Genomic DNA, 56,586 nt, shown 5'->3' on the forward strand with positions numbered 1-56,586 from the left:
GCTCCGCACGCAGTTGCTCAACCCAGCGACGCAGAGCTGTAGGGCCCACGCCCATTGCTTCGCAGGCTTCACTCACCGAATAGTCTTTATCCAAAACCAGGCAAGCCGCATCCCGTTTGAAATCTGTTGAAAAATATCGTCTGGTCAAATCACACCTCATCGTTGGGCGTAGATTAACGCCCTTTAGGGGTGTCCAGAATCATTAAGCCAGATCAACCCCAGCCCTCTCCCCCAGGGGGGCGAGGGGGAAAGGGAGCCGATTGCCGGGCTATTCAGGATCTGAATTCGACTCGGTATTGCACGTCGGCGTACCTCTTTGAAACACCTCGGTCGGTCCCCTCTACCTCCGGGAGAGGGTTAAGGTGAGGGTTGTATTGAGCTAATAATTCACTTTGCCGCGTCACGCGCTTCTGGTATTTGATTAGGGCTTTCCCACCGACAAAAGGATTTCGGCATGAGCTTTCGCACTCTCGGGCACTCAGGGTTACAGGTGTCCACCCTCACCCTCGGCACGATGATGTTTGGCGAGCAGACCAGCGCAGAGGATTCGCTGCGCATCATCGACAAAGCCTGGGATCAGGGGATCAATTTCATCGACACCGCCGATGTCTACACCAACGGCCGCTCCGAAGAGATCGTCGGTGAAGCAATTGCCCGGCATCGGCATGAATGGGTGCTGGCGACCAAGGTCGGTTTCGGCCCGGTGGACGGCGTGCCAAACCGCAGCGGCTTGAGCCGCAAACATATCTTCAATGGCATCGATGCCAGCCTGACCCGGCTCGGCACCGACTATCTCGACATTTATTACCTGCACCGTGAAGACCACAACACACCGCTTGAAGTCAGCGTGTCGGCGATTGGCGATCTGATCCGTCAGGGCAAGATTCGCTACTGGGGGTTGTCCAACTATCGCGGCTGGCGGATCGCCGAGGTGATTCGTATCGCCGATAAACTCGGTGTTGACCGCCCGGTGATCAGCCAACCGCTGTACAACATCGTTAACCGTCAGGCCGAGACCGAGCAGATCACAGCAGCGCAAAGCTATGGCCTTGGTGTGGTGCCTTACAGCCCGCTGGCCCGGGGCGTGCTGAGCGGCAAATACGCACCGGACGCCAAACCGGACGCCAACAGCCGCGCCGGACGTCAGGACAAGCGCATTCTGGAAACCGAATGGCGCGTCGAGTCGCTGCGTATTGCCCAACAGATTCAGCAGTACACCGAGCAGCGCGGCGTCGCAATTGTGGAGTTTGCAATCGCTTGGGTGTTGAACAACAGTGCCGTGACGTCGGCGATCGTCGGCCCGCGGACGGAGCAGCAATGGGATGCGTACACCAAGGCGCAGACCGTGAAGATCAGCGCTGAAGATGAGGCATTTATCGATTCGCTGGTCACGCCAGGGCACTCATCGACACCTGGATTCAACGATGTGAGTCATTTTGTGTCGGGGCGTAAACCGCACCAGGCTTGAGTTTGCCCGCCTCTCTTCGACAGCCGACACCCTCGGCTGTTTTTTCAGCGGATCAAAGCGCGATCAAACGGAATGAGTTGATTGATCGTTCAGAAATAACCAAGGACTGATAAATGCCCAATCGCCCCGTTGCGGTTTCCAGCAAGCTTTTGCGCAGTCTGCTGTTCAAACTGCCAGGCGATAAGCTGCGCGATCCCTCTTCCTCGCAAGCAAACGCGACTAGCGGCAAGCGCAAACCATCGATTGAATACCGTGCGGATATTGACGGACTGCGCGCAATCGCGGTGTTGTTGGTATTGATTTTTCACGGCGGTCTGGCGCTTTTTCCGTCCGGTTTTATTGGCGTCGATATCTTCTTCGTGATCTCGGGTTATCTGACGACCGCGATCATCATGAAATCGCTGAACAACGGCACGTTCACTTTCTCGGGGTTCTACACGCGTCGAATCTGGCGCTTGCAACCGGCCGTGATTGCGTTGCTGGTCGTTACGCTGATAGTCAGCACGCTGCTGTATTTGCCCGATGACTATGTCGATTTTCTCAAAAGCGAAAAGTACACGTCGTTAATCATCTCCAACCAATACTTTTCCAAAGTGACAACGGGTTACGCCACGCCGGATACGGCGAGCCTGCCACTGCTGCACACCTGGTCACTGGCCATCGAATGGCAGTGGTATCTGGCCCTGCCACTGGGCCTCTGGTTGCTTAACCGCTATCTGGCAAAAAGCGTTTTCAAAGCGGCGGTGCTCGGTTTGACCCTGGCGGCAATGGCGCTCGCGCTGTACCTGTCTTACACCAATCCAGAAAAAAATTACTACTTCTTCACCGCGCGAATTTTCGAATTGATGATTGGCTCCTGCGCAGTCATCTTCGGCACAGGCAAGTTCAGGCTCAATCGCCTGAGCGCCTCTCTGGTCTGTGCACTTGCGCTTGTCACGATTATCTATTGCGCCACCCTCGACGATATCCTGCCGGGCTTCCCGCAGTACCACGCCATTGCCGTGTGCCTGGCCACTGCAGCGCTGCTGTTCCAGGGTATTGGTGATGCAAGCATCACCTCGAAACTGCTGGCCTTCAAACCGCTGGTGTTTATCGGCACGCTCTCGTACTCCTTGTATTTGTGGCACTGGCCGATCCTGGCGGTGATGAGTTACATGGGCATCGCCCTCACCCCGCCGATGATCATCTTTTACTTTGTTTCGACGTTCGTCCTGGCCTGGCTCTGCTATGTGCTGGTCGAAAACCGGTTTCGAAAGGCCAGGCTCGGCTTTGCCAAAACGCTGGTCGTGCTAATGATCGTACCGGCTATCGGTCTGTCGCTGCTCCACGCTGCCAGCGTCAGACATGAAGGCTGGCCCGACCGTTTCAACCAAGGCTATAACGAGGTGTTCAATGGCTTGAAAGCCTCTGTTCCAGCCAATCGGGAAGGATGCCTGGGCGTCAGCGATGGCGCCGATCCTGGCTGCATATCAGGCGCCGTGCAGGCCGCGCCGCAAATATTGCTGATGGGCGATTCGTTTTCGAATCATTACTGGGGTTTCGTTGAAACACTGGCCAGGGATGCCAACCTTGCCGTCCTCACACAGGGTTACCCGGCGTGCCTGGCCTTGCCCGGGATCTACCTCTATGACGAGAGTAAATACACGAACGGGCTGTATCAAAAATGCCATAACGCCACTCAACGCTATTACGAGATGATTGCGAAGCAGCATTTCAAGTATGTGATCGTGGGTCAGTTCTGGGAGGCCTATCTCGACGACGACATCGTCACCAGACGGGACGACCCGCGCAGCCCGGAACTGTCGCAACAACGCCTCGGCACCGCGATCCGCAAGGCGCTGGACAAGATTGTCGAGTCAGGCGCTACGCCGGTCCTTCTGGAAAACACGCTGCCCATGCCTGCCGGGATCAACACCTGCCTGCTGCAACAGGTCAAGTTGCGCGGCTTGATGGGCAGTGCCGAGCAAAGCAGTCTCTGCGCCACAGCGCCATGGTCAGGTGCCAAAGAGCCGGTGCTGGAAAAACTCTTCAATGACCTGAAGGCTGAATATCCCGGCTTGATCGTCATTGACCCGAAAATCGTGCAATGCAAAGACGACGCGTGTATGACCACCGTCGATGGCTTGCCGGTCTATCGTGATATTGGTCACGTCACCGATTACGCCTCTTACAAGTTCGGCGAGATGTACCTCAAGCGCTTCGGTAATCCGTTGAAGGTTGCTCAGTGATGTTTTCCTGGCACTGACTACGCTTGTGGAGGAATGGCCGCAGGCTGCGATCTTCAACTTTTAAAGGCAAGACCAAAAGATCGCAGCCTGCGGCAACGCCTAGACTGTATATGTGTGAAGAATATTGAGCATCTGCCCAATATTCAGCACAAAAACCACGTATCCTTCGCGCCCCGTTTGACCATCAACCCGCGAGGACAGTTTGTCTAAAGGTATCGCTCTATCGGTTTCGGCCTCGGTGCTGTTTGCCGTCATGTATTACTACACCTCGTTGCTCACACCGTTGAGCGGCGTGGAGATCTTTGGCTGGCGGATGCTCCTGACGGTGCCGTGCATGACCGTGTTCATGCTGGTGTCCGGGGAATGGCGGCGGGTGCTGGAGCTGGTGCGGTTGATGGCGGCAAAGCCGAAATTGATCGCCGGCCTGCTCGTCTCCTCTGCCCTGCTCGGCGTGCAACTGTGGCTGTTCATGTGGGCGCCGCTCAATGGCTACAGCCTCGACGTGTCGCTGGGCTACTTTCTGTTGCCACTGGCGATGGTGCTGACCGGGCGCATTGCCTACGGCGAGAGCCTGTCTTATTTGCAGAAAATTGCAGTGTTCTTCGCCAGTTTGGGCGTGCTCAATGAGCTGTATCAGGTCGGTGGGTTTTCTTGGGCGACGCTGGTGGTCGTGGTCGGCTATCCGCTGTACTTCGTGCTGCGCAAATACCTCAAGACTGACAACCTGGGTGGCTTGTGGGTCGACATGACCCTGATGCTGCCGGTGGCGTACTGGTTTGTGCAGGGTGGCGAGCAAGGCTTCGGCGTGTTCGATCAGTACCCGGGGCTGATGTGGCTGATTCCGTTGCTGGGATTGATCAGTGCGTCGGCACTGGTGGTGTACATCATTGCCAGCCGCTTGCTGCCGTTCAGTCTGTTTGGCTTGTTGAGTTATGTTGAACCGGTGCTGTTGCTCGGTGTGGCGTTGTTGCTCGGTGAGAGCATCAAGTCCGGGGAGTGGCTGACGTATATTCCGATATGGCTGGCGGTAGTGGTGCTGGTCTTCGAAGGCTTCAAACACCTGATGCGCCAACGCCGTCCTTAAAAGCGAAAGATCGCAGCCTTCGGCAGCTCCTACATTTGGAATGCGTTTTTCCTGTAGAAGCTGCCGAAGGCTGCGATCTTTTGATCTACAAAAAAATCCCGACTCTGCATTTCAGCAGGCCGGGATTTTTCATTTCAGTGGCGGATTACTCAGTGGCAAGCACACCACGACGCACCTGATCGCGCTCGATCGACTCGAACAGGGCCTTGAAGTTGCCTTCGCCGAAACCATCATCGCCTTTGCGCTGGATGAATTCGAAGAACACCGGGCCCATCAGGGTTTCCGAAAAGATCTGCAGGAGCAGGCGCTTATCGCCCTGCTCCGAGGCGCCGTCGAGCAGGATGCCGCGCGATTGCAGCTGATCAACCGGCTCGCCGTGGTTCGGCAGGCGACCTTCGAGCATTTCGTAGTAAGTATCTGGCGGCGCGGTCATGAAACGCATGCCGATCTTCTTTAACTGATCCCAGGTCTTGATCAGGTCATCGGTGAGGAACGCAACGTGCTGGATGCCCTCACCGTTGAACTGCATCAGGAACTCTTCTATCTGGCCAGCGCCTTTGGACGACTCTTCGTTCAACGGGATGCGGATCATGCCGTCCGGTGCGGTCATCGCTTTCGAGGTCAGGCCGGTGTACTCGCCCTTGATGTCGAAGTAACGGATCTCGCGGAAGTTGAACAGCTTCTCGTAGAAGTTCGCCCAGTAGGCCATGCGACCGCGATAGACGTTGTGGGTCAGGTGGTCGATGATCTTCAGGCCAGCGCCAACCGGGTTGCGATCAACGCCTTCGATAAACACGAAATCGATGTCATAGATCGAGCTGCCTTCGCCGAAACGGTCGATCAGGTACAGCGGCGCGCCGCCAATGCCTTTGATCGCCGGCAGGTTCAGCTCCATCGGACCGGTTTCGATATGGATCGGCTGAGCGCCGAGTTCCAGTGCGCGGTTGTAGGCTTTTTGCGAATCCTTGACGCGGAACGCCATGCCGCACACGGATGGGCCGTGTTCGGCGGCGAAGTACGACGCCACGCTGTTCGGTTCGTTGTTGAGGATCAGGTTGATTGCGCCTTGACGGTACAGGTGCACGTTCTTGGAGCGGTGGGTCGCGACTTTGGTGAAGCCCATGATCTCGAAGATCGGCTCCAGGGTGCCCGGCACCGGCGATGCGAGCTCAATGAATTCAAAGCCCATCAGGCCCATTGGGTTTTCGTATAAATCTGCCATGGTGGCGCCTCATCATTTCTTATCAATTAACCAGGGTTATTTGTCAGTCATGCGAGGTCGGTGGGTGGCGCACAGGAGATGCCACGCACACTGCGGGCGAGGAAGTCACCGTAGATCAGTTGAAACCCGAATATCTTCATTGTCGACCCAAGGCTCTTGCGGGCGAGGCTTCTGCTGCCAGAAGACGATTATTATTGTATGCGTAACCCGATTCTACACAGCGTAAATAGGCTTGTCTGCCCTCCCTATAAAATCCGCTTTTTGGCGCCCGGCGCAAGGGCTTTGTTGCACTATGCTTTTCAGCGGCGCGCCGTTATCCGGCCTGCGTTCGAGAGTCCCACTCCCCCCGCAACAGGATGCGCCCATGCCGTTGACCGTCAGACCCCGCCGCAAACGCAGCACCCGCATCGCCGTCACGCTGTTCAGCGGTTTGCTTCCGGTGCTGCTGGGCAGCGCCATTCTTTACATGCAGGCCGGACGCACGCTGGAGCAAGGTTCACAACAGACCGCCGAAGAGGCGCTGCACCAGTTCGAGTTGATGCTCGACAACACCGCGCAAGCGGCGCGCGAATTGCTGCCATTGGCCGGCCAGAATTGCGAAAACGTCAAACTCGCCTTGCGCGAGCAAGTAACCCGCCGCCCGTTCGTGCGCTCGACCAATCTGGTGTGGGACGACAACCTTTATTGCAGCTCTTTGTTTGGCGACTTCAAGGAAGCCGTCAACGCGGGCGACTACAACCAGGGCAAGTTGTGGCTGATGAACGGCAATCCGGTCACCCCCAACACCGCGCTGTTGGTTTATCGGCTCAGCGAAGGTCGCGGCGGCGCATTGACGACACTGGACGGTTACCATCTAAGCAACATGTTGCGTTTGATCGGCCGGCACATGTTGCTGGTGCTGCAAGTGGGCGATAACTGGCTATCGGGCGACGGCAAAGTCCACACCGGTACCCTCCCCACGCTGCCGATAGCGCAAAACACCCTGGCCTCCTCCCGTTATGCGTTCAGTGTTTCTGCCGGGTTTCCCGAGGGCGAAACCTGGCGCTACATGGTCGATGAATATCCGCCGCTGTTCAGTCTGCTGATTTTTTTTGGCGTGGTGTCGGGGGCCATCGGCCATGTCCTGCAGAAGCGCTCCACTTCACCGAGCCACGAAATGCTCCGCGCGCTCGAGGCTGGCGAGTTCATTCCCTACTTCCAGCCCGTGGTGCATGGCGACAGCAAGGCATGGTCGGGAGCTGAAGTGTTGATGCGCTGGACTCACCCGAAAGAAGGCCTGGTACGTCCGGATCTGTTTATTCCATTCGCCGAGCATTCGGGGTTGATCGTGCCGATGACCCGCGCCCTGATGCAACAAACTGCCGCGCTGCTGGGGCCGCTATCAGCAACGTTCACCGCGCCATTTCATATCGGCATCAATATCACCGCGAGCCATTGCAAAGACCTGGAACTGGTGGAGGATTGTCGAACGTTTCTCGCCGCGTTCGCCGCCGACAGCATCAACCTGGTGCTGGAGTTGACCGAGCGCGAATTGATCGAGCCGACCGACATCACTCGCCAGCTGTTCGAGCAACTGCACGCGCTGGGCGTGAAGATCGCGATTGACGACTTCGGCACCGGCCACTCAAGCCTGGGCTACTTGCGCAAATTCAATGTGGATTTCCTCAAGATCGATCAGAGTTTCGTCGCCATGATCGGTGTCGATGCGTTGTCCCGACACATTCTCGATACCATTATCGACCTGTCGGCCAAGCTTGATCTGGGTATTGTTGCCGAAGGTGTCGAAACTCAGGCGCAAGCCGATTATCTGACCGCACATCACGTCAACTTCCTGCAAGGGTATCTGTTCGGCAAACCGATGCCGGCTACGGAATTCATCAGCGCATTAACTCACCATTAACTAAGCCGGATTAAGACGAGCGTACCGGCCAGGCGCACCAAATTGATACAAAAGACCGCTGTTGTTACATGAGGACAACATCAGGATTTACTCTTGGCGCATTAACTACTACAATTTTTTCAACCTGAGCAAGATTGGCAGGGGAGCCATTTATCACCGAGTCGCTTCAAGGCTCTTGGCTTATTAGCTTTGTTTGCGGTTGGTATCAGCCAAACACACTATTGGAGTAAAGATATTGTCCAGACTCGCTGAATTTCGTGCAGCTGAAAAGGCCCTTCAGGAACAGCTCAAACAGCTGGAATCGCTGAAGAACGATGCCGGGCTCAAGAAAGAAATCGAATTCGAAGAAAAGCTCCAGGGGCTGATGAAAACCTACGGCAAAGGCCTGAAGGACATCGTCGCCATCCTCGATCCGAACCCGGCAAAATCCGCTTTGCAGACCTCTGCAGCCCCTAAAACCCGCCGCGCTCGCGTGGTCAAGGTTTATCAGAATCCGCATACCGGTGAACTGATCGAAACCAAGGGCGGCAATCACCGTGGCCTGAAAGCCTGGAAGGAACAATACGGTGCAGCCACCGTTGATTCCTGGTTGCGCGGTTAATCCAACGCCAACAAAAAAGCCCTGCATGACGCAGGGCTTTTTTGTTGACAATATCTAACAAATGAAATGAATTTCATCGAACAAGTTGCGGGTTTTCTGTAACGTTGCTGAGTCATAAAGCTAAACATTTTGCGGCGCGATGTTGCGATCAAGGCCGCCATTAAACTTTGTGCTTAATCCGTTCGGGTATCTAACCTTCTCCGTGAAGAGTACAGCACCTTAAAGTTTCAAGCTGTTTCTCAGCGCCACTATCTCGTCTGCGCTGGCCTTATAAATCTCAGCTTGCCCGGCGTAGGAAAGAACATAAGCCTTGTCCGCCTCGACTGCCGCCACTAGGGTTTGCGACAACACATGCCGACCGTTTTCGGTGATGGTGCAAGTGGTTTCCAGTGCCGGCAAAGTACCCAGCGTCGCCGGATGCACTTTGTTGCAGACACTTTGGTAACCGCTCTGGAAAAAGTCCTTCTGTATCGACTTGCGCATCTCCAGCAGCACGCCCTGCAAATTGACCTGATGCCCTGCTTCGACATGAGTCATGGTCAATTCCATGACCATCACCTGATTGCCATCGGCGTCATTCTTGACCGCGCGCTGACGGGAAACCTGTGCAGCTGCCTCGGGCAGCGCCTCGACTTGCCAACCGGCTGGCCAGGTAATGCTTGGTTCGTCCGCTGACGCGCAGACCGCCACAAGCGACAACACAAAAAAAACAAACACGGATTTGAACAGTCGGATCATTGCCGGACGCACTCGCAGATTGAGCCGTAAAGTCTGAGGCTCGCCCGCACGCAGGGCAAGCCTGCCCTTTCATTTGGCGATGCCGACAGGCATGCGTATCATTGCGTCCATTCACTCGCCCATAGTTATTGGAGGGCCCATGAGCCTGCACGAACTCAATACGTTCCCCGGCGTCACCGCCACCCCAGACAGCGCAACCCGCAACTTCGTTTTCAACCACACCATGTTGCGCGTCAAAGACATCACTAAATCCCTGGACTTCTACACCCGCGTCCTGGGCTTCTCGCTGGTGGAGAAACGCGATTTCCCGGAAGCCGAGTTCAGCCTGTACTTCCTCGCACTGGTCGACAAAGCGCAGATCCCGGCCGACGCGGCTGCCCGCACTGAGTGGATGAAATCGATCCCGGGCATTCTCGAATTGACCCATAACCACGGCACCGAAAACGATGCGGATTTTGCCTATCACAACGGCAATACCGACCCGCGTGGTTTTGGTCATATCTGCATTTCGGTGCCGGATATCGTCGCGGCCTGTGCGCGCTTTGAAGAGTTGGGCTGCGACTTCCAGAAGCGCCTGACCGATGGCCGCATGAAGAGCCTGGCTTTCATCAAGGATCCGGATGGTTACTGGGTCGAGATCATTCAGCCTGCGCCGCTGTAAAGACTGAAAAGCCCCTCACCCTAACCCTCTCCCATAGGGAGAGGGAACTGATTGGGGGATATTGGAGAATTACGCCGACTTGAACGATTGGCATTGAATCCATAATCGACTGGATCTTTCAGGTCGACGGACAGCGCCAGACACCTCGGTCGGCTCCCTCTCCTTCGGGAGAGGGCTGGGGTGAGGGGCAGCTTTTCAGATGCAATAAAAAACCCGTGATCGCTCACGGGTTTTTTCATTTCTGGCTGGACGCTTACGCCGGAGCCGAAGTGCGGATCAGGTGATCGAAAGCACTCAACGAAGCCTTGGCGCCCTCGCCCACCGCGATCACGATCTGCTTGTACGGCACGGTGGTCACGTCGCCGGCAGCGAAGATGCCCGGAATCGACGTTTCACCCCGGTTGTCGACGATGATCTCGCCACGCGGCGACAACTCGATGGTGCCCTTCAGCCAGTCAGTATTCGGCAGCAAACCGATCTGCACGAAGATCCCTTCCAGCTCGACGGTACGCAACTCATCGGTGTTGCGATCCTTGTAGCGCAGGCCGTTTACCTTCTCGCCATTGCCGGTGACTTCAGTGGTTTGCGCACTGGTGATCACCGTGACGTTCGGCAGGCTGTGCAGTTTGCGCTGCAATACGGCGTCGGCGCGCAGCTGTACGTCGAACTCCAGCAGCGTGACGTGCGAGACAATGCCGGCCAGATCGATGGCCGCTTCAACGCCGGAGTTACCGCCGCCGATCACCGCCACGCGCTTGCCTTTGAACAGCGGACCGTCACAGTGCGGGCAGTATGCCACGCCTTTGTTGCGGTATTCCTGCTCGCCCGGCACGTTCATTTCACGCCAGCGCGCACCGGTCGCGAGAATCACGCTCTTGGCTTTGAGGGTCGCGCCGCTGGCGAAACGGACTTCGTGCAGCTCGCCGTTTTTGCCCGGGATCAACTTGTCGGCGCGTTGCAGGTTCATGATGTCGACGTCGTACTGTTTGACGTGTTCTTCCAGCGCCGTGGCCAGTTTCGGCCCTTCGGTTTCCTGTACGGAAATGAAGTTCTCGATGGCCATGGTGTCGAGCACCTGCCCGCCGAAACGTTCAGCGGCGACGCCAGTGCGGATACCTTTACGTGCAGCGTAAATCGCTGCCGACGCACCGGCCGGGCCACCACCGACGACCAACACATCAAAGGCCTCTTTGGCGCTGATTTTCTCAGCCTGGCGCTCGATGGCACCGGTGTCGAGTTTGGCGAGGATTTCTTCTAGACCCATGCGGCCTTGACCAAAGTTCTCACCGTTGAGGTAGATGCTCGGCACGGCCATGATCTTGCGATCGTTGACTTCGTCCTGGAACAACGCGCCGTCGATGGCGACGTGGCGGATGTTCGGGTTGAGCACGGCCATCAGGTTCAGCGCCTGGACCACGTCCGGGCAGTTCTGGCAGGACAGCGAGAAGTACGTCTCGAAGCTGAACTGGCCTTTGAGCGAGCGGATCTGCTCGATCACTTCAACGCTGGCTTTCGATGGGTGGCCGCCGACTTGCAGCAGGGCCAGCACCAGCGAGGTGAACTCGTGGCCCATCGGGATGCCGGCGAAACGCAGACTGATGTCGGCGCCCGGGCGGTTGATCGAGAACGATGGCTTGCGTGTATCGTCACCGCTGTCGATCAAGGTAATTTGGCTCGAAAGACTGGCAACGTCTTTCAGCAGTTCCAGCATTTCACGGGATTTCGCACCGTCGTCGAGGGAGGCAACGATCTCGATCGGCTGGGTGACCCGTTCCAGGTACGATTTCAACTGGGCTTTAAGATTGGCGTCCAACATACGGGCGATTTCCTTTATTTGAGGCGAAAAAAAGCCCGAGCGAATCTCGCCCGGGCATTTTTATTGGGCGGTGCAGCGTACTTAAGAAGGTGCGGCGTACCGCCCTGAGTTGCGTGTCACAGACTTAGATCTTGCCGACCAGGTCCAGGGACGGCGCCAGAGTGGCCTCGCCTTCTTTCCACTTGGCTGGGCAAACTTCGCCTGGGTGAGCAGCAACGTACTGAGCAGCCTTGATCTTGCGCAGCAGCTCGGAAGCGTCACGGCCAACGCCGCCATCGTTCAGTTCAACGATTTTGATCTGGCCTTCAGGGTTGATCACGAAGGTGCCACGGTCAGCCAGACCAGCATCTTCGATCAGCACGTCGAAGTTGCGGGAGATGACGTGGGTCGGGTCGCCGATCATGGTGTATTCGATTTTGCCAATGGCTGGCGAAGTGTTGTGCCAGGCAGCGTGGGCAAAGTGGGTGTCGGTGGAAACGCTGTAGATCTCTACGCCCAGTTTCTGGAAAGCAGCGTAGTTGTCAGCCAGGTCTTCCAGCTCGGTTGGGCAAACGAAGGTGAAGTCGGCTGGGTAGAAGAATACAACCGACCACTTGCCTTTCAGGTCAGCGTCCGAGACTTGAACGAAGTCGCCGTTTTTGAACGCGGTAGCTTTGAACGGTTTTACTTGGCTGTTGATGATAGGCATTGATGACTCTCCGTCAGGGTTGTGAATTCGATGGGTGAATCCTACCCACTCACTCGACGGATGGCTCATTGGCAAACCTGATGCTGCTGATTTGTTTTCGCTATTAGCTGACTGTATTAATAGAAGAAAACGATCTCTACGACGTAGCCGGTTTATCCGTAATCCGAGCCATCCCCTGGAATGGGCTGGCTTCAACATAGCGCATCGCGGACTTCATATCCTTCCAGCCGACGTAACTCATCAACGATTTCAGATCCCAGCCACTTTGGTGTGCCCACGTGGCAAAGCCGCGACGCAGGGAGTGGCTGGTGTAGTTTTCGGCGGCAATGCCGGCACGCTGCAACGCCTGGCGCAGCAAAGGAATGATGCTGTTGGCGTGCAGGCCCTCCTCATTCAGATTGCCCCAGCGGTCGATGCTGCGGAAAACCGGGCCGCGTACCAGCGCCGCTTCGGTGATCCAGTCGATATAGGCCTGCACCGGGCACAGCTTGAGCAGCGCCGGCGCTTGATAGGTCTGCCCGAGATTTTCCCGATCACCCTTGCTGCGTGGTAAATACAAGGTGATGCCTTTGCCGGCATGCGCTTGCACGTGTTCGATTTGCAAGCGACACAACTCATCGCTGCGGAAGCCGCGCCAGAATCCCAGCAGGATCAAGGCGCGATCACGATAAGCCTTAAGCAGTGACGGACGATCCTGCTGCTCTTTTGCGGTTTGCGCCTCATGCTCCAGCCAGTCGATGACGCGCTGCAAATCCTGCAACTGCAACGGCTCAGCCTGTTTCTCCTGCGCTGGATGCAAAGCCCGAATCCCTTTGAAAACCTTGCGCACCACCGGCGCCTTGGTCGGGTCTGCAAACCCTTGGCTGTTGTGCCACTGCGCCAGCGCCGACAGACGCAGTTTCAACGTATTGATCGACAACTCCTCGGCGTGCGCCACCAGATACCGCGCGACGCTGTCGGCCGTCGCCGGCAAGAACCCGCCCCACTTCACTTCAAAATGCTCGATGGCCGCGCGATAGCTACGGCGCGTGTTGTCACGGGTGGCGGCTTGCAGATAGCGATCCAGATCGCTCATGGGCTGTTTTCTCGCTGGCGTACTGAGACAGGGATGCAGAAACGCATTTTGCCGTCTGACACTGGGTAATACCAGTATATCCCGTGCCTTTGTTATCAAAGGTTTATCTTTATTTTTGAGATGGTACACTGCGTACTTTAGTGGCATGTACCACAGTACGTAACCGTAGGAGTTCACATGGCCCGTGGCGGCATTACCAAAGCACTGGTGCAGATCGCGCGCACAGCGATCCTCGCCCGTGGCGAACACCCGAGCATCGATGCAGTACGCATTGAAATGGGCAACACCGGCTCGAAAACCACGATCCATCGCTATTTGAAAGAACTGGATGACGGCGCTCAGCCCGTTGAAGCCTCGGCTGAGCCTATCGATGACGAATTGACCGCCCTCGTCTCCAGGCTCGCCCAACGCCTCAAAGAACAAGCGCAAGAGCCCATCGAGCAAGCCCGCGAGCAGTTCGAGGAGCAGCGCGAAGCACTGGAGTCGGAGCTGCAACAGACGCGTCAGGCACTGGAAAAGCTCGAACACGAGCACGACATTCAAGGCGCTGCACTGGCACGTGAATCCGAAGCGCTGAACAACACACGCTCGATGCTGCAAACCGAGCAGACCCGCAATGCCGGGCTGAATCAGGCATTGGCCGACTTTGAGTTGCGCTTGCAGGACAAGGACGAGCAGATCCGCTCGCTGGAAGAAAAACACCTGCATGCCCGTGACGCGCTGGAGCACTACCGCAACGCCAGCAAAGAGCAGCGCGAGCAGGAACAGAGCCGCCACGAAGCGCAGGTGCAACAGATTCAGGCCGAACTGCGTCAGGCGCAGCAAAGCGCACTGGTTCGTCAGGACGAGATCACGCAACTGCACCGCGACAACGAACGCCTGCTCACGGAAAACCGTGGCACGCAGCGCGAACTGAGTCTGCTGCAGGATCAGCTCAAGCAGAGTAATCAGCGTCAGGACCAATTGCTGGAGCAAGCGACCCGCGTCGACAGCGAACGCACCCTCCTCCAGGAACGCCTGCGCGTGGCCACGCTGGAAAGCCAGACACTCAAACAGAGCATCGAGGAGCAGACGCTGCTCAACCAGTCACTGGAAAAGGAATTGAATAAGGCTCAGGCAAGCCTGGAAGAAAGCCAGCGTCTGGCGGCTGCCGTTGCGGCAGCGCCAGACTCAGCCAAGCCGAAAGACGCTTAAGCGCCGACCGGCGTACGCATGGTGACGAACTCCTCGGCGGCCGTCGGGTGCACCCCGATCGTGTCGTCGAAGTCGCGCTTGGTTGCGCCAGCTTTCAAGGCAATCGCCAGGCCCTGGACGATCTCACCAGCGTCCGGGCCGACCATGTGGCAGCCGAGGACTTTGTCGGTCTTGCCGTCGACCACCAGTTTCATCAGGGTTTTTTCCTGGCATTCGGTCAGGGTAAGCTTCATAGGCCGGAACCGGCTTTCGAAAATCACCACGTCGTGGCCAGCCTCGCGCGCTTCTTCTTCGGTCAAACCGACCGTGCCGATGTTCGGCAGGCTGAACACCGCCGTCGGGATCATCTTGTAATCCACCGGACGGTATTGCTCTGGCTTGAACAGACGTCGTGCCACAGCCATACCTTCAGCCAGCGCCACCGGCGTCAGTTGCACACGACCAATGACATCGCCCAGCGCCAGAATCGATGGCTCGCTGGTCTGATACTGCTCGTCGACTTTGATGAAGCCTTTGTCGTTGAGCTGCACATCGGTGTTTTCCAACCCCAGATTGTCGAGCATCGGACGCCGACCCGTGGCGTAGAACACGCAATCCGCCTCCAGCACACGACCATCTTTAAGGGTGGCTTTCAAACTGCCATCGACCTGCTTGTCGATACGCGCGATGTCGGCATTGAACTGCAGGTCCAGACCACGCTTGGTGAGCTCTTCCTGCAAATGCTTGCGCACCGAACCATCGAAGCCGCGCAGGAACAGATCGCCGCGATACAGCAGCGTGGTGTTCGCGCCAAGGCCGTGGAAGATCCCGGCAAATTCGACGGCGATGTAACCGCCGCCAACCACCAGTACACGCTTTGGCAGCTCCTTGAGGAAGAACGCCTCATTGGAACCGATCGCGTGCTCGCGCCCCGGAATCTCCGGAATCTGCGGCCAGCCACCGGTAGCGATCAGAATGTTTTTCGCTGTAAAACGCTCACCATTCACTTCAACTTCATGCGGGCCAACGATCTTCGCGTGCGCTTCATGCAAGGTCACGCCGCTGTTGACCAGCAGATTGCGATAGATGCCGTTGAGGCGATTGATCTCACGATCCTTGTTGGCGATCAGCGTCGCCCAGTCGAAATTCGCTTCGCCCAGGCTCCAGCCAAAACCGGACGCCTGCTCAAAGTCTTCGGCGAAATGCGCGCCGTACACCAGCAGCTTTTTCGGCACACAGCCGACATTGACGCAGGTCCCGCCCAGATAACGGCTCTCCGCCACCGCCACTTTCGCACCGAAACCGGCCGCAAAACGCGCAGCGCGCACACCGCCGGAACCGGCACCAATCACATAAAGGTCAAAATCGTAGGCCATTTCTATCTCCTCGGCAGGGGATCAGCATACCTGCAGCCACCCATTGGGCAAGCGCTGCCAGTCATATGGGGGCGCAAAATGAAAAAACCCGCCGAAGCGGGTTTTTCTTACAGACCAATCAAGCGCTCTTAGTAAGCCTTGCCAGTCTTATAGAAGTTCTCGAAGCAGAAGTTGGTCGCTTCGATGTAGCCTTCAGCGCCACCGCAGTCGAAACGCTTGCCTTTGAACTTGTAGGCCATCACGCAGCCGTTCTGAGCTTGTTTCATCAGGGCGTCGGTGATCTGGATTTCGCCGCCCTTGCCTGGCTCGGTTTGTTCGATCAGGTCGAAGATGTCCGGAGTCAGGATGTAACGACCGATGATAGCCAGGTTCGACGGCGCGTCTTCCGGCTTTGGCTTCTCGACCATGCTGTGAACGCGGTAGATGTCGTCGCGGATCATCTCGCCGGCGATAACGCCGTACTTGCTGGTTTCCTGCGGATCGACCTCCTGGATGGCGATGATCGAGCAACGGAACTGCTTGTACAGCTTGACCATCTGGGTCAGTACGCCGTCGCCTTCGAGGTTGACGCACAGGTCGTCCGCCAGGACCACGGCGAACGGTTCGTCACCGATCAGCGGGCGACCAGTGAGGATCGCGTGGCCCAGACCTTTCATTTCGGTTTGACGGGTGTAGGAGAACGAGCACGAGTCGAGCAGTTTGCGGATACCGACCAGGTATTTCTCTTTGTCGGTGCCTTTGATCTGGTTTTCCAGCTCGTAGCTGATGTCGAAGTGGTCTTCCAGAGCACGCTTGCCACGACCGGTCACGATGGAGATTTCCGTCAGGCCAGCGTCCAGAGCTTCTTCAACGCCGTACTGGATCAGTGGCTTGTTTACCACCGGCAGCATTTCTTTAGGCATGGCTTTAGTCGCTGGCAGGAAGCGAGTACCGTAACCGGCTGCTGGGAACAAGCATTTCTTGATCATATAAGTCCTTGAAAGGGCTGTGTGTACGAGTTTCGGCGCAGTCTAATCAGGCGGCGTGCACCTTACAATGCCCCGCACTGGCTAACCGATGCCAACATAGAGAAATATTCTCGCCGATAGTTCCATCGACATCCTGGCGCAGCCAGATCAGCGTAGCTCAAAGCAGTCGACAAACTGAATCACCATACGCTCATCGCCCCCCAATGCGAGCATTTGCCGGTATCATGGCGCCTTTGAACCAGCGAACGAGACAGATAGATGGCCGCGGTAAAAATCGTCAACGGGTATGTGATCGACAAGAAAGACGGCAAGTGGACGCTGACCACGACCAATGGCGAGCACATCGCCGGGCCTTTCGACAGCGAGCAAATGGCGACCGATGTAGCGGCAGTGTTCACCGACACTCCGGCATCGGCCAAGCGCCGTGGCAAAGATCAGGACTGATCGACTGCGACACCCCAAGCCCTGCCCTTGCGCAGGGCTTTTTTGTGCCCACCTACAAACAAGTGGCCAAACGCTATAACCTTTTCACACCGGCGCTGTCAGAGCGTCTAGTCCCTCCCTCGCTGAAGACCACAAACATGAATCTGAAAAAATGGCTGCCCCTGATCGCGGTATTGGCACTGGCCGGTTGCGCCACCTCCCAACCCACATACCTGAACAATGGTGAACAGGGGCTGTCGATCGATTGCTCCGGTGAAGCGAATTCCTGGGCGACCTGCTATGAAAAAGCCGATGCCTCCTGCGCGGGCACTGGCTACCGAATCGTTGGCACCGACGGCACACCCCAGCCCAAGGAAAGTGACAAAACCCTGGGCGTTGATGTCGGCAACTACAAGAACCGCAGCGTTGTCGTGGTCTGCAAATAGACCTTACATATGAATTTCGGCGAACTTGATCCCGAGTCCACGAACGACTTCGATCAGATCGTCGAGACGGTTGAAGGATTCGACTTCGTCGTTATCGTCGACCAGAAAGTAGCTGCGCCCGGCGCTCTTCTTGAAAAACACGATCCATTCACCCGGATTCGCCGGGTTCTGGATGACATGGGTGGCAGAGATCAGGCCCTCTACGTGGCGCTCCCGTACTTGCTCTCGCTTCATCGCGACTCCAGAAATGAAAATGCCGTCACAGCATGACTGCGACGGCATCGGTGCTGATGACGGTCAGTCTATCAGCCGGAAATACACGCATTGGCGGCCTTTTGCACGTCACGCGGGCGAACCGGCACGTTCGACATGCGCTCATGCAACTTGATGCTGCTGCCACCGGAGCGATCTTCGATATCAAACACCGCAGCTGCGCCGGTAGAAAGTTTCCCCGGTACGATGACCTGAACCCCGTCCTTGTGCGGCTGTACTTGCAGCGCGCCGCGGCTGTCTGCCAGTTTATCGGCCAGACACTGGGCATATTCATGGGGTTTCTTGCCGGAGATCACGCTCATGGTCGGCAGCGTTTCATTGATTTCGGAAACACTCGCACAACCACCCACAGCCAGAATCAACGGCAGACACACCACACCCCACTTCATACAAAACCTCCGTTAAAGACCGTCCGACAGCACAAATGCCGTTTTTCTCCGGGGCCTTCTGCATTTAACCCGCATCCGATTGCGAATATCTGTTCAAAATTGTCAAACCAACGCCCGACGGCCAGATAATAACCTGTGCAGGCTGATAAACTGCGCGCAATTACAAGCTATCGTTTTGATTTTGTAGAAAAAGCCCTTCTGGAGGCGCCCATGAAATTCATTCACCAGCGCGAACACCTCAACGAAGACGACATCGTCGTCATTCAATGCTCGCAAATGTGCAATATCCGTCTGATGAACGACGCTAACTTCCGCAGCTTCAAAAATGGCGGCCGTCACACCTATCACGGCGGCGCCTTCGACACCTTCCCGGCCCGTATCACCGCGCCGAGCACCGGTTTCTGGAACATCACCATAGACACGGTCAACCGCCGTGCGATCAGCGTAACCCGCAAGCCGACGCTGACCCACTCGATCAAGATCATCCGTCGCTCCAGCACCAAACTCAGCTGAGACACGCCGTCCGACCAGAAAGGAAAGCATGACCGTGGCCCAAACAACCAAATATGTCATCAAGTACAAACTCAACGGTGAACGCCGCTTCGAGTTCGCGCAGCTGGAAAACGGCACTGAAGAAGAAGCCAAGGCTGCGCTTGACGCGATCCACGGCAAAGATGATGTGATCAGCGAGATCGCCGTCAGCAAAGCGCTGTAAGCATCGACAGGAATTCGACCGCAAGCGGCGGAGTGTTCTGCCGCTACGTCCTGCCTAGACTGACTTTCTTCGACCAAGCGTCAAGGAGTCAGCATGTCGATGTCACCCTCGCGTCTGGATTCGCTCGACTGGGCAAGCCTTGCGCAGCAACTGGATCAGGACGGCTACGCGATCATCCGTTCGCTGCTGCTGGCCGAAACCTGCGATCACCTGAGTGCGCTGTATCCACAGACCGAACCGTTTCGATCGCAGGTCATCATGGCCCGCCACGGTTTCGGTCGCGGCGAGTACAAATACTTTCGATATCCGCTGCCGACACCGGTAGAACGCCTTCGCTGCGCGTTGTATCCGCGCTTGGTCCCCTTGGCCAATCGCTGGTACGAACGCATGCACCTGCCCGAACGTTTTCCGGCGAACCACGCCGAGTTTCTTCAGCGCTGCCATGCCGCCGGTCAACGACGCCCTACCCCTCTTCTGTTGCAGTACGGCCCGCAGGACTACAACTGCCTGCATCAGGACCTGTACGGCGAATCGGTTTTTCCGCTGCAAGTGGCGATTCTTCTGTCAGAACCCGGGCAAGACTTCAACGGCGGAGAGTTCGTTCTCACCGAGCAGCGCCCACGCATGCAATCTCGCCCGCACGTACTCGATCTGACGAAAGGTGATGCGCTGATCTTTGCCGTGAATCAGCGCCTCGTCAAAGGCGTGCGCGGTGATTATCGGGTGACCATGCGCCACGGTGTCAGTCGCCTGCACAGTGGAAAAAGGCATACCCTAGGCATCATCTTTCACGACGCAACCTGATGGCCATGTCCTCAACAACTCTCGACCTGTTCGCTGACCACGAACCCGAACAACAAGCCCGAGCCGAACAGATTGGCGAACAATCCTGGCTATTGCGGGGCTTCGCCCTGCCGATTGTCGATCAATTGCTGCCGGCACTGGACGCCGTTCTCGCAGTGGCCCCCTTGCGCCACATGGTCACACCGGGCGGTTTCAGCATGTCTGTCGGCACCAGCAGTTGCGGTGAGCGGGGCTGGATCACTGATCGCAGCGGCTATCGTTATTCGGCTGTCGACCCGCTCAACGGGCTGCCTTGGCCGCAGATGCCGAAATCCTTCGCTGCTCTGGCGCATTCGGCAGCCGAGCGAGCTGGTTTCTCTGGCTTCAATGCAGATTCCTGCCTGATCAATCGCTATGTCCCCGGCGCAAAAATGTCATTGCATCAGGATAAAGACGAAAAGAACTACGCCGCGCCGATCGTTTCCCTGTCACTCGGATTACCAGCCATATTTCTGTTCGGCGGTTTTGCGCGCAGCGACAAGACCCGGCGAATTTCGCTGCTGCACGGTGACATGGTGGTCTGGGGCGGCGTCGACCGATTGCGCTACCACGGCGTATTGCCAATCAAGCAAGGTCAGCATCCGCGCTTGGGTCAACAGCGGATCAATCTGACATTTCGGCTGGCTCGCTAAACCCGAAAAATTTGACCGCAAGGCCCGGAGTGTTGTGCCTGGCGAGGCTGGTTAACCTGAATCAAACAGGTCAACGGATTACTCATCATGAAAACGCTTTCGACCCCGTTTGATACCGAACATGATCCACGCTGGGCCGCCGTGCTCGCACGGGATCCGCAGGCGGACGGACAGTTTGTCTATGCGGTAAAAACCACGGGCATCTACTGCCGCCCGAGCAGCCTGGCACGCTTGCCGAAACCGCAAAATGTCGAGTTTTTCGACACCGCCCAACAGGCCGAAGCCGCGGGGTATCGGCCGAGCAAACGTGCGAGCAAGGATCAAAGTGATGTCGCCGCGCAGCATGCCGCGACCGTTGCCGCGGCATGCCGGCAAATCGAGATGGCCGAAAATCCGCCCGCCCTGAACGAGCTCGCAGAGGCGGCCGGTTTGAGCCCGTTTCACTTTCATCGCGTGTTCAAAGCCGCCACTGGCCTCACGCCAAGAGTCTACGCCGCCGCCCATCGTTCGCGCAGAGTGCGGGAACGTCTCGCGGACGGCAATTCGGTGACGGACGCTCTATACGACGCAGGCTTCAACTCCAACAGCCGCTTCTACGAATCAGCCAACCAACTGCTGGGTATGAAACCTGGCGACTACCGCGCTGCCGGTCAAAACAACGACATCCATTTTGCCGTAGGCCAATGCTCGCTGGGCGCGATTCTGGTGGCGCAAAGCGAGCGTGGGGTGTGCGCGATTTTGCTGGGTGACGACCCGCACCAACTGGTGTGCGACCTGCAGGATCAGTTTCGCAACGCCAACCTGATTGGCGCAGACAGCGGGTTTGAACAGTTGATCGCCAAAGTCGTGGGTTTTATCGAAGCACCGGCCATTGGCCTGGATCTGCCACTGGACGTGCGGGGGACGGCGTTTCAGGAACGTGTCTGGCAAGCCTTGCGGGAGATTCCGCTCGGCAGCACCGCCAGCTATGCCGAGATTGCCCAGCGCATCGGCGCGCCGACGTCCATGCGCGCAGTGGCTCAGGCATGCGGGGCCAACCGCCTGGCGGTGGCGATCCCTTGCCACCGCGTGGTGCGCAGCGATGGCAACCTTTCCGGTTATCGCTGGGGGGTCGAGCGCAAGCGTCAGTTGCTTGAGCGCGAGACGTCGGCGTGAACGGTCAATGGAAGCTACGCAACCTGAAAACCTCAGCGATTGACGTCCACCACAACCCGTCCGCGAAGTTGCCCGGCGAGCAGTTTTGGCGCCGCCTCGATGGCTTCACTCAGGCCGATTTCATGGTTGATCAATGCCAGCAGCGAGAAATCCAGATCCTTGGCCAGACGCTCCCACGCTTGCAGCCGGCGGGCCTTGGGCTGGGTCACGCTGTTGATGCCGGCGAGGGTCACACCGCGCAAAATGAACGGCGCCACTGACGCCGGGAAATCCATACCTTGGGCCAGACCACAGGCGGCGACGGTGCCTTCAGAGCGGGTGCTCGCGCAGGCATTGGCCAGGGTGTGACTGCCAACCGAATCGATCACCGCCGCCCAACGCTCTTTGGCCAGTGGCTTGCCGGGCGCTGACAACGTCGCACGGTCAATGATTTCGCCGGCGCCCAACTGCTGCAGATATTCATGCTCGGAGACCCGGCCGGTGGACGCGACGACGCGGTAGCCGAGTTTGCTCAGCAGGGCGATGGCAAAACTGCCGACACCGCCGTTGGCCCCCGTGACCAACACCTCACCCTGCTCCGGCGTCACGCCATTGCGCTCGAGCGCCAGAATGCACAGCATCGCCGTATAACCGGCCGTACCGACAGCCATCGCTTGCGCCGCCGTAAAGGCCTTGGGCAATGGAATTAGCCAATCGCCATCGAGTCGCGCCTTCTGCGCCAGACCGCCCCAGTGATTCTCGCCAACACCCCAGCCGTTGAGCAGCACCTGATCACCCACCTTATAGTCGGGGTGTGAACTGGCTTCCACGGTGCCCGCAAGATCGATCCCCGGCACCATCGGAAACTTGCGCACCACCGGACTGCTGCCGGTTATCGCCAAGCCATCCTTGAAGTTCAGCGTGCTGTACGCAACAGCCACGGTGACATCGCCTTCAGGCAATTGCTCCTCGTTGACCTGTTGCAGGTTGGCGCGGTAACCGCTGTCGTCTTTGTCGATCACAATGGCGTTAAACATGACTGCCTCGCTGGACTGTTTTCAGAATGTCGTGCCTTGAAATAGCACATCGCAACACCCTGCCACATTCGACTTTGCGCCAATCGGCAAATCGGCCGGGTATTTCGATGGCCCGCGTCTATGCTTTTTCGACGGTCGTGGTTTCGCCGAGTTTTTTAAAGAGTTCGCCACTGCCGCGACCACCGGCGTACCAGCAATTTTCATCACGCTTCTGGAGGCCGAAGAGCGGCGGATGTCATCGACGCTGAAAAACTGCACGGGTTGTTCTGAATTTCGAACTGGCCCCGAATCCGGTTTTGCTGCTAAAAACCGGTTTTGCCCCCTGCCCGCTGCACCGTTCGGAGAACCGCCCTCATGAGCCAATGGCCAGACACCCGTCTTCTTGATCTGCTCGGCATTGAATTGCCGATCATCCAGGGCCCGATGGCCGGTGCGACGAATTCGTCCATGGTCATCGCCGTGTGCAACGCCGGTGGCCTGGGTTCGATGCCGGCGGCGATGTTGAGCATCGAGCAATTGCGCGAAGAGCTGAAAACCATCCGCCAGCACACCGACAAGCCCTTCAACGTGAACTTCTTCTGCCATCAGCCACCGGCAGCCGATGAGCAACGTGCACGTGACTGGAAGCATTTGCTGGAGCCTTACTATCGTGAACTGGGCGCCGATTTCGCTGCACCGACTCCGGTATCCAACCGCGCGCCATTCGATGCCGCAGCCTGTGAAGTGCTGGAAGAATTTCGACCTGAAGTTGTGAGTTTCCATTTCGGTCTGCCAGAGAAATCCTTGCTCGAGCGGGTCAAGGCAACCGGGGCGAAAATTCTCTCATCGGCCACGACGGTCGACGAAGCGATCTGGCTGGAACAGAACGGCTGCGACGCGATTATCGCCATGGGTTACGAGGCCGGCGGCCATCGCGGCATGTTTCTCAGTGATGATCTGAGCAGTCAGGTCGGCACGTTTGCCCTGGTGCCTCAGGTGGTCGATGCGGTGAGCGTACCGGTGATTGCCGCCGGGGCAATTGCCGATGCGCGCGGCATGGCGGCGGCGTTTATGTTGGGGGCCTCAGCGGTACAGGTCGGCACCGCCTATCTGTTCACGCCGGAAGCAAAAGTCAGCGCCGCTCACCACAAGGCGCTGCGCACCGCCAAGGAAAGCGAAACAGCGATCACCAATATTTTTACCGGGCGGCCGGCACGGGGCATTCTCAATCGCGTCATGCGTGAGCTGGGCCCGATTTCGCACCAGGCACCAGCATTTCCCTTGGCTGGGGGTGCGCTGATGCCGCTGCGAGCGATCAACGAAGCAGAGTTTGCCAACCTCTGGGCCGGTCAGGCATTCACCTTGGGCAAAGACCTCGGTAGCGCTGAACTGACTCGACAATTGGCCGAAGGCGCACTGGCAAAACTCGCAAGCCGCTGAAGCTGCACAGCGCGAAGATTCAAACATCCTCGCGCTGATTTTAACCAACACTTCCTGTTTGGCGGCATTTCGCTATATATTTCGCTATATAGCGAATTCACCTCTCGCATCGGCGCAGCCCACTTCAAACAATAGCTGCCCGCTGCACTCGCCAATAACGGAGCTGTTACATGACTATTCGTGCCTCACGTCTTGCCCCTGGTTGCTTGGCCTCTTTGCTCGCCGTCTTCGCCGTCGGCGCAGTTCAGGCTGATGAAGTGCAGGTGGCTGTGGCAGCCAACTTCACCGCGCCGATCCAGGCCATCGCCGCCGATTTCGAAAAAGACACCGGGCACAAACTGGTCGCAGCCTATGGCGCCACTGGCCAGTTCTACACTCAGATCAAGAACGGCGCGCCGTTCGAAGTGTTCCTCTCCGCTGACGACACCACCCCGGAAAAACTCGAAAAAGAAGGCGAGACCGTCAAAGGTTCGCGCTTCACCTACGCCATCGGCACGCTGGCGTTGTGGTCGGCTAAAGAAGGTTATGTCGATGCGAAAGGCGAAGTGCTGAAAAAGAACGAATACCAGCACCTGTCCATCGCCAACCCGAAAGCCGCGCCCTATGGTCTGGCAGCCACGCAAGTGCTGGAAAAACTCAAACTGACCGACGCCACCAAAGCCAAGATCGTTGAAGGCCAGAACATCACTCAGGCCTACCAATTCGTCTCGACCGGCAACGCTGAGCTGGGTTTTGTTGCCCTGTCGCAAATCTACAAGGACGGCAAAGTCAGCAGCGGTTCGGCATGGATCGTCCCTGCGAGCATGCACGACCCGATCAAACAGGACGCGGTCATTCTGAACAAAGGCAAAGACAACGCCGCCGCCAAAGCCTTGGTCGAATACCTCAAAGGCCCGAAAGCCGCTGCGGTGATCAAGTCCTACGGTTACCAGCTCTAAAATGTCACTGACGAGCGCCGATTTCGCGGCGATCTGGCTGACCCTGAAACTGGCGTCCCTGACCACCGTGATCTTGCTGGTGGTCGGCACGCCGATCGCCCTGTGGCTGTCGCGCACCGATTCATGGCTACGCGGCCCGATCGGAGCGATCGTCGCCCTGCCCCTCGTACTACCTCCGACCGTAATCGGTTTCTATCTGTTGCTGATGATGGGGCCGCACGGTTTTCTCGGCCAATTCACCCAATGGCTGGGCCTGGGCACTTTGACGTTCAGCTTCACCGGGCTGGTGATCGGTTCGGTGATCTATTCCATGCCGTTCGTGGTGCAACCGTTGCAGAACGCGTTCTCGGCGATCGGCACCCGCCCCCTGGAAGTGGCCGCGACCTTGCGCGCCAATCCGTGGGACACGTTTTTCAGCGTGATTGTGCCGTTGGCGCGCCCCGGTTTTATCACCGCAGCGATACTCGGTTTCGCGCATACCGTCGGTGAGTTCGGCGTGGTGCTGATGATCGGCGGCAACATTCCCGACAAGACCCGCGTGGTTTCCGTACAAATTTATGACCACGTCGAAGCGATGGAATACGCGCAGGCTCACTGGCTGGCCGGGGCGATGCTGGTGTTTTCGTTTCTGGTGTTGCTGGCGCTGTATTCCAGCCGCAAGACCCGTGCAGGCTGGAGCTGATCGATGATCGATGTGCGTTTGAAACGGGTCTATACGGACTTCAGTCTCGATGTCGACCTGCACTTGCCAGGCCGTGGCGTGACTGCGCTTTATGGCCACTCCGGCTCGGGTAAAACCACCTGTCTGCGTTGCATTGCCGGGCTTGAGCGCGCTGAACATGGCTTCATCCAGATCAACGATGAAGTCTGGCAGGACAGCGATAACGGCATTTTCGTCCCGCCACACAAACGCGCGCTCGGCTATGTATTTCAGGAAGCCAGCCTGTTTCCGCATCTGTCGGTGCTGGCCAATCTGCAGTTCGGCCTCAAGCGCATCGCCAAGTCCCAGCGTCGGGTCGACATGGCGCAGGCCACCGAACTCTTGGGCATCGAGCATTTGCTCGAACGTCATCCGCAGCATTTGTCGGGAGGCGAACGCCAGCGTGTCGGCATCGCCCGTGCCCTGCTGACCAGCCCGAAACTGCTGCTGATGGACGAGCCACTGGCCGCTCTCGATAGCCAGCGCAAAAGTGAAATCCTGCCGTACCTGCAACGTCTGCACGACGAACTGGACACACCGGTGTTGTACGTCAGCCATGCCCAGGATGAAGTGGCGCGACTGGCTGACCATCTGGTGCTACTCAGCGAAGGCAAAGCGCTGGCCAGCGGCCCGATTGGCGAAACCCTCGCACGTCTTGACCTGCCGATGGCGATGGGCGATGACGCCGGGGTGATCATTGAAGGGCAGGTCAGCGCCTACGATGCGCAGTATCAACTGCTGAGCCTGCAATTGCCGGCCACCGAGATGAGCATCCGTGTGACGCACGCGCCGATGGAACCGGGTCAGACCCTGCGCTGCAAAGTACACGCGCGGGATATCAGCCTGAGCCTGCAGAACAGCGAATTCAGCAGCATCCTCAATCGACTGCCGGTGACGGTGGTCAGCGAACAATCGGCGGACAACGCCGCCCACGTTTTGATTCGCCTGGATGTTGGCGGCACCCCGCTGCTCGCGCGTATTACACGCTACTCCCGGGACCAGTTGGGCGTGCATCCGGGCCAGCATTTATGGGCGCAGATCAAAGCGGTAGCAGTCCTCGCTTAAATCATTCGGCACCACGGCAACGGCGTGCGGTCAATCGTTTTACAGACCGCCGCGCCATCAAAGGAAACTGCCATGCCCGACACCGTGCTGACTGCCGACCTGCCATCCGACCTGCATTACGTCGACGACACCCAGCCCGGTATCACCCGCAAAAAGCTGCGTGGCAAGTTCAGCTATTTCGAGCCGTCAGGCCAGCGCATCAGTGATCCGGATGAAATCAAACGCATCAATGCCCTTGCCGTACCACCCGCCTATACCGATGTGTGGATCTGTCCGGATCCGCGCGGTCATCTGCAAGCCACCGGCCGTGATGCCCGTGGCCGCAAGCAATATCGCTATCACGCGCGCTGGCGCGAAGTGCGCGATGCCGACAAGTATTCGCGCCTGCGTGAGTTCGGTCTCGCGTTGCCGAAACTGCGCAAACAACTGGAGGCGCTATTGGCCGCGCCCGGCTTCAGTCGTGACAAGGTCATGGCCACGGTGATCACCCTGCTCGACGCCACATTGATCCGGGTCGGCAATACCCAATACGCCCGCGACAACCGCTCCTACGGCCTGACCACCCTGCGCAGCCGACATGTCGAAGTCAACGGCAGCGCGATCCTGTTCCAGTTTCGCGGCAAAAGCGGCATCGAACACCAGATCACCGTCAAGGATCGGCGTCTGGCACGCATCATCAAGCGTTGCCTGGAAATTCCCGGGCAGAACCTGTTTCAGTATCTGGATGAAAACGGTGAGCGACACACCGTCAGTTCTTCCGACGTCAACGCCTACCTGCAAACCCTGACCGGTGCCGATTTCACCGCCAAGGATTACCGCACCTGGGCCGGCAGTGCCTTGGCGCTGGCGGTATTGCGCGAGTTGCAATGGGAGTCCGAGACCGAGGCCAAGCGGCATGTGGTGGAGATGGTCAAAGGCGTCGCCAAGCAGTTGGGCAACACCCCGGCAGTGTGCCGAAAATGCTACATCCACCCCGCCGTGGTGGAGAAATTCATGCTCGGCGCCCTCGCTGAACTGCCTCGCCCGCGCGTGCGCAAAGGCCTGCGTGCGGAGGAAGTGGCGCTGGCGATGTTTCTCGAGCGAATGAGCGAGATGACCGACGCACCTTGATCCGCCGCACATCGTCAACTAGGCTAGCCACCTTCCCCTCCTTCGGACGACCGCAGCAGTGAACAATCCAGCCTTCTAAAAATGTAATCGCGACACGCCGTTCTCGGCGCTTGTCAGTTTTCACGACATTTTTTGGAGGTGCCGATGACTCACGTCTCGCGTACACCCGCACTCGTTTCCCTGAATCAACTGGGCTTTCAGTTCGCCAATGGCGCAACACTGTTTGAAGACCTGAACCTGACTTTCGATCATCAACCGACTGCGATCGTCGGGCGCAATGGTGTTGGCAAAAGCGTGCTTGCACGTTTGATTGCCGGGCAATTACAACCCGGCACCGGCAGCGTGGCACGCTCGGTTTGCGTGCATTACGTCGCACAAACGTTCATCGCCACACCCGGGCAAACCGTCGCCGATGCAACGGGGACGGCCCCGGCGCTCAGCGCACTGGAGCGACTAAGATGCGGTGCTGCCACTGCGCACGACTTCGACCTCATCGATGAACGCTGGGATCTGGCCGAGCGCTTGCGCCAGATGCTCGATGGGGCCGGGCTGACCGACCTCACCGGGTCGGATCTGACGGAGCACCTCAGCGGTGGCCAACAAGCCAGAATCGCTTTGATCGGCGCACTGCTGAGTCAGGCGCCATTGCTGGTGCTCGACGAGCCCACCAATCACCTCGACAGCGGCGGTCGGCAATGGCTGATGAGCCTGCTTGAGCGCTGGCGTGGCGGCCTGATTATCGTCAGTCACGACCGCCAGCTTCTGGAGCAGATGCAGCGATTTGTCGAACTCACGACGTTGGGAGTAACAGTTTTCAGCGGAAGGTTTTCGGATTTCACCGAGCAACGCAGGATCCATCAACAGGCGGCGCAGGCACAGCTCGATCAGGCCCGTATCGAACGTCAGCGCGAACGTACGCGGCTGCAACGCGAGCACAACACGATCCAGCGCCATGCCGCCGGCAGCCGTCGCCACGCACAAAGTGCCAACGTTTCGGGCTTCGAGCGGGCAGCGTTGAAAGCCGCTGCGCGGGACATCATGGGGCAGGTAAAAGTCGGCCACCAGGCACGCAAGGCCGATCTGGATCAGCGTGTTCGCGAGGCGTACGAAAACGTCCTGCCCGCCGACGGCGTGCTGATCAATCTGCCGGGCAGCGTGGTGCCGAGCAATCGGCGGGTGTGCACGCTGATCGACGCGTGCTTGCCAGGGTTACCGGCAGATGCGCCCACCACCCGCCTTGACCTCGCCATTCAAGGGCCGATGCGCATCGCTGTCAGCGGTCACAACGGTTGTGGCAAATCGACGCTGTTGAAATTGCTGGCGGGTGAATGGGCGCCGGTAAGTGGCGAGTGCATCACGCACGTGCCTTTTGCTTTTTTCGACCAACAACTGAAGCTGCTGGATGAGCACACATCGATTGTCGATCAGTTGCAGGAACAGCAAACACTTTTGAGCGAAGGTGAGTTGCGCAGCTTTCTCGCTCATCTGCAACTCGACGCACAACGCGTTAACCGCCCGTGCGCCTCACTCAGTGGCGGCGAACGCTTGAAATCAGCCCTTGCGCTGGCGTTGTGGCGCCAGACGCCCGCGCAATTACTGCTGTTGGATGAGCCCACCAATCATCTTGACCTGGCGTCGGTGCACGCTTTCGAACACGCCTTGCAGGCATTTCCCGGAGCGATTGTCGCGGTTTCCCACGATCAAGCGTTTCTACAGGCGTTAAACCCAAGCCATTGTTTGACCTGGCACCCCGAAGGCTGGCGCTGGCAACCGACGAGCTGACCTGCCTATTTTTTGCACGATTGCCGAGGGCTTCTATAGTTGATCTGACACGAATCAGCTGCGGTGACGCCATGGAAGACATTTTCGTCGTGAAGCGTTGCAACAAGATCATTATTTACGGTCGACGTGCCGAAGACAGCCAGCATGATCCCGCGAAAGCCACTAGCTGGTTTCGCATCTGCGACACACGTACTGGCGGTTTCATCGGCGATGGCTATGACGCGGAAGAGGACGCACGACGTGAATGCAGACGCCTCAACGCAGCGAGTTCCCCATCAGCGGCCCGCCAGTCTTCAGGCTGATGCCGATCAGAAGCGGGTCTATACTGAAACCAGCTGAAGGAGCAGCGCCCCACGGCAGAAGGCTCGCAACACGCGGGCTTTTTGCTGCAGCCCAGGTTTCATAGAACGGAGGTGTTCCATGTCCGAAAAAGAGTCCATCACCACCCTCCTCGCCCTGCTCGACGCTCGACAAGCGCGCCTCGCCGCCGCTTGCAAAGAGATCGCCGACTGGGTCGATCACCAAGGTGGACACCCCACCGCCCTGCGCATCCGAGACCGGCTGAACGACATCGAGAAGGATGCTCCGCTGATTCGCAATACGCTGTCGGCGCTAAAGCCTGTTGATCGGCCACTGCCTCGGTTCAGATGAACTCGACCCGGCCAGGGTTTCAGGAGTTTGCTCATTAGCGGTGACACATGAGTCACCGCGCTTGTGTCTGGCCGTTATGTTTATTTTTCCAGTTTTTCACGTGACGACTACATCTGCGCGTCTACAGTGAAGCCACTCCTTTGCAAACTAACGCCCTCACCCGCCCGCATGCGGGTGTTTTTTTGCCTGCGTCCAAACGGCGAACGGTTGCCGTGCATGAGTTGTCATAACTTATACATGTCGAAAAGGAGACAGTTATGGTTATCCATTTCAACGTCGACGGGCATCTGGCCTGCGGCCATAAAGGCAAACAACTGTCGGCAAGCCGCGAACTCAATCGCGTGAAGTGCCGCAGTTGCCGCAATACCGATGCCTACAAACAGGCGCGAAAGGATCAGCGCAACGCCACCCGCCGCATGGCCCGTCAGGCCAAGACCTCCCACGGCGCGACCAACTGGCGCGCAGAATGGATCGAGCGCCTCACTGCAATGGCCGGTCTTCAGCGCTTGCCTCGCGGCTTTAGCGGGCAAGCATTCGTCTAGCAGCGCGTATAAGCAAGGCACAAAAAAGGCCTGCATGAGGAAACTCATGCAGGCCTTTGCTATTCAGGGTGGCCGAAGCGGAAATCGAACCGGCACGCCCTTACGAGCAGCCAGTTGCTACAGGACAAAAGCCTGACACGGGAAGCACTCACAAAATCATTTCAACAACCGATGCATCCATTTTGATCGCTGGCTCGTAGATTCAATACCCTCACTCGGAGGGCACAAGAGCCAAGGAGATACATCATGCATGCCTTTTACAAAAAAATTGCTGCAGCAGCCTGCTTCGCCATTCTCTGCGTAACTGCAACGTTCAGCTTTGCCGCCAACTCGGTGATGGTCGGAGGCGCAGCGATGTACCCCACTAAAACCATCGTTGAGAACGCAGTCAACTCGAAGGACCACACGACACTTGTAGCGGCGGTCAAGGCTGCCGGGCTGGTTGATACGCTCAACAGCAAAGGTCCATTCACCGTCTTCGCCCCGACAAACGAAGCGTTTGCGAAGCTTCCGGCAGGCACCGTCGACACACTGGTAAAGCCTGAACACAAAGCCGATCTGACCAAAATCCTGACCTACCATGTTGTGCCCGGCACTCACACATCTGCACAAATAATGGCCGAGGCCAAAAAGAACGGCGGCACCGTTATGCTGGAAACCGTTCAAGGTGAGTCGCTGAGTATCAAGCTGTACGAAGGCAAGTTATGGGTGGTGGACGCCAAAGGCGGTAACGCAAGTATCAGCATCGCAGACGTGATGCAGTCAAACGGTGTGATCCACGTTGTCGACTCTGTCTTGATGCCTTAAACGCGCCTGGTTCCCGGCTGACGCACAGTTTGCCGGGTGCTAATACCCGAATAGGCACTTCACGAGCGGGTTTAGCATTGAGCAAATGGTTTTGTCTGGCGGTTGCGCGGCGATACAGCGAATGTTTTACGAACCAAATTTCAAATAACCCAGCCAACTCGGGAGGGTCTTTTTGGTTGCTCGCTGATTTCCAGATACCGCCTGACTCGTGAGCCCCGCTGTAGCACAACCGAAGCGCTGAAGGATGAATATACGTTCATCGAAAACATGGTTTGATGCGTCTAGGCTGCGGGTTCCGACATAGTGACTACAGGAGTAACCCACCATGTTCTCGCACGAAAGCATCCCGCTTGTGGCCATCTTCATCATCATGCTCATCGGCGTGCTTGTGGCCTTCCTGCATCCGGTGCACGCGTTCTTTAGCTGGCTTGGGAGACGAAGTAAAAAAACTTCGTCTCGTTCTCCGAAAGAAGCGGATTCGCGCTGAACTCTTCCCTAAAAGCCCGGCTACGTCCGGGCATCTTTTCGTAACGCCATGCAGCTTGCAGATATTAGCCGCTGGGCAATCGAGGGATTTGGATGAAACTGCGAGCTATGACAACCGCCTCGTATCAAACCGCTGGCACACCACCTGAATGCACTCCCCTCCGCGCCCAACGGCAACCAGCGGAACGGATGGCTTAAGGCTGAGTTTCAGAGGCGAGATTTGCGCGCCAAGGCGAGTACAGACAAGGCAGAGTCCAGCGTGAGATTTTGCAGGCGGGGAATCAACTTGAGTGTACGACCGTGATAATGACCGAGCAATACATCAGGAATCGCAAGGGCAAACAGCAATGCCAACCAAATGATTGCTGACCAGAAACAAACAAGGGCTTGCATCAGCTTTCGCCCGCAAACCCTTGATTTAAGATGGTGCCCGAAGCCGGAATCGAACCGGCACGCCCTTACGAGCGGGGGATTTTAAGTCCCATGCGTCTACCAGTTTCGCCATTCGGGCGGTAGCGCGGTGCTGCTTATCTTCTGCTGCACAGTCGCGATCCTGACAGGATCAAGCCTTGAACAGCAGTGCGGGAAATATATACATCACTTCCCGGTGAAGCAAGTTTGCAATGGCCGTTATTCAAGACTAAATCTTGCAGCGCAGTGCAAATAAAAAAGCTCCGTAAATCATGGATCTACGGAGCTTGTTTATAGTGGAGGCCGAGGTCGGAATCGAACCGGCGTAGGTGGATTTGCAATCCACTGCATAACCATTTTGCTACTCGGCCTCAAAGTATCTGCTGTCAGTAGCACAACAACAAACACTGTACAAACTTGGAGCGGGAAACGAGACTCGAACTCGCGACCCCGACCTTGGCAAGGTCGTGCTCTACCAACTGAGCTATTCCCGCTTGGTGATGCGCATTCTATAGAATTAAGAAGCTCCGTCAACCCCTTGATTCAAAAAAGTTTTATTTCTTTTCAACATCAGTCTTCAGGTGCGGCCAGGCGGCGCGCAGGTACTGCACCATCGACCACAAGGTCAGGCCGGCAGAGACCATCAGCAAGGCATAACCCAAGATAACCCAGAAACTGAAGTCCTTCGGGTTGGCCAACAGAATGACCAGCGCAAGCATCTGCGCCGCAGTTTTCCACTTGCCCAGATTTGAAACGGCTACGTGGGCACGAGCACCAAGCTCGGCCATCCATTCACGCAATGCCGACACCACAATCTCGCGACCGATGATGACAGCAGCCGGCAGAGTGAGCCAAAGATTGCCGTGTTCTTGAACGAGCAGCACCAGTGCCACCGCAACCATGAGCTTGTCGGCTACCGGATCGAGAAACGCCCCGAACGGAGTGCTTTGCTCCAGACGGCGAGCCAGATAACCGTCCAGCCAATCCGTCGCTGCCGCAAAGGCAAACACCGAGGCGGAGGCCATGTAACTCCACTGATAAGGCAGATAGAACAGCAAAATGAAGATCGGAATGAGCAGGACGCGTAGAACGGTAATCAGATTAGGGATATTCATCGGCACAACTGGCTACGAGGTGAAGGGGCATTCTACTCGCTATGCAGGTTCGCATAAATCGACTCTGCGAGCTTTTTACTGATCCCCGGGGCTTTGGCGATCTCTTCGATGCTTGCACGAGTCAGCTCCTGCAATCCACCAAAATGTTTCAACAAGTCGCGACGTCGGGTCGGCCCAACGCCGGCAACGCCTTCCAGCGTTGACGTACGGCGGGTTTTGCCACGGCGTGCGCGGTGTCCGGTAATCGCGAAGCGGTGCGCCTCATCGCGAATCTGTTGAATCAAGTGCAGCGCCGGCGAGTCGCCACGCAAGGTGAACTCATGCGCCGCATCATTTAGATACAACGTTTCGAAGCCCGCCTTGCGAGTAGCGCCTTTGGCGACACCGAGCAGAATCAGATCTGGTACGGCCAACTCGTTGAGAACATCGCGAGCCATCGACAGCTGGCCCTTGCCACCGTCCACCAGCAAGATGTCTGGCAACTTGCCCTCGCCTTCCTTGAGTTTGCTGAAGCGTCGCGTCAAGGCCTGATGCATGGCGGCATAGTCGTCACCCGCCGTGACCCCTTCGATGTTATAGCGCCGGTAGTCCGACTTGATCGCGCCTTCCGGGCCAAAGACCACACAGGAAGCAACCGTCGCCTCACCGCTGGAATGGCTGATGTCGTAGCATTCCAGGCGCTGCGGCGGTTCATCCAGATTCAACACTTCGGCCAAGGCTTCAAAGCGCGCGGCGGTGTGTTGGCGGTTGGCCAGGCGTGCACCCAATGCCTGCTCGGCGTTGGTGACGGCCAGTTGCTGCCAGCGTGCCCGCGTACCGCGCACCCGATGACTGATGGCAAGCTCGCGACCACGCAATTCATGGATCGCTTCGATCAGCGTTGGAAAATCTTCATGCACCACGTTGACGATCAGCTCACTCGGCAAATCGCGCTCAGGGCTGCTGATGAAATACTGGCCAAGAAACGCGGCCATGACTTCCGACACGTCCTCTTCGATGCCGACTTGCGGAAAGAAATTCTTGCTGCCCAACACGCGTCCGCCACGCACACTGATCAAGTGCACGCAGGCGCCACCCGGGTTCACGAATGCCGCGATGACATCGATGTCCCCTGTGCCGCCTTCCATGCTTTGTTGATCCTGAACCCTGCGCAGCAGCGCGATCTGGTCACGCAACTCGGCGGCTCGTTCGAACTCCAGGTTGATCGCCGCCTCCTCCATCGCCGTGGACAGCTCGTTGGTCAGCGCGTGACTGCGCCCCTCAAGAAACATGACCGAGTGGCGCACGTCTTCGGCATACACGTCAGGCTCGACCAGCCCCACGCAAGGCGCCTTGCAGCGCTTGATCTGATACTGCAGACATGGGCGGGTACGGTTCTTGTAGTAGCTGTCTTCACACTGCCGAACGAAGAAGGTCTTTTGCAGCAGACTCAGGCTTTCACGTATGGCGCCGGCACTCGGATAGGGGCCGAAGTACTTGCCCTTGGCCTTTTTGGCCCCGCGATGAATGCTCAGGCGCGGAAACTGGCCGTCGGACAGAAAAACATAGGGATAGGATTTGTCGTCGCGCAGAAGGATATTGTACGGCGGCCGCCACTCCTTGATCAGCGTCTGCTCAAGCAGCAGCGCTTCGGTTTCATTGGCGGTGATGGTCGTTTCGACCTGCGCAATGCGCCCCACCAACGCGGCAGTCTTCGGCGCCAGGCCGGTTTTGCGAAAGTAGCTGGCCAGGCGTTTTTTCAGGTTCTTGGCCTTGCCCACGTACAACAAGCGTGCATCGCTGTCGAACATGCGATAGACGCCTGGGCGTCCACTGACTGTCGACAGAAACGCGCCGGAATCGAATGTTTCAGTCATGGTCAGAGGCTGGCATCAACCATGCCGTGACGAACCGCCAACAGGGTCAACTCGACATCGCTGCTGATCGAAAGCTTCTCGAAAATACGATAGCGATAGGTGTTCACGGTTTTCGGCGACAGGCACAATTTGTCGGAAATGATCTGTACCTTCTGACAGCCGACAATCATCAAGGCGATCTGAATTTCGCGCTCGGACAAGGCATCGAAGGGAGAGTCGTTGGAGGGCTGGAAGGATTTGATCGCCAATTGCTGGGCAATCTGCGGACTGATATAGCGTTGGCCGGCAAATACCAGGCGAATCGCCTGAACCATTTCCGGCAAACCCGCGCCCTTGGTCAGATAACCCGCAGCACCGGCCTGCAACAAGCGTGTCGGAAAAGGATCCTCCTCACACACCGTGACCGCGACCACCTTGATATCCGGATGACTGCGCAACAGTTTGCGCGTGGCTTCCAGGCCGCCGATGCCAGGCATCTTGACGTCCATCAGCACCACATCGGGCTTCAACTCTCGGGCCTTGATCAGGGACTCTTCCCCGGATTCGGCCTGGCCAACCACCTGCAAGCCATCGATATCGGCCAGCATACGTGTAATGCCTGTACGAACGAGATCATGGTCATCGACCACTAGCACCCTAATCAAGCAGACACCTCGCGATATGGTCATATTGGGATGCCGGACACCTTAGCAAAAAGTGCCACGCAGACCTAGCGGAAAGCGTCATTTAAAAAGTTTCAATTCATCATTGAAGGCTTGCCGGCCGTGGGTTTCAGAGCACATGTGTACCGATATCAAGCTGCATTCGCAGAAAACACTCGTCCTCGCCCTGAACCTGTAGTCCTTTTCTCTCATACAAGTTTCTCGCCGGATTATTTTCAAATACGGTCAGGCGTAGAGCCGGGCGTCTTTCTTTGCGGACCATGTCGATAACCTGATCGATCGCCCAAGAACCAGCACCCTGCCCCTGATACGTTTCAGCAATCTGCAGTTCACGAATGTACAGCGCGCGTATATCCCGACTGAGACTGAGAAAGCCCACTGGCACATCACCCTTCACTATCAGCCAGTTTTGCCGCCCCAACCACGCCACGTCGAACGCTTCGTCCTGCCATAGCAGGTCATGGCGAATGTAGTAGCGCAGCATGTTCTGACAGGTAAGATCACGGGCAAACGCCAGATCTTCTGGAACCGCCAATCGTAAGTGGAATGTCATCAGGCTTGCACAACAGGAACAATTCGCCCCAGCCATGCACCCACGACGCGCTCGGCCATGACCAACAGATCACCTGCCCCGGCCGCTGCGGCCTCGATAAAGCGACAGTGTAAAAACTCACCGGCAATGAGCAGAGAATGGGCAGCAGCAATGTTTTGTGTCGACACGGTTCATCCTTGGTCATCAAGCGAAGTGCAGAATGTCACAACTCCAGCGCGACGCTAGCAATAGATGTTTCGTTGATTACGCGATAGCAATTTCTGATTGCTGAGGCGTATCGGCCTCTAGTAAGCTCGGCCCATTCATTGGAGACAGACCATGTTCAACGCCCTCTCACAGCTTCGTACTGCCAGCGCCTTGCGCTCGGTTGCGGCTGCCCGGGTGAATGACGTTTGCGCTCCGGTCAGCTTTTATTTTGGGTATTGGTTTAGCCACTGGCGCGCCTGATACCCAAACGGCGCCCATAACAACGGGTCGCCTACCAGAGAATTCTCAACCCCCGGTCGGCCTCCCGACCGGGGGTTTTGTTTTTTCAGCCCCAAACTTTTCAGCAACACACCAGACACTTTGAGGATTCACGAAATGAACTACGCCACTTATTACCGTTACGACAGCTTTAACGCCTGGCGATTTACCAGCTTCCGCTCGGGACAGCCTGCCGCCTCCGATCGGTCACCTACAGGTGGCAAGCACACCCACGTAGCCAATACGGCCAATTGTCGAACACCCCAGTAGGGCCGAGCGAGCGGGAGAACCCGCCGCCAGCCCAGGAAGACCGAATATGAACTCGTCCGTTTCTGCTCTGCCGCTGTCCACCCTGAATCCTGCCAACGAAGCATTGACTCTGCGTCTGCCCAGCTCGTTGCAACTCAAACAGCAATTGCCCCTGAGCAATGCCTTGAGTCAGCAAGTCACCGCCCACCGTCAGGCAGTTCGCGCCATTCTCAACGGCCAGGATCAGCGCCTGCTGGTCATCGTCGGGCCCTGCTCTATCCATGATCCGCAATCCGCACTCGAATACGCTGGCAAGCTCGCTCGACTGGCTGAGGAAGTCAGCGGCGAAATGCTGTTGGTGATGCGAGCTTATGTCGAAAAACCGCGCACCACGGTCGGCTGGAAAGGTCTGGCCTACGACCCACATCTGGATGGCAGTGATGACATGGCTGGCGGCCTTACGCTTTCGCGTGAGCTGATGCTGGAAATGATCCGCCTCGGCCTGCCGGTGGCCACTGAGTTGCTGCAACCCATGGCTGCCGGTTACTTCGATGACTTGTTGAGCTGGGTGGCCATTGGCGCGCGTACCACTGAATCGCAGATCCATCGGGAGATGGCCAGTGGATTGGGCATGCCCGTCGGCTTCAAGAACGGCACCGACGGCGGTGCCGCCATTGCGGTTGACGCCATGCGTTCGGCAGCCCATCCGCACCGGCATTTCGGCGTCGATAGTCAGGGCCATCCGGCCATCATTCAAACGCCAGGCAACCCCGACACCCATCTGGTTCTGCGCGGCGGCCATAAAGGGCCGAACCATGATCGCGAGAGCGTGACCAAAATCCATGCCGACCTGGATCGCCTGAAGATTCCGAGCCGGATCATGGTCGATTGCAGCCACGCCAATAGTGGCAAGGACCCGCTACGCCAGCCTGGCGTCTTCAACGAAGTGCTTGAGCAACGCCTGCAAGGTGACCGTTCTCTGATCGGCATGATGATCGAGTCTCACCTGTTCGAGGGCTGCCAACCGCTGAGCGAATCCCTGCGTTACGGGGTTTCGATTACCGATGGCTGCCTCGGTTTCAGCGCAACGGAGCGTTTGCTGCTGGACGCATCTCAACGTCTCAGTGCCCAGGCAAAAGGCTGATTATCCGGCCAGCCCCGCGGATTTATCGCAAACCGCAGGGCTGGTCACGCCGCGTTACCCCTCCACTCGCACCTGTGTGGCCGCAGACGTCTGACTGACATCGTCCAGACGTTCAACCGTGTAGGCCACCCGCACGGTCGTGCCATGGTGCTCACGCCAGAATCGGTGCGGCACAATGAAGATCAGCGGCTTCCCCGCCGTCTCCCGAGTGATTTCACGGTCATCCCGATGATTGAACAGTTCCCCGTCGCACTTGAGATAGACCAACTCGCCTTCCTGCGTCCGGGCATTACCGATCACGACGGTGACGCCATCGACGGAGTCCTCTTTCAACAGCACGCCGTCTTCAGCTTCAAGTACATCGGGAGCCTCAAGCTCTCCCCGCAGGAACGGGGTAACGAGAATTCTTGCCGCCTCGGACTCGCGAATGACTCCGCCCGCCTGCTCGACCTGATAGCGCACCACTACCTCGCCGCCGAGATGAGCAGCGATGTGCGCCCCTTCAACCCAGAATGACAGTACGTCTGCGACAGCAAAGGCTTCGACCTTCAAACTGTCGCTGAACGTTGCGGACAATGCGTCAGCGCCCCACAGCAACGTGACTCGATCCCCCGCCGCCATTCGGGCATAAGGCTGGAGCACAATAAGCGTGCCGTCCGGCACCCGCGCCGGATCCAGCGTCCCTCCGACCGCACCCTCGACAATCGGCGCAAGCAATTGTGGCCGCACATCACCCACGGACAAATGCACACGGGCAGACACCGCCGGTTCAGCCGAGCGCGCACTGAACAGTTTCCAGTAGACCGCCAGCGAACCGCCATCCAGTGCAGCGATATGCAGGCCTTTGATCACGAAAACGATGTCTTTGCCGACCTGGGCTTCGCTGACATAGCGAACCATTTCATGCTGATAAGCAAAGCCCTCTATGTCCAGACCGTCCCAACTCAAGAGCAACTGATCGCCGCAGCTCATGTTTGCATAAGGAGCAATACGGACAACGACCTTGCCCAGTGATGGATCAAGCACCGTCCCCTTCAGACTATCAACGGTTGCCGCTGGCAGCAGTTCGTTCGAAACACAGGGGCTGGCGGGGTGGCGCATCCGGTAGCAAAACTCGACTTCGTGCGTGTGCATTAGTGGCTCCATTCCTTGGAAAGAACGCCGCTTTCATGGGCGGCGTCGACAGCCAACATTGAACGCTATTGCGCACACTTTCGATGTCAGCCTCATCCGCCGCGAACATCCGGCAAAGGCCTCCCACCGGGTAGGCAAACTACGCAAAAACGCCATCAACCGAGCGAAAGATGTCCTCAACTTCCGATTCGGATTTCATAAGTATCTGAAAATTCGTACAGCCACTAGTCCAGATTCAACGGCCAAGAGAAGCCCCTTCTTACTTCTTCGGCTGGATGAGTGTTTTAGAGTGGCCTCCGGATTCCCCGATGAACTTCTGCGAAAAAGGTAAGAACATGCAACGGAATGCTTCAACTCGCTATCCCGTCCTGTTGGTACATGGCCTGTTCGGATTCGAGCGCATCGGTCACTTCGAGCTGTTCCATGACGTAAAGGACGCTCTGAAAACGGCCGGCAGCCGAGTGTTTGTTCCGCACCTGTCTGCCACCCATAAAAACGAAACCAGGGGTGAACAATTACTTGCACAGATTGATCGTGTATTGCGAGGCACAGGTGCAGACAAAGTCAACCTCATAGGACACAGTCAGGGAGCACTGGCTGCTCGATACGCTGCGGCGCTCGCGCCACACGCCGTCGCTTCCGTAACCTCCGTCAGCGGCCCGAATCACGGTTCGGAACTGGCCGACTTTCTGCGTAAGGCCCTGATACCCGGGCGGCTACCGGAGGTCGTCGCCCAAAATGTAGCGACGCTATTTGCCGATTTTCTATCGTTGCTCAGTGGCAGTGTCACCTTGCCGCAGAACGCACTGGCGGCGCTCAATGCACTGACGACTGAAGGCGTAGGCGAGTTCAACGACAAGTTTCCGCAGGGATTGCCCAGCACTTGGGGCGGACAAGGCCCGGAACAGGTCAACGGCGTACGCTATTACTCATGGAGCGGCGTCCTGCCGGCCAACAGCCCGTCGACACTCGATCCAACCCAAAGCATTTGCCACGCGTTATCGCAGTACTTCATGACCGAAACGCAGCAGAATGACGGCTTCGTTGGCCGCTTCAGTTCTCACTTGGGGCAAGTGATCCGCTCCGACTACCCGCTGGATCATCTGGGCAGCCTGCGCCGCACGGCCAGCACGGCAACCGCACTGCCCGACCCGATTGAGCTGTACGTCGAACATGCTGAACGTCTGCGAGCCGCGAATCTCTGATCAAAGCCACGGACAACCGAACGGAACTTTGCCGAGAATTCGCCCACTGAATCCGGTAGGCTCCACACTTTTACTGAAATAGATTGGAGAGTTTCCCCATGGCTAAAGCCACTGCCCGCCACATCCTGGTTTCCAGCGAAGACAAGTGCAACGAACTCAAGGCCCAGATCGAAGGCGGCGCTGATTTCGCCGAAGTCGCCAAGGCCAACTCCACCTGCCCATCGAGCCGTCAGGGCGGTGATCTGGGTTCGTTCGGTCCTGGCCAGATGGTCAAGGAATTCGACACCGTGGTCTTCAGCGCGCCAATCAACGTCGTGCAAGGTCCGGTAAAAACCCAGTTCGGTTATCACCTGCTGGAAGTCACCAGCCGTCAGGACTGATCCGTCGCCTGATTGCTCGCCAACGGCCCGCCTTCTGGTGGGCCGTTGTGTTTCAGTTACATATACGGCTGGCGACTGACGCGCCTCTCGCGTACAACTTGCGCTTATCGATTTCCCGGTTCCAAGGCTGACAATGCGACTGGTTTTCCCCACATTGATGCTCACCGCCCTCGCCCTGTTGACGGGCGCCACCGGCGCAAACGCTGCACCGCAACACGCGTTGACCGTTTATGGCGAGCCTGCCAAGTATCCTGCCGGCTTCAGTCATTTCGACTACACCAACCTGCAAGCGCCAAAGGGCGGGACAATGCGCCGCTCGGCCATCGAGATCGGCCACTTCGACCATGTCCTTCCTTATATAGACAAAGGCATCGGCGTCACTCAGATCGATGGCTTGCTCTATTCGCCGCTGGCCCAGCGTTCGCTCGACGAGCCTTACACGGTCTACGGTCTGGTCGCGCAAAAGATGGAACGCTCGGATGATGGTCTGTCGCTGCGCTTCTATATCAATCCCAAGGCACGCTTCGCCGACGGCAAAGCGATCACCGCCGAAGACGTGCGTTACACCTACGATTTATTGATGACCCAGGGCAGCCTGCGTTATCGCACCCAGTTTGCCGACGTCAAAGGCGTCGAAGTCGAAGCGCCGCTGACCGTGCGCTTCGATTTCAAGAGTAATGAAAACCGCACCCTGCCACTGGACATCGCGACCCTGCCGGTATTCCCCGAGCATTGGTGGAAGAGTCGCGATTTCGCCGGCGGCGGCGGTTATGAAGCCCCCTTGGGCAGCGGCCCGTATCGAGTCGGCAAGGTCGATTCGGGGCGCAGTATCACGTTTGAACGCAACGCCGACTGGTGGGGCAAGGATCTGCCGGTCAGTCGTGGCTTGTACAATTTCGATCATTTCAGCATCGAGTACTTCGGTGATACCGACGTCGCCCGCCAAGTGCTGCGCGGTGGCGCCTATGACTACAACCGCGAGTTTTCGGCCACTGGCTACTCGATCGGCTATGACAGCCCGGCACTGAGCGACGGACGCCTGCAAAAGGCGCATCTGGCCACCGAGGCGCCACAGTCAGCCCAGGGTTTTGTGTTCAACCTGCAGAAACCCATGTTCGCCGATCGCCGCGTACGCCAGGCCTTGGCCATGCTTTGGGATTTCGAGTGGAGCAACCGGCAGATGATGCGCGGTATGTATATCCGCCAGCAGAGCTACTTTTCCAACACACAACTGGCGGCAAGCGAACTGCCCGATGCGCAGGAACTGAAAATCCTCGAACCGCTGCGCGGCCAGGTTCCCGAAGAGGTTTTCACTAAAGTCTTCGAGGCGCCGAAAACCGATGGCAGCGGTGTCATCCGTGACAAACAGTTGCAGGCCCTCGAACTGCTCGAACAGGCGGGCTGGAAACCGGATGGCGATCAGTTGGTGAACGCCCAGGGCGAACCACTGAGCTTCACCTTCCTGGTCAGCCAGAACGGCATGGATCGCTTGTTGCTGCCGTACAAGCGCACGCTGAAACAGATCGGCATCGATCTGAACATTCGCCGTATCGACTCCTCGCAATACGTCAATCGCCTGATGAGCCGCGACTACGACATGATCGTCACCGGCTACCCGGTCAGCACCTCGCCGGGGGGCGAATTGCTCAATTACTTCGCCTCCGCGTCGGCCAACGACCCAGGCGCGAACAACTATATGGTGTTGAAAAATCCTGCCGTGGATACGTTGATCAACGGCCTGATCCGCGCCTCCACCCAGTCCGACATGCTGCATTACGCGCACGCCCTGGACCGGGTCCTGCAATGGAATTACTACTGGATTCCCAACTACTATCCACCGGGCACCTCGACCGTGTGGTGGAACCGCTTCGGCATACCGTCGGTGCAAGCCAGCAATGACGAAGCCATCGAGAGCTGGTGGGAAATCAGCAGCACACCGCTGACCAATCAGCAGATGACCGCGGAAAAAATTGCCCGTGGCAGACCCGGAGGGCCGCACTGATGTGGGGTTACATACTGCGGCGCCTGCTGCTGATCATCCCGACGCTGGTGATCATCCTGCTGGTCAATTTCGTGATTATCCAGGCCGCGCCCGGCGGTCCGGTGGAACAGGCCATCGCCCACCTGCAAGGGATCGGCGGCGCCAGTGTCGGCGGCGGTGCCAGCGAAACCATGAGCGGTACTTCCCGCGCCAGTCGCGGCCTCGATCCGCAACTGATCAAGGACATCGAAAAACAGTACGGCTTCGACAAACCGGCCCATGAGCGCCTGTGGCTGATGCTGAAGAACTACGCACAACTGGATTTCGGCAAAAGCTTTTTCCGTGGCGCGACGGTCACCGATCTGATCCTGGAAAAAATGCCGGTGACCATTTCCCTCGGGTTGTGGGCGACGCTGATCACCTATCTGGTGTCGATCCCGCTGGGGATCCGCAAGGCCGTGCACCATGGCAGTCATTTCGATATCTGGAGCAGCACGGCGATCATCATCGGCTACGCGATGCCGGCGTTTCTGTTTGCGATGTTCCTGATCGTGGTGTTTGCCGGCGGCACGTCATTGAACTGGTTTCCGGTGCGTGGCCTGGTGTCGGATAACTTCGAATCGCTGTCGACCCTCGGCAAGATTGCCGACTACTTCTGGCACTTGGTGCTGCCGGTGACGGCACTGGTGATCGGCGGTTTCGCCACGCTGACGATCCTGACCAAGAACTCGTTTCTCAATGAAATCACCCGCCAGTATGTGGTGACCGCTCGCGCCAAAGGCCTGAGCGAGCGTCGCGTGCTGTACGGCCATGTGTTCCGCAACGCGATGCTGCTGGTGGTGTCCGGCATCCCGCAGGCGTTCATCAGTGTGTTCTTCGCCGGCTCCTTGCTGATCGAAGTGATCTTCTCCCTCGATGGTCTTGGGCGCATGAGTTACGAAGCAGCAGTTTCGCGGGATTATCCGGTGGTGTTCGGTTCGCTGTTCATCTTTACCCTCTTCGGCCTGCTGATAAAACTGGTGGGTGACCTGTGCTACACGCTGGTCGACCCGCGTATCGACTTCGCCGCGAGGAACGCCTGATGTTCAAGCTCTCCCCTCTAGGGCGTCGGCGCTTCGAGCGCTTCAAGAAAAACCGCCGTGGCTGGTGGTCGTTATGGCTGTTTATCGGCCTGTTTGTGCTGACACTGGGTGGTGAGTTGATCGCCAATGACAAGCCTCTGGTCGTCAGCTATCAGGACCAGTGGTACTTCCCGGTGTTCAAGCGCCACACCGAACAGGAGTTCGGCGGACAACTGCCATTCCAGGCCGATTATCGCAGCGACTATGTGCAGAACCTGATTCGCAAGGACGGCGGCTGGCTACTGTTCCCGCCGATTCCGTTCAGTGACGACACACCGAACTACGACCTCACCAAACCGGCGCCGAGCCCGCCGACGTCAGTCAACTGGTTAGGCACAGACGATCAATCGCGGGATGTACTGGCGCGAGTGATATTCGGCGCGCGGGTGTCGATTCTGTTTGCCTTGATGCTGACCTTTGTCAGCGCTCTGATCGGCATCGCCGCCGGGGCATTGCAGGGCTACTACGGTGGCTGGGTCGATTTGCTCGGGCAGCGCGTGCTGGAAGTCTGGTCGGGGCTGCCAGTGTTGTACCTGCTGATCATCCTCTCTGGTTTCGTCGAGCCGAATTTCTGGTGGCTGCTGGGGATCATGGCGCTGTTCTCATGGCTGGCGCTGGTGGATGTGGTGCGCGCCGAGTTTCTGCGCGGACGTAATCTGGAGTACGTCAAAGCCGCCCGCGCGCTGGGCCTGAGCGATCGCAAGGTGATCTTCCGACACATTCTGCCCAACGCCATGAATGCAACATTGAGCTACTTGCCGTTCATTCTGACCGGGGCGATTTCCACCCTCACCGCGCTGGATTTTCTCGGTTTCGGCATGCCCGCCGGCAGCGCCTCGCTGGGTGAGTTGATCGGCCAGGGCAAACAGAATCTGCAAGCACCGTGGCTCGGGTTGACGGCGTTTTTCACCCTGGCGCTGATTCTTTCTTTATTGGTGTTCATCGGCGAAGCGTTACGTGACGCCTTCGACCCTCGATCCTGAAGCGTGGCCATGACTGACAACCTGATTGAAATCCGTAACCTCAACGTTGCCTTCCATGGCCAGAGCGTGGTCCGCGACCTGTGCCTGGACATTCGCCCCGGTGAGTGTCTGGCCCTGGTTGGCGAGTCGGGCTCGGGCAAATCGGTGACCGCCCATTCGATTCTGCAATTGCTGCCCGAAAGCGAAGCGCAAACCACTGGCAGCATTCGCTATCGCGGACAGGAACTGATCGGCGCCGATCCCAAAGTCTTGCGCGAACTGCGTGGCAACCGCATCGCCATGATTTTTCAGGAGCCGATGACCTCGCTGAATCCGCTGCACACCATCGAAAAACAGATCGGCGAAACCCTGCTGCTGCACCGTGGCCTCGGCGGTAAAGCGGCGCAGGCGCGGATCCTCGAACTGCTCGGACTGGTGGGCATCCAGAAACCCAAGGAACGCCTCAAGGCTTACCCGCATCAACTCTCCGGTGGACAACGACAACGGGTGATGATCGCCATGGCCCTGGCCTGCGAACCGGAGCTGTTGATCGCCGATGAACCGACCACCGCGCTCGACGTGACCGTGCAGCGCAAGATCCTGCTGCTGCTCAAATCCCTGCAACAGCGCCTGGGCATGTCGCTGCTGCTGATCAGCCATGACCTCAATCTGGTGCGCAGCATCGCGCAACGGGTGTGCGTGATGAAGGCCGGGGAAATCGTCGAGCAGGCGCCCTGCGAAACCCTGTTCACCGAACCGAAGCATCCTTATAGCTGCGTGCTGCTCAACGCCGAGCCCGAAGGCGAAGCACTGCCTCGGGATGAGCGCGAAAACGTACTGGAGGTCGACGATCTCAAGGTTGAGTTTGTCGTCGGTGGCGGTCTGTTCCAGCGCAAGCAGTACCTGCGTGCGGTGGATGGCATCAGCCTAAGCATCCAGCGTGGCAAGACGCTGGGCATCGTCGGCGAGTCTGGTTCCGGCAAATCGACGCTGGGTCAGGCGATCCTGCGTCTGCTCGACTCCGAAGGCAGTATCCGCTTTCAGGGCGAGGCACTCGACGGTCTCAATCAGAAGCAAATGCGCCCATGGCGCCGACAGATGCAGGTGGTGTTTCAGGATCCGTTCGGCAGCCTCAGCCCGCGCATGTCAGTCGCGCAGATCATCAGCGAAGGCCTGGAAGTGCATTGCGAGTCAAGCGCTGACGAGTGCGATGAACAAGTCATCCGCGTACTCAAAGAGGTCGGTCTCGACCCGCAAAGTCGCCATCGCTATCCCCACGAATTCTCCGGTGGCCAGCGCCAACGCATCGCTATCGCGCGGGCTCTGGTGCTGAAACCGGCGCTGATCCTGCTCGACGAGCCGACGTCGGCGCTGGATCGCACGGTACAGAAACAAGTGGTCGCGCTGCTCCGCCAGCTTCAGGAAAAACACGGTCTGACTTATCTGTTCATCAGCCATGACCTGGCGGTGGTGCGCGCGCTGGCCCACGACATGATCGTGATCAAGGACGGCAAAGTGGTCGAGCGTGGCGCCAGCCATGAGGTGTTTGCTGCACCGCAGCATCCGTACACCAAAGAGCTGTTGGCGGCGGCGCATCCGGGGTAGGCGTCATATGTGTTCGGCGTGAAACCGGGTCGAGGCTTTCGCGAGCAGGCTCGCTCCCACAAGGTTCACGCCGGACACAAAATTTGGGAAAGACCCAATCTACTGTGGGAGCGAGCCTGCTCGCGAAGGGGCCGGCACAGGCCATACACAATCAGGATCAGCCTCCATGAGCACCACCGAAAGCCTCAAGGACTACCAACGGGTGCGCACCCTGGCGATCCGTTCGCTGTTCGAGATCATCGAGCAATCCAGCGAGGGCACGGTGATTGTCGACCGCGATGCCAACATCGTCTGGATGAACGAGCGCTACGCCCGGCGTTTCGGTCTTGAATCGGCTGCAGGCGCGATCGGCAAACCCTGTGAAAGCGTGATTCCCGGCAGCCTGTTGCGCGAAGTCGTGCGCACCGGTCGCCCTATTCTTCTGGACATGCAGGACACGCCGAAGGAGCCTTTGGTGGTGATGCGCCTGCCGATCCACGACGACGCCGGCACGGTCATCGGCGCGATCGGTTTTGCCCTGTTCGACGAGTTGCGCACGCTGTCGCCGATGCTCAAACGCTACTTAAGCATGCAGGAAGAGCTGGCCTCGACCCGTTCTCTGCTGCGCGCCCGACAAACCAAATACAACTTCGCCCATTTCATCGGCACCAGCGCTGCCAGCCTCGAAGTCAAACGCCGCGCCCGGCGCAGCGCCAGCGCGGAGTCGCCGGTGCTGCTGCTCGGCGAGACCGGCACCGGCAAAGAGCTGCTGGCCCAAGCCATTCACAGTGCCTCGCCACGGGCGCACAAAGCATTCGTCAGCATCAACAGCGCGGCAATTCCCGAGGCACTGCTGGAGGCGGAATTTTTCGGCACGGCACCGGGCGCGTTCACCGGCGCCGACCGCAAGGGTCGCACCGGCAAGTTGCAGATCGCTCAGGGCGGCACGTTATTCCTCGACGAGATCGGCGACATGCCGCTGCCCTTGCAGAGCAAACTGCTGCGCGTGTTGCAGGAAAAGGAGTTCGAACCGGTCGGCTCCAACGAGGTGATTCAGAGCGACGTGCGCGTGATTGCTGCCACCTCGACCGATCTGCAAGCGGCGATCAAGCGCGGCGAGTTCCGCGCCGATTTGTACTATCGCCTGAATGTGTTGCCGATTCAGGTGCCGCCATTGCGTGAACGCCTTGATGATTTACCGGCACTCAGTGAAGCGATTCTGGAAGAACTGCGCAGCCAACACGAACTGCACCGGGATGCGCTGGCGTTGCTCGGCCAGCATGCCTGGCCGGGGAACATTCGCGAACTGCGTAATGTGCTCGAACGGGCGGCGTTGCTTAGTGATGACTTGATGCTGACTGAGCAGGATATTCGTGCGGCGATTGGCACCTTGACGCCAGTTGAGCGTGCCTCGGTGCCGACGATGGAGACGCTGGCTGACGAGACTTTTGCTCAGGCGCGGGAGCGGTTTGATCGGCAGTTGATTCAGGCAGCTCTTGCGAAATGTGCGGGGAACGTGCCGGAAGCGGCGGTACGATTGGGGCTTGGGCGGTCGACGTTGTACAAGAAGATGGTGGCGTTGGGGATTGCCTGAGTCTCTAAATAGAGACAATGATCTCTTTCTGTAGATCGATTGTTTGAAGATCAAAAGATCGCAGCCTTCGGCAGCTCCTACAGGGGAAATTCGCGTCCGCACTGTAGGAGCTGCCGAAGGCTGCGATCTTTTCGGCTTAACCCGGTCTCCAAAATGAGACAAAATACCTGAAAACCCCTCAAGCAAATCAATAAAATTCTTATATTTCAATTAGTTAGACATCTGGCACAGATCTCGCTATAGCCTCTCCCACACCCGTTCTACCCACAAAAATAACAATTCTGGAGAGACACACCATGAGTGTGATCATTGCTTTGGCAGCCCTGGCGCTGCTGATGCTGGCCGCCTACCGTGGCTACAGCGTTATCCTCTTCGCCCCGATTGCCGCCCTCGGCGCAGTTCTGCTCACCGACCCTTCCGCCGTCGCCCCTGCGTTCACCGGGGTGTTCATGGAGAAAATGGTCGGCTTCATCAAACTGTATTTCCCTGTATTCCTGCTCGGTGCCGTGTTCGGCAAGTTGATCGAACTGTCGGGCTTCTCCCGTTCGATTGTCGCGGCGGCCATTCGCTTGCTCGGCACCAAGCAAGCGATGCTGGTGATCGTGCTGGTCTGCGCTCTGCTTACTTACGGCGGCGTGTCGCTGTTCGTGGTGGTCTTCGCGGTCTATCCGTTTGCTGCCGAGATGTTCCGCCAGAGCAATATCCCCAAGCGGCTGATCCCGGCCACCATCGCTCTCGGCGCTTTCTCGTTCACCATGGACGCCCTGCCCGGCACGCCGCAGATCCAGAACATCATCCCCAGCACCTTTTTCAACACCACCGCATGGGCGGCGCCGTGGCTGGGCGTGATCGGCACGATTTTCGTGTTCTGCGCCGGCATGCTGTTTCTGCAGCGGCAACGCAACAAGGCGCAACGTGCTGGCGAAGGCTACGGCACTGAATTGCGCAACGAGCCGGAAACCGCTGAAGATCTGAAACTGCCAAACCCATGGCTTGCCCTGTCGCCATTGCTGGCGGTGGGCATCATGAACCTGCTCTTCACCCAATGGATTCCGCAGTGGTACGGCAAGACCCACAGCCTCGCGCTGCCGGGCATGGCGGCACCGGTGACCACCGAGATCGCCAAACTGACGGCGATCTGGGCCGTGCAGGCGGCTTTGCTGGTCGGCATTCTGATGGTGCTGGCGTTTGGCTTTCAGGCGATTCGCAGCAAGCTCGCCGAAGGCAGCAAAAGTGCCGTGAGCGGCGCATTACTGGCGGCGATGAACACCGCCTCGGAGTATGGCTTCGGCGCGGTGATCGCGTCGCTGCCAGGCTTTTTGGTGCTGGCGGACTGGCTCAAACAGATTCCCAATCCGCTGGTCAACGAAGCCATCACCGTGACCCTTTTGGCCGGTATCACCGGCTCCGCGTCGGGCGGCATGAGCATTGCGCTGGCGGCGATGTCCGAGCAGTTCATCAGTGCAGCCCACGCCGCGAATATTCCGCTGGAAGTACTGCACCGCGTCGCCGCGATGGCCAGTGGCGGCATGGACACCCTGCCGCACAACGGCGCGGTCATCACCTTGCTCGCGGTGACGGGCCTGACCCACCGCGAAGCCTACAAAGACATTTTCTGTATTACGCTGATCAAGACCCTGGCGGTTTTCGTAGTGATCGGCACTTTCTACGCCACTGGCATTGTGTGAGGTATTCATGACGACTCTTTCCGGCAAGACCGCGCTGGTGACTGGTTCCACCAGCGGCATTGGTCTGGGCATCGCACTAAGCCTGGCCAAGGCTGGCGCGAATCTGATTCTCAACGGTTTTGGCGATGCGTCGAAAGTCATCGCCGAAGTCGCCCGGTTCGGCGGCAAGGTCGGCCATCATCCGGCCGATGTCAGTGACCCGGCGCAGATCGCCGACATGATCAATTACGCCGAGCGCGAATTCGGCGGTGTCGACATTCTGGTCAACAACGCCGGCATCCAGTACGTCGCCGCCGTGGAGGATTTTCCCGTCGAGCGCTGGGACTCAATCATTGCCATCAACCTGTCTTCGGTGTTTCACAGCACGCGTCTGAGCTTGCCGGGAATGCGCGCCAAAGGCTGGGGGCGAATCATCAATATCGCCTCCGTGCATGGCCAGGTCGGCTCGACCGGCAAAGCGGCGTATGTCGCCGCCAAGCACGGCGTGATCGGCTTGACCAAAGTGGTGGGCCTGGAAACCGCGACCAGCAATGTCACCTGCAACGCGATCTGCCCGGGCTGGGTGCTCACGCCACTGGTGCAGAAGCAGATCGACGACCGTGCGGCCAAGGGGGTCGATCCGCAGCAGGCGCAGCATGATTTGCTGGCCGAGAAGCAACCATCGCTGGAATTCGTGACGCCGCAGCATCTGGGCGAACTGGTGTTGTTTTTGTGCAGCGAGGCTGGCAGCCAGGTGCGCGGCGCGGCGTGGAATATTGATGGTGGGTGGTTGGCGCAGTAATGCTGCGTCCCGGTAGGAGTGAGCCTGCTCGCGATAGCTTTGTGTCAGTTAAATTTTACCGTTCTGGCACACCGCTATCGCGAGCAGGCTCGCTCCCACAGGTGCTATGTGTGCGCTCGACCTTGTGCATGAATAAAACAAGAGGCAAACAATGTCCGACATCCTCTGGCAACCCGACGCCAACCGTATCGCCCAGTCGCGCATGGACACCTTCCGTCGTGCGGTCAATCAACGCCATTCACTGAAACTCGACGATTACCCTGCCCTGCACCAATGGAGCGTCGAGCAGCGCGCGGAATTCTGGCAGGCGATTGTCGATTTCTTCGATATCCGCTTCCACACGCAACCCGATGCCGTGCTGCGCGAAGGCTCGAAGATGCCCGACGCCGAGTGGTTTCCCGGCGCCACGCTGAACTTCGCCGAACACTTGCTGCGGCGGCGTGACGATGCCGTGGCGGTGATCAGCGTGGCGGAGAACGGTCAACGCGAGCAGTTGACCTGGGCCGAACTCGCCGAGCATGTCGCCGGATTTCAAGCCGGTTTGCGCGCCGCCGGTGTTGGTCTTGGCGATCGCGTCGCCGCCTGCATGCCCAATACCTGGGAAACCCTGGTGGCGATGCTCGCCACCACCAGCCTCGGTGCAATCTGGTCGTGCTCCTCGCCGGATTTCGGCACCCATGGGGTGATCGATCGCTTCGGCCAGATCGAACCCAAGGTGCTGCTCACCTGCGCCGGTTATCGCTATGCCGGCAAAGTCATCGAGCAGACCGACAAGATCAACGGAATACTTGAGCAACTGCCAACGCTGAAGCAGTTGATCATCGTGCCTTACGCTCAGCCGCAGGCCCGTGTCGAGGCATACAAGACTCACGCCGAAGTGACTTTGTGGGATGACTTTTATCAGGTCGGCGGCGAACCGGATTTTGTCCCGATGCCGTTCCATCATCCGCTGTACGTGCTGTATTCCAGCGGCACCACCGGCGTGCCGAAATGCATCGTCCACAGCACCGGCGGCGTGTTGCTGCAACATGTCAAGGAACACGGCCTGCATTGCGATCTCGGCCCCGGCGATCGACTTTTCTACTACACCACCTGCGGCTGGATGATGTGGAACTGGCTGGTCTCGGCGCTCGCGGTCGGCAGCGCGGTGGTGCTGTACGACGGCTCGCCGTTTCACCCGGACAACCAGCGTTTGCTCGACTTGATCGACGACGAGCGCATCAGTGTGTTCGGCACCAGCCCCAAGTTTCTCGCCACCCTGGAAAGCAGCGGCGCCAAGCCCCGGGAAAGTCATGATCTGGGCAGCCTGAAGACGCTGCTGTGCACGGGCTCAGCGTTATCGCCGCAAAGCTATGACTTCGTCTATCGCGACTTGAAAGCGGATGTATGCCTGGCGTCGATGTCGGGCGGCACTGATATCGTTTCGTGCTTCGTCAACGCCAATCCGCTGTCCTCGGTGCGGCGCGGCGAGATCATGGGCAAGAGCCTGGGCATGGCGGTCGAAGTCTGGAATGACGCCGGCCAACCGGTGCTCGGTGAAAAAGGTGAACTGGTCTGCACCCGGCATTTCCCGGCCATGCCGATTGGCCTGTGGAATGACCCGGACGGCGCAAAATTGCGGCAATCGTATTTCAGCCTGTTTCCCGGGGTCTGGGCACAGGGCGATTACGCCGAGCAACGGCCTCACGGCGGGATGCTGATCCATGGCCGCTCTGATGCAGTGCTCAACCCGGGTGGCGTGCGCATTGGCACAGCGGAGATCTATCGGCAGGTCGAGAAAGTCAGCGAAGTACTGGACAGCGTCGCTATCGGTCAGCAGTGGCAGGATGACGTGCGGGTTGTGCTGTTTGTGAAGTTGCGCGAAGGGCTGGCACTGGATGACGCATTGGAGCAACGCATCCGTCAGGAGATCCGCGCCAATACCACCCCAAGGCATGTACCGGCGAAGATCGTTGCGGTGACGGACATTCCGCGCACCATCAGCGGCAAGATTGTCGAACTTGCAGTGCGCGAGGTGGTGCACGGCAGGCCGGTGAAAAACACCGATGCGTTGGCCAATCCCGAAGCGCTGGAGCAGTTTCGGGATCGGCTGGAACTGAGCGTTTGAACCCGGCGCTGATACGCTTACGGCAAGCGTTGACGACGGTGCATGGCGTCAGAGGGGTTTGTTCAGCGTAATCACAACCGGCTGACCAATCGCTCTACCGCCACTGGCATCGAGTGCCCTGCGAATGATCGTCATGTTGCGGTCGAATGTCGTTTTGCCCGTAGCCATTTGACTCAGTAACGAAGTGGCAATTGCCAGCGAGTCGGCATTCTCAAAGGCCTTGGATACCGCATGATTGCCAGCGATCGAGTCCGCGACAGGGAGGTTGCCGGACGCAAGATTCAGCAGCTGCGCTACATCCAGTCGCTGCCCGCTGTGGCTTGCATGCTCTGTGTCCGTGGCGTAGCCGACATCCACGGTCTGCGCACTGCCATGAAACAGTTCGTGGATCAGGTCATCGGCCACCACGTCATGGTTGAAGCCCAGATTGACGAAGTGTTTGTTCAGGTTTTGAGTATAAATCTCGATAAACGCAATACCCGATGCGTCGTTGGAGCTGGCACTTTTCCAACGCTTGTAGTTGTTCACATCAAAAGAAGCGAGTGTCTCGTTATGCTTCACTGCATCGAGAAGCGTGTTGCTCACTGAGAAGCCAGCGAAATCAAAGCGAATCAAGCGCAGATAATTCACCAGTCGATCAGTCGCTACCTGCGACGTGTTACCGAACAGTGCCTTCATCAGCAGATCGCCGTCTCGCTTGAACTCATGTCGGCTGATCACAGCAATAGCGTTGTCAATCTTCGCCCGAGCGCGAGGTAGACTTGTTTCGATGAAGTTGCACGTGTAGCTCGCGGGAAGTGTCTTGGTTGAATACGGCAACTGCAAGGGTGTTTGATAGGCGAAGCCGCTCAGCGGTTGACCCCACAACTTGCCACGCCGGTTCAAGGCGTACCATTGGTTGCCGCTGCGGGCCGCCAGAACAGCAACAACGTTGCCAGGCGTGCCGCGAGGTTGCCAGTGACCCAACCCCAAATGGGTACTTTGCGACGCACCGAGCAAATCATAGGACTGCCGACGGCCACTGAGTTTGTGCAATTGGCTGTTGGCCCTGGCAACCAGTTCATGGCTGTTTTTGCTAAAACGCAACAAGCCCTTATTCACCAATTTTCCGCCCGCCTGAATGCCAGAGGGCACCCCATCCAGCGGGTTGAGAAGGGAAACGGCCGAGGTGAATGCCAATCGGGTAAAACGCGCCGCCCTGGATGTGGTTGAAATAGCCTTCGCCGAAATGCTCAAGACTTTGGAGGTGGCTCCTGCCACCGTGCCCACCAGGCCGATGCCATCCATCAGACATCCGTAAACTCCGTCGACGACCTTGTCATGTTCACCCGAGGCAATATCCTCGATGCATTTTTTGAAAGGCACCACCAGGTCGATGAAATAAGTCAGCAATCGCTCGCCCTCCTCCCTGGAAAGTTCAAGCGGAGTCGGTACGCGCACCAGTTCTCTCAGTTCGCTCTTGTTCAGATAAGGTCGATTTTTAACCAGAAACGTGGCGATACGTTCGATATTCGGGTCGTTGAATTTTTGATAGAACCCTGACTTTGGCGTCGACGATGCTTGCGGCGCGTTGAGCATGCCAAAATTATCGATGATGGCCATGCTGCTGGTGATCGAAGAGTCCTCGGCAGCCGCATGGGTATAGCGTTTTACATCGAGCGGCAGGAGTTGCGTCGCGGTGATGCTCAGTGGAAACGTTAGATCCGCGCTGGCACTCATTCTTGAACGTTGTCGCAGTTTTCGCTCTCGCTTGATGAAAGCCGCCAAGGCGTCATTTTTTCGAGTCTCTGCGCGCGATGTGAACAGTTCGTAGCAGATGTCCGCATTCTCGTGAGACGCATACATCACAATGCCAAAACGTCCCGTGGCGGCATCTCTGCTTTGCATTGTTTCCTGGTCAAGATCAATTTTCAGGGGCCCGCCCAGGCCGCGCGATTTAAAATAAATGGCGGACTCGCGTACGGTCAGGAAGTGAATATCGGCATTCATGAAGACTTGCAAATCCGCCTCTGGCATCTGCGCCAAAGCCAGTTTCACGCTAGACAACATGGCGCTGTTCAAATCATTGAAATGCACAGCCAACTGACGATCCATCTCCTCGTCACAGGATCCTAGCTTCAACAAGTTCGGGTAACGCGCGTAAAGGCTGACACCGGACGGGTTGTAGTTGATGGCCGGCCTGAGGACACCGTTAGTGACCAGGCGCACGGTACGTCTATCCCACTGGCCAGTGACCAGATCACCTGATTGATGCAAGTCGACCATCGACATGACTTGCTGTCCGCCTTTCTCGGACAGTGCTTTTTCGTCCAGGCTGTCGCAACCAGGCGCGGCGACTTGCAAAGCGGATCGGGCAATCTTCGCTCTGTCGGGTAACGGCGTCGAAAATGCCTTGGCGATTTGAGCGAACGTTTCCGAGTGGCGCTCGAATGCATCAATTGCACGTCGGGTAGTGGTTTGCTCGGCCTGCTCAAGTTCAGCGGCGGTCACAATCTGGTTGATCAATGCCCAATCAACGATTGGGTCAATCATGGCCAGGTCACGCTTGTGTTTCTGCGACTCACTGACCGGTTCAAGTTCGCCATACGCCATGACCTGCGCATAGGTCATGCCACGCGTCGCACCGGTTTTCAGTGTCTCGACCAGCATGACGGCGCGACAGAAATTGATCCATCCAATCGAACCCAAGGTAACCGACGAAGGAATCTCCCTGACCAGAAACTCGGGTGCGTTGCGTGCCAACAGCAAGTGGGCAACCAACGGCTCCAGACCAGCCTCAAGCCATTGTCGGGTTCGCAGCACAGCCGTCAGCGCCTCAAGTATGACCGAGGGGTGACGATCAACATTTTTCGGCGCATACAGATCAAGTCCGACCACACGATTACGTTGTATGCCGTGACCAATCGATGGATCAAGGTCGAGCAATATCGCCGTCATCAGCAATTGCCGAAGAATGTCATCGGAAGCCTGCTGTCCCTCGTTCACACCGAACCAGCCCAGTTCTTTCAGGTAGTCACCGGCGAGATTAAGAGCAATCGGATGATTGACGAGTTCAATGACCCGTTGAGCCGCACTCTCATGTGTGACGGCGGCGCGACCGGTAACATTGTAGAGGGCCGTGAGAAGTTTTCTGTTGGGCATCAACTTGGCAGTCGCATTACGAATAGCTGAAAACTGCTCCTCACTTAATACGACCAATGCCGG

General features: G+C 57.8%; 55 protein-coding genes and 3 tRNA genes (1 of these 58 only partly in view). 36 read left to right on the forward strand and 22 right to left on the reverse strand.

The genetic code is table 11. The features are described from left to right. Positions 1-160 (reverse strand): transposase (locus tag CKW26_RS05255; protein WP_141231849.1); only part of this gene is annotated, 160 nt, incomplete at its 3' end. 294 nt (positions 161-454) lie between these two features. Here CKW26_RS05255 and CKW26_RS05260 point away from each other — a divergent pair. From CKW26_RS05260 to rarD, 3 genes are all read left to right on the forward strand, one after another. Continuing rightward, the gene (locus CKW26_RS05260) at positions 455-1,468 is read left to right on the forward strand and encodes an aldo/keto reductase (RefSeq protein WP_095047776.1); all 1,014 of its coding nucleotides are present in this window, start codon (positions 455-457) and stop codon (positions 1,466-1,468) included. Positions 1,469-1,581: 113 nt separating this feature from the next. Further along, positions 1,582-3,696 carry an acyltransferase family protein gene (locus CKW26_RS05265; RefSeq protein WP_095047777.1) on the forward strand — a complete coding sequence of 705 codons (2,115 nt, stop codon included), beginning with the start codon at positions 1,582-1,584 and terminating at the stop codon, positions 3,694-3,696. A 202-nt stretch (positions 3,697-3,898) separates the two neighbouring features. Continuing rightward, a complete protein-coding gene (gene rarD / locus CKW26_RS05270) occupies positions 3,899-4,780 on the forward strand; it encodes an EamA family transporter RarD (RefSeq protein WP_093431116.1) in 882 nt (293 codons plus the stop codon). Between the two features lie 145 nt (positions 4,781-4,925). Here rarD and hppD read toward each other — a convergent pair whose 3' ends face one another. Further along, positions 4,926-6,002, reverse strand: coding sequence for a 4-hydroxyphenylpyruvate dioxygenase (hppD, locus tag CKW26_RS05275; RefSeq protein ID WP_007912211.1), 1,077 nt, complete (start codon positions 6,000-6,002; stop codon positions 4,926-4,928). Between the two features lie 364 nt (positions 6,003-6,366). On the opposite strand from hppD, the gene CKW26_RS05280 reads away from it, so the two are divergent. Together CKW26_RS05280 and CKW26_RS05285 are read left to right on the forward strand one after the other, a co-directional pair. Next, positions 6,367-7,902 (forward strand): EAL domain-containing protein, encoded by a 1,536-nt coding sequence (locus CKW26_RS05280; protein ID WP_095047778.1) that lies wholly within the window; start codon positions 6,367-6,369, stop codon positions 7,900-7,902. Between the two features lie 235 nt (positions 7,903-8,137). Continuing rightward, entirely contained in the window at positions 8,138-8,503 is a 366-nt protein-coding gene (locus CKW26_RS05285) for a histone-like nucleoid-structuring protein, MvaT/MvaU family (RefSeq protein WP_093431101.1), read from the forward strand. A 219-nt stretch (positions 8,504-8,722) separates the two neighbouring features. Here the strand turns inward: CKW26_RS05285 and CKW26_RS05290 are convergent, their stop codons facing one another. Next, positions 8,723-9,241 carry a DUF4946 domain-containing protein gene (locus CKW26_RS05290; RefSeq protein WP_095047779.1) on the reverse strand — a complete coding sequence of 173 codons (519 nt, stop codon included), beginning with the start codon at positions 9,239-9,241 and terminating at the stop codon, positions 8,723-8,725. A gap of 139 nt (positions 9,242-9,380) precedes the next feature. Here CKW26_RS05290 and gloA point away from each other — a divergent pair, with 139 nt between their 5' ends. Beyond that, positions 9,381-9,902 (forward strand): lactoylglutathione lyase, encoded by a 522-nt coding sequence (gloA, locus tag CKW26_RS05295; protein ID WP_007963339.1) that lies wholly within the window; start codon positions 9,381-9,383, stop codon positions 9,900-9,902. A 253-nt stretch (positions 9,903-10,155) separates the two neighbouring features. Here gloA and ahpF read toward each other — a convergent pair whose 3' ends face one another. The 3 genes from ahpF to CKW26_RS05310 form a co-directional block, all read right to left on the reverse strand. Further along, a complete protein-coding gene (ahpF, locus tag CKW26_RS05300) occupies positions 10,156-11,718 on the reverse strand; it encodes an alkyl hydroperoxide reductase subunit F (RefSeq protein WP_095047780.1) in 1,563 nt (520 codons plus the stop codon). 124 nt (positions 11,719-11,842) lie between these two features. Beyond that, on the reverse strand, positions 11,843-12,406 hold the full coding sequence (ahpC, locus tag CKW26_RS05305) for an alkyl hydroperoxide reductase subunit C (protein ID WP_047602282.1): 564 nt from the start codon (positions 12,404-12,406) through the stop codon (positions 11,843-11,845). Between the two features lie 136 nt (positions 12,407-12,542). Next, positions 12,543-13,481: a site-specific integrase gene (locus tag CKW26_RS05310; RefSeq protein WP_095047781.1), complete on the reverse strand. Its 939-nt coding sequence runs from the start codon at positions 13,479-13,481 to the stop codon at positions 12,543-12,545. A gap of 177 nt (positions 13,482-13,658) precedes the next feature. On the opposite strand from CKW26_RS05310, the gene CKW26_RS05315 reads away from it, so the two are divergent. Then, positions 13,659-14,675: a DNA-binding protein gene (locus tag CKW26_RS05315; RefSeq protein WP_095047782.1), complete on the forward strand. Its 1,017-nt coding sequence runs from the start codon at positions 13,659-13,661 to the stop codon at positions 14,673-14,675. Here CKW26_RS05315 and gorA read toward each other — a convergent pair. Further along, the gene (gene gorA / locus CKW26_RS05320; RefSeq protein ID WP_095047783.1) at positions 14,672-16,030 is read right to left on the reverse strand and encodes a glutathione-disulfide reductase; all 1,359 of its coding nucleotides are present in this window, start codon (positions 16,028-16,030) and stop codon (positions 14,672-14,674) included. The genes CKW26_RS05315 and gorA overlap by 4 nt on opposite strands. A gap of 128 nt (positions 16,031-16,158) precedes the next feature. Then, entirely contained in the window at positions 16,159-16,998 is an 840-nt protein-coding gene (gene galU / locus CKW26_RS05325; protein ID WP_093431079.1) for a UTP--glucose-1-phosphate uridylyltransferase GalU, read from the reverse strand. A 258-nt stretch (positions 16,999-17,256) separates the two neighbouring features. Between galU and CKW26_RS05330 the strand changes: the two genes are divergently transcribed. Then, positions 17,257-17,442, forward strand: a complete 186-nt coding sequence (locus CKW26_RS05330; RefSeq protein WP_090283267.1) for a hypothetical protein — start codon at positions 17,257-17,259, stop codon at positions 17,440-17,442. A 137-nt stretch (positions 17,443-17,579) separates the two neighbouring features. Further along, entirely contained in the window at positions 17,580-17,867 is a 288-nt protein-coding gene (locus CKW26_RS05335) for a hypothetical protein (RefSeq protein WP_093431076.1), read from the forward strand. A gap of 3 nt (positions 17,868-17,870) precedes the next feature. Here CKW26_RS05335 and CKW26_RS05340 read toward each other — a convergent pair whose 3' ends face one another. Then, on the reverse strand, positions 17,871-18,101 hold the full coding sequence (locus CKW26_RS05340) for a hypothetical protein (protein ID WP_008082673.1): 231 nt from the start codon (positions 18,099-18,101) through the stop codon (positions 17,871-17,873). A 71-nt stretch (positions 18,102-18,172) separates the two neighbouring features. Beyond that, positions 18,173-18,529, reverse strand: a complete 357-nt coding sequence (locus CKW26_RS05345) for a hypothetical protein (protein ID WP_095047784.1) — start codon at positions 18,527-18,529, stop codon at positions 18,173-18,175. Between the two features lie 210 nt (positions 18,530-18,739). Here CKW26_RS05345 and CKW26_RS05350 point away from each other — a divergent pair, with 210 nt between their 5' ends. The 5 genes from CKW26_RS05350 (at position 18,740) to ada (ending at position 21,874) form a co-directional block, all read left to right on the forward strand. Then, entirely contained in the window at positions 18,740-19,042 is a 303-nt protein-coding gene (locus tag CKW26_RS05350) for a DUF1883 domain-containing protein (RefSeq protein WP_007912251.1), read from the forward strand. A 34-nt stretch (positions 19,043-19,076) separates the two neighbouring features. Beyond that, entirely contained in the window at positions 19,077-19,244 is a 168-nt protein-coding gene (locus CKW26_RS30025) for a hypothetical protein (RefSeq protein ID WP_176471335.1), read from the forward strand. A 93-nt stretch (positions 19,245-19,337) separates the two neighbouring features. Then, a complete protein-coding gene (locus tag CKW26_RS05360; protein WP_095047786.1) occupies positions 19,338-20,048 on the forward strand; it encodes a 2OG-Fe(II) oxygenase in 711 nt (236 codons plus the stop codon). 5 nt (positions 20,049-20,053) lie between these two features. Next, positions 20,054-20,719 carry a DNA oxidative demethylase AlkB gene (gene alkB, locus CKW26_RS05365; protein ID WP_095048095.1) on the forward strand — a complete coding sequence of 222 codons (666 nt, stop codon included), beginning with the start codon at positions 20,054-20,056 and terminating at the stop codon, positions 20,717-20,719. Positions 20,720-20,806: 87 nt separating this feature from the next. Next, positions 20,807-21,874 (forward strand): bifunctional DNA-binding transcriptional regulator/O6-methylguanine-DNA methyltransferase Ada, encoded by a 1,068-nt coding sequence (ada, locus tag CKW26_RS05370; RefSeq protein ID WP_095047787.1) that lies wholly within the window; start codon positions 20,807-20,809, stop codon positions 21,872-21,874. Positions 21,875-21,906: 32 nt separating this feature from the next. Here the strand turns inward: ada and CKW26_RS05375 are convergent, their stop codons facing one another. Continuing rightward, the gene (locus CKW26_RS05375) at positions 21,907-22,890 is read right to left on the reverse strand and encodes an MDR family oxidoreductase (RefSeq protein ID WP_095047788.1); all 984 of its coding nucleotides are present in this window, start codon (positions 22,888-22,890) and stop codon (positions 21,907-21,909) included. Positions 22,891-23,244: 354 nt separating this feature from the next. Between CKW26_RS05375 and CKW26_RS05380 the strand changes: the two genes are divergently transcribed. The 11 genes from CKW26_RS05380 (at position 23,245) to CKW26_RS30030 (ending at position 32,391) form a co-directional block, all read left to right on the forward strand. Then, positions 23,245-24,309 (forward strand): nitronate monooxygenase family protein, encoded by a 1,065-nt coding sequence (locus CKW26_RS05380; protein ID WP_095047789.1) that lies wholly within the window; start codon positions 23,245-23,247, stop codon positions 24,307-24,309. Positions 24,310-24,479: 170 nt separating this feature from the next. Beyond that, entirely contained in the window at positions 24,480-25,247 is a 768-nt protein-coding gene (modA, locus tag CKW26_RS05385) for a molybdate ABC transporter substrate-binding protein (RefSeq protein ID WP_095047790.1), read from the forward strand. Position 25,248: 1 nt separating this feature from the next. Continuing rightward, positions 25,249-25,929: a molybdate ABC transporter permease subunit gene (gene modB / locus CKW26_RS05390; RefSeq protein ID WP_095047791.1), complete on the forward strand. Its 681-nt coding sequence runs from the start codon at positions 25,249-25,251 to the stop codon at positions 25,927-25,929. Positions 25,930-25,932: 3 nt separating this feature from the next. Further along, positions 25,933-27,012, forward strand: coding sequence for a molybdenum ABC transporter ATP-binding protein (gene modC, locus CKW26_RS05395; protein ID WP_095047792.1), 1,080 nt, complete (start codon positions 25,933-25,935; stop codon positions 27,010-27,012). 72 nt (positions 27,013-27,084) lie between these two features. Continuing rightward, positions 27,085-28,122 carry a DNA topoisomerase IB gene (locus CKW26_RS05400; RefSeq protein WP_095047793.1) on the forward strand — a complete coding sequence of 346 codons (1,038 nt, stop codon included), beginning with the start codon at positions 27,085-27,087 and terminating at the stop codon, positions 28,120-28,122. A gap of 144 nt (positions 28,123-28,266) precedes the next feature. Next, positions 28,267-29,904 carry an ABC-F family ATP-binding cassette domain-containing protein gene (locus CKW26_RS05405; RefSeq protein ID WP_095047794.1) on the forward strand — a complete coding sequence of 546 codons (1,638 nt, stop codon included), beginning with the start codon at positions 28,267-28,269 and terminating at the stop codon, positions 29,902-29,904. A 71-nt stretch (positions 29,905-29,975) separates the two neighbouring features. Then, positions 29,976-30,206: a hypothetical protein gene (locus tag CKW26_RS05410; RefSeq protein ID WP_095047795.1), complete on the forward strand. Its 231-nt coding sequence runs from the start codon at positions 29,976-29,978 to the stop codon at positions 30,204-30,206. Positions 30,207-30,324: 118 nt separating this feature from the next. Next, on the forward strand, positions 30,325-30,555 hold the full coding sequence (locus CKW26_RS05415) for a hypothetical protein (protein ID WP_095047796.1): 231 nt from the start codon (positions 30,325-30,327) through the stop codon (positions 30,553-30,555). Between the two features lie 257 nt (positions 30,556-30,812). Beyond that, on the forward strand, positions 30,813-31,097 hold the full coding sequence (locus CKW26_RS05420; RefSeq protein ID WP_093431037.1) for a hypothetical protein: 285 nt from the start codon (positions 30,813-30,815) through the stop codon (positions 31,095-31,097). Positions 31,098-31,343: 246 nt separating this feature from the next. Next, the gene (locus CKW26_RS05425) at positions 31,344-31,904 is read left to right on the forward strand and encodes a fasciclin domain-containing protein (RefSeq protein WP_095047797.1); all 561 of its coding nucleotides are present in this window, start codon (positions 31,344-31,346) and stop codon (positions 31,902-31,904) included. A gap of 325 nt (positions 31,905-32,229) precedes the next feature. After that, the gene (locus CKW26_RS30030; RefSeq protein ID WP_177409226.1) at positions 32,230-32,391 is read left to right on the forward strand and encodes a hypothetical protein; all 162 of its coding nucleotides are present in this window, start codon (positions 32,230-32,232) and stop codon (positions 32,389-32,391) included. 206 nt (positions 32,392-32,597) lie between these two features. Here CKW26_RS30030 and CKW26_RS29960 read toward each other — a convergent pair whose 3' ends face one another. The 9 genes from CKW26_RS29960 to CKW26_RS30200 all read right to left on the reverse strand — a co-directional run bounded on the left by CKW26_RS29960 (position 32,598) and on the right by CKW26_RS30200 (position 37,154). Further along, positions 32,598-32,783, reverse strand: coding sequence for a hypothetical protein (locus CKW26_RS29960; protein WP_156685506.1), 186 nt, complete (start codon positions 32,781-32,783; stop codon positions 32,598-32,600). Between the two features lie 31 nt (positions 32,784-32,814). After that, positions 32,815-32,901, reverse strand: a tRNA-Leu gene (locus CKW26_RS05430). A gap of 197 nt (positions 32,902-33,098) precedes the next feature. Further along, positions 33,099-33,172, reverse strand: a tRNA-Cys gene (locus CKW26_RS05435). Between the two features lie 47 nt (positions 33,173-33,219). Continuing rightward, positions 33,220-33,295, reverse strand: a tRNA-Gly gene (locus tag CKW26_RS05440). A 60-nt stretch (positions 33,296-33,355) separates the two neighbouring features. Next, positions 33,356-33,916, reverse strand: a complete 561-nt coding sequence (pgsA, locus tag CKW26_RS05445; RefSeq protein WP_007950102.1) for a CDP-diacylglycerol--glycerol-3-phosphate 3-phosphatidyltransferase — start codon at positions 33,914-33,916, stop codon at positions 33,356-33,358. Between the two features lie 32 nt (positions 33,917-33,948). After that, positions 33,949-35,772 carry an excinuclease ABC subunit UvrC gene (uvrC, locus tag CKW26_RS05450; protein ID WP_093430986.1) on the reverse strand — a complete coding sequence of 608 codons (1,824 nt, stop codon included), beginning with the start codon at positions 35,770-35,772 and terminating at the stop codon, positions 33,949-33,951. Positions 35,773-35,774: 2 nt separating this feature from the next. Beyond that, positions 35,775-36,416, reverse strand: coding sequence for a UvrY/SirA/GacA family response regulator transcription factor (uvrY, locus tag CKW26_RS05455; protein WP_016984198.1), 642 nt, complete (start codon positions 36,414-36,416; stop codon positions 35,775-35,777). 127 nt (positions 36,417-36,543) lie between these two features. Then, complete coding sequence (locus tag CKW26_RS05460; RefSeq protein WP_095047798.1) at positions 36,544-36,987, reverse strand: N-acetyltransferase; 444 nt, start codon at positions 36,985-36,987, stop codon at positions 36,544-36,546. After that, positions 36,987-37,154, reverse strand: coding sequence for a hypothetical protein (locus CKW26_RS30200; RefSeq protein ID WP_245397985.1), 168 nt, complete (start codon positions 37,152-37,154; stop codon positions 36,987-36,989). The genes CKW26_RS05460 and CKW26_RS30200 overlap by 1 nt, the downstream gene beginning before the upstream one ends. Positions 37,155-37,768: 614 nt before the next feature. On the opposite strand from CKW26_RS30200, the gene CKW26_RS05465 reads away from it, so the two are divergent. Then, positions 37,769-38,845, forward strand: coding sequence for a 3-deoxy-7-phosphoheptulonate synthase (locus CKW26_RS05465; protein ID WP_095047799.1), 1,077 nt, complete (start codon positions 37,769-37,771; stop codon positions 38,843-38,845). Positions 38,846-38,899: 54 nt separating this feature from the next. Here CKW26_RS05465 and CKW26_RS05470 read toward each other — a convergent pair whose 3' ends face one another. Beyond that, positions 38,900-39,979, reverse strand: coding sequence for a hypothetical protein (locus CKW26_RS05470; protein WP_095047800.1), 1,080 nt, complete (start codon positions 39,977-39,979; stop codon positions 38,900-38,902). 335 nt (positions 39,980-40,314) lie between these two features. Between CKW26_RS05470 and CKW26_RS05475 the strand changes: the two genes are divergently transcribed. The 10 genes from CKW26_RS05475 to CKW26_RS05520 all read left to right on the forward strand — a co-directional run bounded on the left by CKW26_RS05475 (position 40,315) and on the right by CKW26_RS05520 (position 53,382). Further along, positions 40,315-41,184, forward strand: coding sequence for a triacylglycerol lipase (locus CKW26_RS05475; protein ID WP_095048096.1), 870 nt, complete (start codon positions 40,315-40,317; stop codon positions 41,182-41,184). A gap of 98 nt (positions 41,185-41,282) precedes the next feature. Next, on the forward strand, positions 41,283-41,564 hold the full coding sequence (locus CKW26_RS05480) for a peptidylprolyl isomerase (RefSeq protein WP_007912303.1): 282 nt from the start codon (positions 41,283-41,285) through the stop codon (positions 41,562-41,564). 133 nt (positions 41,565-41,697) lie between these two features. Further along, positions 41,698-43,566, forward strand: a complete 1,869-nt coding sequence (locus tag CKW26_RS05485) for an extracellular solute-binding protein (protein WP_093430974.1) — start codon at positions 41,698-41,700, stop codon at positions 43,564-43,566. Then, a complete protein-coding gene (locus tag CKW26_RS05490; protein ID WP_034154280.1) occupies positions 43,566-44,627 on the forward strand; it encodes a microcin C ABC transporter permease YejB in 1,062 nt (353 codons plus the stop codon). Before CKW26_RS05485 ends, CKW26_RS05490 begins: the two co-directional genes overlap by 1 nt. Further along, positions 44,627-45,649 carry an ABC transporter permease gene (locus CKW26_RS05495; RefSeq protein ID WP_095047801.1) on the forward strand — a complete coding sequence of 341 codons (1,023 nt, stop codon included), beginning with the start codon at positions 44,627-44,629 and terminating at the stop codon, positions 45,647-45,649. Before CKW26_RS05490 ends, CKW26_RS05495 begins: the two co-directional genes overlap by 1 nt. 9 nt (positions 45,650-45,658) lie before the next feature. Next, on the forward strand, positions 45,659-47,233 hold the full coding sequence (locus CKW26_RS05500) for an ABC transporter ATP-binding protein (protein ID WP_095047802.1): 1,575 nt from the start codon (positions 45,659-45,661) through the stop codon (positions 47,231-47,233). Between the two features lie 166 nt (positions 47,234-47,399). After that, positions 47,400-48,806: a sigma-54-dependent Fis family transcriptional regulator gene (locus tag CKW26_RS05505; RefSeq protein WP_095047803.1), complete on the forward strand. Its 1,407-nt coding sequence runs from the start codon at positions 47,400-47,402 to the stop codon at positions 48,804-48,806. 296 nt (positions 48,807-49,102) lie between these two features. Further along, a complete protein-coding gene (locus tag CKW26_RS05510) occupies positions 49,103-50,494 on the forward strand; it encodes a GntP family permease (RefSeq protein WP_007912313.1) in 1,392 nt (463 codons plus the stop codon). Between the two features lie 7 nt (positions 50,495-50,501). Further along, positions 50,502-51,275 (forward strand): 3-hydroxybutyrate dehydrogenase, encoded by a 774-nt coding sequence (gene hbdH / locus CKW26_RS05515; RefSeq protein WP_095047804.1) that lies wholly within the window; start codon positions 50,502-50,504, stop codon positions 51,273-51,275. 151 nt (positions 51,276-51,426) lie between these two features. Beyond that, positions 51,427-53,382 (forward strand): acetoacetate--CoA ligase, encoded by a 1,956-nt coding sequence (locus CKW26_RS05520; protein WP_095047805.1) that lies wholly within the window; start codon positions 51,427-51,429, stop codon positions 53,380-53,382. A gap of 48 nt (positions 53,383-53,430) precedes the next feature. On the opposite strand, the gene CKW26_RS05525 is transcribed toward CKW26_RS05520, so the two are convergent. Next, positions 53,431-56,586 carry the 3' portion of a hypothetical protein gene (locus CKW26_RS05525; protein WP_141231850.1) on the reverse strand. It continues 612 nt past the right edge of the window, so the window shows 3,156 of its 3,768 coding nt (coding positions 613-3,768); its start codon lies beyond the right edge, outside the window; it ends in the stop codon at positions 53,431-53,433.

The sequence above is a fragment of the Pseudomonas sp. Irchel s3h9 genome, assembly GCF_900187475.1.
GTDB classification, from domain to species: domain Bacteria; phylum Pseudomonadota; class Gammaproteobacteria; order Pseudomonadales; family Pseudomonadaceae; genus Aquipseudomonas; species Aquipseudomonas neuropathica.

What these genes read in the sequence shown, in the direction of transcription:
- modA (WP_095047790.1), top strand. Translation starts at nt 24,480, where the DNA reads ATGACTATTCGTGCCTCACGTCTTGCCCCTGGTTGCTTGGCCTCTTTG.
- CKW26_RS05360 (WP_095047786.1), top strand. Translation starts at nt 19,338, where the DNA reads ATGTCGATGTCACCCTCGCGTCTGGATTCGCTCGACTGGGCAAGCCTT.
- CKW26_RS05315 (WP_095047782.1), top strand. Translation starts at nt 13,659, where the DNA reads ATGGCCCGTGGCGGCATTACCAAAGCACTGGTGCAGATCGCGCGCACA.
- CKW26_RS05480 (WP_007912303.1), top strand. Translation starts at nt 41,283, where the DNA reads ATGGCTAAAGCCACTGCCCGCCACATCCTGGTTTCCAGCGAAGACAAG.
- CKW26_RS05345 (WP_095047784.1), bottom strand. Translation starts at nt 18,529, where the DNA reads ATGAAGTGGGGTGTGGTGTGTCTGCCGTTGATTCTGGCTGTGGGTGGT.
- CKW26_RS05485 (WP_093430974.1), top strand. Translation starts at nt 41,698, where the DNA reads ATGCGACTGGTTTTCCCCACATTGATGCTCACCGCCCTCGCCCTGTTG.
- gloA (WP_007963339.1), top strand. Translation starts at nt 9,381, where the DNA reads ATGAGCCTGCACGAACTCAATACGTTCCCCGGCGTCACCGCCACCCCA.
- gorA (WP_095047783.1), bottom strand. Translation starts at nt 16,030, where the DNA reads ATGGCCTACGATTTTGACCTTTATGTGATTGGTGCCGGTTCCGGCGGT.
- CKW26_RS30030 (WP_177409226.1), top strand. Translation starts at nt 32,230, where the DNA reads ATGTTCTCGCACGAAAGCATCCCGCTTGTGGCCATCTTCATCATCATG.
- hbdH (WP_095047804.1), top strand. Translation starts at nt 50,502, where the DNA reads ATGACGACTCTTTCCGGCAAGACCGCGCTGGTGACTGGTTCCACCAGC.
- ahpC (WP_047602282.1), bottom strand. Translation starts at nt 12,406, where the DNA reads ATGCCTATCATCAACAGCCAAGTAAAACCGTTCAAAGCTACCGCGTTC.
- CKW26_RS05375 (WP_095047788.1), bottom strand. Translation starts at nt 22,890, where the DNA reads ATGTTTAACGCCATTGTGATCGACAAAGACGACAGCGGTTACCGCGCC.
- modC (WP_095047792.1), top strand. Translation starts at nt 25,933, where the DNA reads ATGATCGATGTGCGTTTGAAACGGGTCTATACGGACTTCAGTCTCGAT.
- CKW26_RS05330 (WP_090283267.1), top strand. Translation starts at nt 17,257, where the DNA reads ATGGCCGCGGTAAAAATCGTCAACGGGTATGTGATCGACAAGAAAGAC.
- CKW26_RS05495 (WP_095047801.1), top strand. Translation starts at nt 44,627, where the DNA reads ATGTTCAAGCTCTCCCCTCTAGGGCGTCGGCGCTTCGAGCGCTTCAAG.
- CKW26_RS05335 (WP_093431076.1), top strand. Translation starts at nt 17,580, where the DNA reads ATGAATCTGAAAAAATGGCTGCCCCTGATCGCGGTATTGGCACTGGCC.
- CKW26_RS05350 (WP_007912251.1), top strand. Translation starts at nt 18,740, where the DNA reads ATGAAATTCATTCACCAGCGCGAACACCTCAACGAAGACGACATCGTC.
- ahpF (WP_095047780.1), bottom strand. Translation starts at nt 11,718, where the DNA reads ATGTTGGACGCCAATCTTAAAGCCCAGTTGAAATCGTACCTGGAACGG.
- pgsA (WP_007950102.1), bottom strand. Translation starts at nt 33,916, where the DNA reads ATGAATATCCCTAATCTGATTACCGTTCTACGCGTCCTGCTCATTCCG.
- CKW26_RS05405 (WP_095047794.1), top strand. Translation starts at nt 28,267, where the DNA reads ATGACTCACGTCTCGCGTACACCCGCACTCGTTTCCCTGAATCAACTG.
- CKW26_RS05465 (WP_095047799.1), top strand. Translation starts at nt 37,769, where the DNA reads ATGAACTCGTCCGTTTCTGCTCTGCCGCTGTCCACCCTGAATCCTGCC.
- CKW26_RS05425 (WP_095047797.1), top strand. Translation starts at nt 31,344, where the DNA reads ATGCATGCCTTTTACAAAAAAATTGCTGCAGCAGCCTGCTTCGCCATT.
- CKW26_RS05400 (WP_095047793.1), top strand. Translation starts at nt 27,085, where the DNA reads ATGCCCGACACCGTGCTGACTGCCGACCTGCCATCCGACCTGCATTAC.
- CKW26_RS05415 (WP_095047796.1), top strand. Translation starts at nt 30,325, where the DNA reads ATGTCCGAAAAAGAGTCCATCACCACCCTCCTCGCCCTGCTCGACGCT.
- CKW26_RS05420 (WP_093431037.1), top strand. Translation starts at nt 30,813, where the DNA reads ATGGTTATCCATTTCAACGTCGACGGGCATCTGGCCTGCGGCCATAAA.
- CKW26_RS05460 (WP_095047798.1), bottom strand. Translation starts at nt 36,987, where the DNA reads ATGACATTCCACTTACGATTGGCGGTTCCAGAAGATCTGGCGTTTGCC.
- CKW26_RS05340 (WP_008082673.1), bottom strand. Translation starts at nt 18,101, where the DNA reads ATGAAGCGAGAGCAAGTACGGGAGCGCCACGTAGAGGGCCTGATCTCT.
- alkB (WP_095048095.1), top strand. Translation starts at nt 20,054, where the DNA reads ATGTCCTCAACAACTCTCGACCTGTTCGCTGACCACGAACCCGAACAA.
- hppD (WP_007912211.1), bottom strand. Translation starts at nt 6,002, where the DNA reads ATGGCAGATTTATACGAAAACCCAATGGGCCTGATGGGCTTTGAATTC.
- modB (WP_095047791.1), top strand. Translation starts at nt 25,249, where the DNA reads ATGTCACTGACGAGCGCCGATTTCGCGGCGATCTGGCTGACCCTGAAA.
- CKW26_RS05500 (WP_095047802.1), top strand. Translation starts at nt 45,659, where the DNA reads ATGACTGACAACCTGATTGAAATCCGTAACCTCAACGTTGCCTTCCAT.
- CKW26_RS05490 (WP_034154280.1), top strand. Translation starts at nt 43,566, where the DNA reads ATGTGGGGTTACATACTGCGGCGCCTGCTGCTGATCATCCCGACGCTG.
- CKW26_RS05505 (WP_095047803.1), top strand. Translation starts at nt 47,400, where the DNA reads ATGAGCACCACCGAAAGCCTCAAGGACTACCAACGGGTGCGCACCCTG.
- CKW26_RS05310 (WP_095047781.1), bottom strand. Translation starts at nt 13,481, where the DNA reads ATGAGCGATCTGGATCGCTATCTGCAAGCCGCCACCCGTGACAACACG.
- CKW26_RS05290 (WP_095047779.1), bottom strand. Translation starts at nt 9,241, where the DNA reads ATGATCCGACTGTTCAAATCCGTGTTTGTTTTTTTTGTGTTGTCGCTT.
- CKW26_RS05470 (WP_095047800.1), bottom strand. Translation starts at nt 39,979, where the DNA reads ATGCACACGCACGAAGTCGAGTTTTGCTACCGGATGCGCCACCCCGCC.
- CKW26_RS05520 (WP_095047805.1), top strand. Translation starts at nt 51,427, where the DNA reads ATGTCCGACATCCTCTGGCAACCCGACGCCAACCGTATCGCCCAGTCG.
- CKW26_RS05280 (WP_095047778.1), top strand. Translation starts at nt 6,367, where the DNA reads ATGCCGTTGACCGTCAGACCCCGCCGCAAACGCAGCACCCGCATCGCC.
- uvrC (WP_093430986.1), bottom strand. Translation starts at nt 35,772, where the DNA reads ATGACTGAAACATTCGATTCCGGCGCGTTTCTGTCGACAGTCAGTGGA.
- CKW26_RS05510 (WP_007912313.1), top strand. Translation starts at nt 49,103, where the DNA reads ATGAGTGTGATCATTGCTTTGGCAGCCCTGGCGCTGCTGATGCTGGCC.
- CKW26_RS05475 (WP_095048096.1), top strand. Translation starts at nt 40,315, where the DNA reads ATGCAACGGAATGCTTCAACTCGCTATCCCGTCCTGTTGGTACATGGC.
- CKW26_RS05260 (WP_095047776.1), top strand. Translation starts at nt 455, where the DNA reads ATGAGCTTTCGCACTCTCGGGCACTCAGGGTTACAGGTGTCCACCCTC.
- CKW26_RS05410 (WP_095047795.1), top strand. Translation starts at nt 29,976, where the DNA reads ATGGAAGACATTTTCGTCGTGAAGCGTTGCAACAAGATCATTATTTAC.
- CKW26_RS05380 (WP_095047789.1), top strand. Translation starts at nt 23,245, where the DNA reads ATGAGCCAATGGCCAGACACCCGTCTTCTTGATCTGCTCGGCATTGAA.
- galU (WP_093431079.1), bottom strand. Translation starts at nt 16,998, where the DNA reads ATGATCAAGAAATGCTTGTTCCCAGCAGCCGGTTACGGTACTCGCTTC.
- CKW26_RS05265 (WP_095047777.1), top strand. Translation starts at nt 1,582, where the DNA reads ATGCCCAATCGCCCCGTTGCGGTTTCCAGCAAGCTTTTGCGCAGTCTG.
- CKW26_RS29960 (WP_156685506.1), bottom strand. Translation starts at nt 32,783, where the DNA reads ATGCAAGCCCTTGTTTGTTTCTGGTCAGCAATCATTTGGTTGGCATTG.
- ada (WP_095047787.1), top strand. Translation starts at nt 20,807, where the DNA reads ATGAAAACGCTTTCGACCCCGTTTGATACCGAACATGATCCACGCTGG.